Consider the following 57671-nt stretch of genomic DNA (forward strand, 5'->3'; position numbering starts at 1 on the left):
CAGTCTGAAGTGACGATTGAAGAAGGTGTTAATACCATTAAACACCTGACTACTGATACGGTTAATACAGCCGACCATGGTCGATGGGAAAGTAATACTGCGACTGTTTACATTGAAACTCAGAACCCAACATTTGTAGCTGCCTATGAAACAGCCATTGCCAATTGGAATGCGACAGGGACCTTCACTTTTGTGATGACAAGTGACCCAAGTCAGGCCGATATTATTGCAACAGAAATGAATGATGGAAATACCCAAGCAGCAGGCGAGGCCAATTCAACGACTAACTTATTAACCAATTATTATAGCTCTGTAACGGTGCGTCTGAATAGTTTTTATTTATTAAACGACCAATATGGTTATGATATGGATAGAATTATCCATACAGCTGAGCATGAATTGGGCCATGCTATTGGCCTAGATCATGAAGATAGTCAGACCTCTGTTATGGAATCGGCAGGATCTAATCATGGTATTCAGCAGGCAGATATTGATGCGGTTCTTGCCTTATATTCAGAAGAGAAGGGAAAATATGCTTCGAACAATTACAAACACAATAAAACGTTATCCTGAGCAAGCCTTGCTTTTCATTTACAATGCAGGAATTTTTACTTGGTTGCAATCGACCAGTCGTTCAATTATGGAACAAATTGGTATAGATAGCAACTGGTTTGATAAAATCCCCGAACCAATCAAGGCCTGGACAGATGCAAGTCTAGAGAGTATGCAAACCTTACTCAATTCTTCCGCTTGGGGATGGCTGATTGTTTCGATGATTTTGATGCTGGTCATCCGCTTTGTCAAGGGCTTGATTAAGTTTGTCATCATGCTGATTATTATCGGCGGTGGTCTTTATCTGCTTTGGCAGAATAGGGAATTGCTTAGCGGTTTGGTCTAAATATTTTTTGAGAAGGACAGTGACTGTAAAGTCGCTGTTTTTTTGCTGAAATCAGAAAAAGGAATCCGCACTGTTACCCTAAATTATGGTACAATATTTTTATGATTATTCTAAGTGGAAACAAGATTGAACGCTCTTTTGCGGGCGAGGTTTTATTTAATAATATCAATATTCAAGTGGATGAGCGGGATCGGATTGCCCTTGTCGGAAAAAATGGGGCAGGCAAGTCTACTCTGCTCAAAATCCTTGTCGGAGAAGAAGCAGCGACCAGCGGTGACATTTCAACCAAGCGTGATTTGTCCCTCTCTTATCTGGCACAGGACAGCCGTTTTGAGTCGGAAAATACTATCTATGATGAAATGCTCCATGTCTTTGACGACCTGCGGATGACGGAGAAACGCCTGCGGTCTATGGAAGAACAAATGGGCAGTCTGTCTGGTAATGAACTTGACCAGCTGATGAAAACTTATGATAGTTTGTCAGAGGAATTTCGTCTGGCAGGTGGTTTTAGCTATGAGGCGGACATTCGTGCCATTTTGAATGGTTTTAAGTTTGACCAGACCATGTGGGACATGAAAATCTCCGAACTTTCTGGCGGTCAAAACACTCGACTTGCTCTGGCAAAGATGTTGCTTGAAAGCCCAGAGTTATTGGTGCTGGATGAGCCGACCAACCACCTGGACATTGACACGATTGCCTGGCTGGAAAACTACCTCGTGCATTACAAGGGAGCCTTGATTATCGTCAGCCATGACCGCTATTTCTTGGACAAGGTGGCGACACTGACACTGGATTTGACCAAGCATTCCTTGGATCGTTATGTGGGCAATTATTCTCAGTTTGTCGAGCTCAAAGAACAGAAGTTACAAACGGAATTGCAAAACTATGAAAAGCAGCAGAAGGAAATTGCCAAACTAGAAGACTTTGTCCAGAAAAATATCGTCCGTGCTTCGACCACCAAGCGTGCTCAGGCTCGACGGAAAAAACTGGAAAAGATGGAGCGACTGGACAAGCCAACAACTGGTCAGAAGTCTGCCAACATGACCTTCCAGTCAGACAAGACTTCAGGAAATATCGTCTTGACAGTGGAAAATGCTGCGGTGGGTTACGACGGGGACATTCTCTCCCAGCCCATTTCTATTGACCAACGGAAGCTGGATGCCATTGCCATTGTCGGTCCCAATGGTATCGGAAAAACAACCCTGCTCAAATCTATCATCGGAGCTCTGCCATTTATCAAAGGGGAAGCCAAGCTAGGAGCCAATGTGGAAGTGGGCTACTACGACCAGACCCAGTCGGCCCTGACGCCGTCCAATACGGTCTTGGAGGAGCTCTGGTCAGCCTTTCCGACCACACCTGAAGTGGAGATTCGCAACCGCCTTGGAGCCTTCCTCTTCTCAGGCGATGACGTCAAAAAGTCCGTATCTATGCTGTCTGGTGGGGAAAAAGCCCGTCTGCTCCTCGCTAAGCTGTCTATGGAAAACAACAACTTCCTCATCCTCGACGAGCCGACCAACCACCTGGACATCGACAGCAAGGAGGTCCTGGAAAATGCCCTCATCGACTTTGACGGCACCCTGCTCTTTGTCAGCCACGACCGCTATTTCATCAACCGCGTCGCCACCAAGGTCCTCGAAATCTCGGAAACGGGCTCCACGCTCTACTTGGGCGACTATGATTATTATTTAGAGAAAAAGGCAGAGCTGGAAGTAGAAGCCCAGCCTGACCAGCTAGAAAGCACCAGCCAATCAGCCGGAGCCATGGACTACCAAGCCCAAAAGGAAAACCAAAAAGAGCAACGCAAACTGGCCCGCCGCATCGAGCAAATCGAGGCAGAAATTGACAACATCGAAAACCGCCTAAGCGAGCTCAACCAAGCCATGCTAGAAACAAACGATATCGCCCAGCTGACCGATTACCAGAAAGAAATCGACCAACTGACAGCCCAACAAGAAAGCCTCATGGAAGAATGGGAAGCATTATCTGAGCAGATGGGGTAGGTTGACAGGAAGTTGACAATCTGTCAGAAACGCTATCAAATCAAGCTTGCAAGCAGGTCTTGCGATAGAAAAATCTGCCGCAACATTCCCTTGCGGTCAAAAATGCCTGAGCAAGCCAGCCTTTCTTGGCAAATATTGACTGCTAAGCTAAGATAAGTATAGAGATTAGCATCACTTCTCGAAGTTGGTGTCAACATCTCAGTGCAGTGGTTGATTGGCAGATTTGTTCGTGTTGCACACTTCAAATCTGACCTAATCAACTGTGCGGGGGCGGAACGACGAACTCTTTTTCATTTTTCGAGTTCTGTCCCGCTCCCAGAGAGGAGAATGAAATGAACTTTGGACAACAAATCAAAGACTTACGGAAGAAGGAAGGTTTGACCCAGGAACAGTTTGCCCTCAAGCTCAATGTGACACGGCAGGCTGTTTCCAACTGGGAAAATGACAAAAACCTACCCGACTTGGAACTCTTGATTCTCATGTCCTCTGTCTTTTCAATCTCCCTAGATCAACTTATCTTAGGAGGAACTGACATTAACAACATGACAGAAAAACTTGTCAAGGACGGTCGCGAAGGTCGCCGTACCCAGATGCACCTGACCATTACCATTATCGGAAGCTTTCTCATGGTTTTAGGCTTTGCCTGCTTTCTCATCAAGGCCAATTCCGTCGACTATGTCGATTCCAATGGCATTCTACACGAAAACTTCTACCTGCTCCCAGTCGGCTACTTGCTAGTCTTTACAGGAGCCCTTGCCACGCTCCTATCAGGACTATCCCTGCACCGCTTTAGAAAAGAAAACAAGTAACATGACCAAACACCCACGTTTCCTTAATAGCGACCAATTTTTCACCTGTCCACATTGTGGGCAGGCTCTTGGTCTTGACCTAAACAGCCTCCGTTGCCCCAACCGCCACACCTTCGACATCGCCAAGCAGGGCTATGTCAATCTGGCGCCCCAGGTCAAGCAGTCCGCCAACTACCACAAGTCTAGCTTTGAAAACCGCCAGGCCTTTTTGGAGGCGGGCTATTACGATCATCTCTATGAGGCTTTGGAGGGGAAAATAGCAGAGCTGGGCTTGCAGTCTGTCTTGGACATCGGCTGTGGGGAGGGCTTTTATTCCCGTAAGTTAGCCGAGAAAATGGACTTGGACATTCTTGCTTTTGACATTTCCAAGGATTCCATACTCCTAGCAGCTAGATCTGACAGCAGCAAGTCGGTCAAATGGTTTGTCGGTGACTTGACAAAGTTGCCCATTCAAGACAAGACCATTGACGGCATCTTGGACATCTTTTCCCCAGCCAATTATCAGGAATTTGCCAGAGTGCTGAAAGCTGGTGGAGCTATTCTCAAGCTAGTCCCAGGCCCCAATCACCTCAAGGAGCTCCGCCATTTAGCCAAAGACCAACTCCGCAAGGAAGCCTATGATAACCAGGAGATTGTGGACCATTTCAGGTCTTACGTGGGGCAGGTGGAGCAGGTGATGGTCAGCCAGACTATGCCGATTACAGCCGCCCATGCTCAAGTCCTGGCAGACATGACGCCTCTCTTTTTCCAAGTGGACCAGTCCAAGTTGGATTTGAGCCAGTTGACCGAGATTACGGTTGAGGGAGTGCTTTTGATTGGTACGATATAAAAAATGAAACCGCCTCTGATTTCAGAAGCGGTTTTGCTTTATTTCTCAAATTCTGCCTTGCTTTTTACATCGCCGTATTCTTCAGCGACTTCTTTGCTGAGGATGTCAGCGTAGCTGGCAAGTTGGATGTCTTGTCCGTATTTTTTGCGGAGGGCAGTTGTGACCAAGCGGTAGGCTAGGTTGGCATTGCGGGACAGGATTGGTCCGTGGAAGTAGCTGCCGAAGGTGTTTTTGTAGTGCAGGCCTTCGCCGCCATCCTCCTTGTTGTTGCCATTACCATAGACCACCTTACCCAGCGGTTTTTGGTTGTCAGCTAGGAAGGTACGGCCTTGGTGGTTTTCAAAACCATAGTAGGTTTCGTTGAATTCATCATTGTGAATCTTGATGTCACCGATGTAGCGGTTGTTGGTTTGGTTGAGGGTGTAGTGGCCCATGATACCCAGTCCATCAATCTTGCGGCCGCCAGCTTCGATGTAGTATTGACCGAGCAATTGGAAGCCACCGCAGATAGCCAGCATGACACCGTCGTTTTCGATAAAGTCTGCTAGGCTGTCTTTTTTAGTTGGTAAATCTTTTGCTAGAATAGATTGTTCATAGTCCTGACCACCACCGAAAAAGGCGATGTCGTAGAAATCCTTGTCAAAATCATCAGTTAGGGAAACGATGTCCACCTGAACACGAGCCCCCAGCTTTTCAGCTACATACTTGAGCATGAGGATATTGCCATTGTCACCGTAGGTATTCATCAAATCGCCGTAGAGGTGGGCGATGTGGAGATCATAAGTGTAGTCTTTTTCAGGACTTTTTAATGACGTATAGACCATTATTTCATCTCCTTTCCAACGGCTTGGCGTTGAGCCAGCAAGTCACGGAATTCCAGCATAGCTGTATAGGTTGCGAGGATATAGGCATGCTGACTGCTAGACTGCTCAATCAAGGTCATGATGTCTTCCAGTTTTGGAGTTTCAGTAATTTGGTCCTCTGGATAGCCAGTCACACGGAGGCGACGGGCGATTTCAGACGAACGAACACCGCCTGCAAAGACTTGTGGAATATCCATTTGAGTGATTTGTTCAAAGTCGGCGTCCCAAATCCAGCTGGTATCAATTCCGTCTGCGTAGTTAGCATTGAGAAGGACGGACAGGCTAAAATCGTAAGGAGCTAGTTTCATCATTTCAATGGCCTGGGTTGCACCGACAGGGTTTTTAATCAAGACCAGGGTACAATCCTTATTGCCCAATTTAAAGGTTTCTTGGCGACCGAAAACGGCCTTAGACTTGTCAAATCCTGCCTTGATTTTCTCAGGAGATACGCCGAAAAATTCTGCTACGCTGACAGCTGCTAGGGCATTGTAGATATTGTAAAGCCCGCCGATGTTGATCTTATAATCCTGACCGTCAATGACAAAAGTAGAAGAAGTATTGGTGATTTCCTTCAACTCTGTCAACTTGTAGTCCAGCTCAGGTCGGCTAAAGCCACAGTTGTTACAGATATAGCTGCCCAAGTTAGCGTAGGTATTGAGCTTGTACTGGATAATCTGGTGGCAATGCGGGCAGAGAACGCCTTCGGTATTGTAATGGGCCAGACGTGGCTCATGCTCGTCCGTCGCAAAACCGTAGTATTTTACTGGATTGATAACGGTGGTCGAGTTGAAAAGCGGGCTGTCACCATTGGCGAGAATGGTTGCCTGAGGTGCCTTGGCAGCCCCGTCCAAAATCATCTGGTAGGTGGTATAAATCTCACCATAGCGATCCATTTGGTCGCGGAAGATATTGGTGAAGACAATCAGGCTAGGCTTGATAAAGTCGGTGACACGAGCCAGGCTGGCTTCATCAATCTCCAAGACAGCAATCTTCTTGCCATTTTTATTTTTCTTGGCGGATAAAAATGTTGCTGTAATCCCCGTAATCATATTGGCGCCGCTGGTATTGGTCGTAATTTCTCCAAAGGCTTCTTGGAGGATGCCAACTGTCAAGGCGGTGGTCAGGGTCTTACCGTTAGTACCTGTCACAACAACGACTTCATAGTCCTTAGCCAAACTATCTAAAATATGTTTATCGAATTTGAGGGCAATTTTTCCAGGCAGGGTAGTACCACGTCCTAGTTTTTTCAAAATGAACTGGGAACTTTTTCCTGCTAGAATACCCAAAGCTGTATTTATTTTCATGGGACTATTTTATCATAAAGGTCACTGATTTTCTAGAATGGAGTGTGTTGGAATGTGATATATTCCTGCAGTAAATCTGTAATATTTTTAACAGGAAGGTCACTATTTTCTAAAGAAAAGGGGAAAAAATATGGTATAATGAGTACATTACTATGTATGAGTTAGAAAGTATGAGAATGATATGTTAAACCTAAACCAGTTACTGGATACAGGGTATTGGTCGAGTTTGATAGCCAGTCCTTGGACCGCACTGTTGCACCTAATTGATATTAGTATAGTTGTTTATTTGATTTATAATTTTAGTAAGGCTATTGCAGGTACTAAAATTATGACATTGATTCGAGGGGTTTTTCTCTTCATTATTGTCCAGATTATAGCTAGTTTATTCGGTCTGCAGACGATTGCTTGGCTGATTAATCAAGTAATCACGTATGGAGTTATTGCAGCAGTAGTTATTTTTGCACCAGAGTTGCGTGCCATGCTTGAAAAACTCGGCAGGACAACTCAGATTTTTGGGGCAAATACTGTGAGTGCAGAAGAAAAGCTAATTGTTGCTTTTCTCAAATCTGTTGCTTATATGTCTCCGCGTAAAATTGGTGCACTTGTGGCAGTAGAACAAGCTCAAACATTGCAAGAATATAGAGCAACGGGGATTCCTCTCAATGCGGATATATCTCAGGAATTGTTAATAAATATTTTCATCCCGAATACACCGTTACACGATGGGGCCGTAATTGTCAAGGAAGACAAGGTAGCGGTTGCTTGTGCTTATTTGCCCCTGTCAGAGAGCGCAGGAATTTCAAAGGAATTTGGAACACGACACCGTGCAGCCATTGGCTTATCGGAGGTATCTGATGCGTTTGTATTTATTGTTTCTGAAGAAACTGGCAGTATCTCTATTGCACGAAACGGGATATTCAAACATGACTTGACATTGGATGAGTTTGAAGCAGAGTTGCGAGCGACTTTTATTTCTGAAAATGTAGAGAAAAAGTCCATCTGGAAGCGATTAGGAGGTGGCAAACATGAACGATAAGTTTAGAGCTGTAGGTCACTTAACCCTATCTATTTTTCTAGCATTGTTGCTCTTTTTCTATGCAACCACCACCAACTATAAAAATTCAGAATCAGCTGCACAGAACACGGAGTCAGAAACCTATGTTCACACACTGAACAATGTACCGATTGAGATTGAATATGATACAAATAAGTATTTTATTTCTGGATTTTCTTCGACGGTGGCAGTTGAATTAAGGGGCTCTAATCGTGTTCTCCTACAGAGAGAATCAGATGAGTCAACTCGGACTTTTCAAGTGACTGCGGATTTGAGAGAGTTGAGTGATGGGACACAAACTGTCAAGCTACAATTGACCAATTTGCCGGCAGGAGTGAGTGCGACACTAGCACCAGATGCGATTACCGTCAAGATTGGTAAAAAAGTTAGCAAGGCATTCCCGGTAGCTGGTCGAGTCTATAGTAATCAATTGGCAGAAGGTTACAGTCTGTCTAAGGTTTCAGTCAACGTAGATACCGTTAAAGTGACAACGGATGAAGAAACAATGGCTAAGATTGATCGAGTCGAAGCTGTTGCGATGGATGTGAGCAATCTGTCTGAGAATTATAGTGGCACAGCTAAATTACAGGCTGTAGACAGCGATGGCAATGTCTTGCCAGTTGTACTGTCTCAGACGGAAGCAAATATGCAAATTATACTTACAAAAACAAAATAAGAGGTTATGAAAATGGGTAAATATTTTGGGACAGATGGTGTCCGTGGAGAAGCAAACGTAGAATTAACGCCAGAATTAGCATTCAAATTGGGTCGCTTTGGTGGTTATGTCCTTAGCCAGCATGAGACGGATGTTCCTCGTGTCTTTGTAGCGCGTGATACACGTATCTCAGGTCAAATGTTAGAGGCTGCCTTGATTGCAGGGCTTCTATCAGTAGGGATTCATGTGTATAAATTGGGAGTTTTGGCGACACCGGGTGTTGCTCACCTAGTCAAAACTGAAAAAGCAAGTGCAGGTGTCATGATTTCTGCAAGTCATAACCCAGCGCAAGATAACGGTATCAAATTCTTTGCTGGTGATGGTTTCAAATTGGATGATGCATTGGAAGCGGAAATTGAGGCTCTTCTTGATGCTGAGGAAGACACATTGCCACGCCCATCCGCTCAAGGTTTAGGAGATGTGGTAGAATATCCAGAAGGTCTACGTAAGTACCAGCAATTCTTGGTGTCAACTGGTACAGATTTGGCCGGTATGAAAGTTGCACTCGATACAGCTAATGGTGCTGCAGCAACATCTGCACGTCAAATTTTTGTAGATTTGGGAGCAGATTTGACAGTAATGGCTGAAAAGCCAGATGGCTTGAATATCAATGAGGGTGTTGGCTCAACTCATCCTGAAAAATTGCAAGAACTGGTCAAGGAAACAGGTAGTCAAATTGGACTTGCCTTTGATGGTGACAGTGACCGCTTGATTGCTGTCGATGAAAATGGTGACTTGGTCGATGGCGACCGTATCATGTATATCGTTGGTAAATACCTTGCTGATCGAGGTCTATTGGCCAAAAATACAATTGTGACCACAGTTATGTCCAACCTTGGTTTCCATAAGGCTTTGGATCGTGAGGGTATTGAAAAAGCTGTGACCGCAGTTGGTGACCGTTATGTGGTCGAAGAAATGCGCAAGGAAGGCTACAATGTCGGTGGTGAGCAGTCAGGACATGTGATTCTGATGGATTATAACACCACAGGAGACGGCCAGTTGACCGCTGTGCAATTGACCAAAATCATGAAAGAAACTGGTAAGAAGTTGTCAGAATTGGCAGCAGAAGTGACCATTTATCCACAAAAATTGGTCAATATCCGTGTGGAAAACAGCATGAAAGACAAGGCAATGGAAGTGCCTGCTATTGCAGCTATCATTGAAAAAATGGAAGCAGAAATGGCTGGCAACGGTCGTATCTTGGTTCGCCCAAGTGGCACTGAGCCCCTCTTGCGTGTTATGGCAGAAGCACCAACGGATGCTGAAGTCGATTACTACGTGGACACCATTGCCGATGTGGTCCGTGCGGAAATCGGGAGTTAGACAGAAATCAGTAACTCGCAGAGTTTGATTTCGTTGTCTAACCCCCGCAAGGTTGAGTAGGAATTTCACAGCTGATAGGCGAAGAAATTCCACTCAAGACTGCGAAAATAAAAGTAAAAACTGGGGTTTGTTACTCCAGTTCTTTGATGTTATGAGGAAATTATGAGTATTTTAGAAGTAAAGAATTTAAGTCATGGGTTTGGTGACCGTGCCATTTTTGAGAATGTCTCCTTCCGTCTCTTGAAAGGGGAGCATATCGGTCTTGTCGGTGCCAATGGTGAAGGAAAATCGACCTTCATGTCCATCGTGACAGGTCAGCTGCAGCCAGACGAAGGCAAGGTTGAATGGTCACGTTATGTAACGGCAGGTTATTTAGACCAGCATGCTAAACTAGAAAAAGGTCAATCAGTCCGTGATGTCTTGCGGACAGCATTCGATGAACTCTTCAAGACAGAAGCTCGTATCAATGATATTTACATGTCTATGGCAGAAGAGGGAGCCGATATGGATGCCCTCATGGAAGAGGTTGGTGAGCTGCAAGACCGTCTGGAAAGCCGTGATTTCTATACGCTTGATGCCAAGATTGACGAAGTAGCGCGTGCGCTTGGTGTCATGGACTATGGCATGGACAAGGATGTGACGGAGTTATCGGGTGGACAACGGACTAAGGTTCTTTTGGCAAAATTGCTCTTGGAAAAACCTGACATCTTGCTTCTGGATGAGCCGACCAACTACTTGGATGCAGAACATATTGATTGGCTCAAACGCTACTTGCAGAATTATGAAAATGCCTTTGTCTTGATTTCGCACGATATTCCTTTCTTGAATGATGTGATTAACATTGTCTACCATGTGGAAAATCAGCTTTTGACTCGCTACACGGGCGATTACTATCAATTCCAAGAAGTCCATGCTATGAAGCGGGCTCAGTTGGAGGCGGCCTACGAGCGCCAGCAGAAGGAAATCGCAGATTTGCAGGACTTCGTTAACCGTAACAAGGCCCGTGTTGCAACTCGAAACATGGCCATGTCTCGTCAGAAGAAATTGGACAAGATGGAGATTATTGAGCTTCAAGCAGAGAAACCAAAGCCGTCATTTGATTTCAAAATGGCTCGAACTCCAAGTCGCTTTATCTTCCAAACGACTGATTTGGAAATTGGTTATGACCGTGTATTGACACGTAAACCGCTCAATCTGACCTTTGAACGCAACCAGAAGATTGCCATTGTCGGTGCCAACGGTATCGGTAAATCTACTCTTCTTAAAAGTTTGCTGGGGATTATTCCACCGCTGGGCGGCTCTGTGGAGCGTGGGGAGTATTTGGAACTAGGCTATTTCGAGCAAGAAGTAGCTGGCGGCAATCGTCAGACCCCGCTGGAAGCCGTTTGGGATGCCTTTCCAGCCCTTAACCAGGCGGAAGTACGGGCAGCCTTGGCTCGTTGTGGTCTGACTTCCAAGCATATCGAAAGCCAGATCCAAGTTCTTTCAGGTGGTGAGCAGGCCAAAGTTCGCTTCTGTTTGCTTATGAACCGTGAAAACAATGTCCTGGTTCTCGACGAGCCGACCAACCACTTGGATGTGGATGCCAAGGATGAACTCAAACGTGCCCTTCAAGCCTATAAGGGCTCAATTCTCATGGTCTGTCACGAACCTGATTTCTATGAAGGCTGGGTGGACGATGTATGGGATTTTAACGACTTGACATAAGGAAAGAAGCTATCGAAAGGTAGCTTTTCTCTTTCTTTGTGCTATAATATAAGTATGAAAATCGAGGTCACACTAGCTAGGCCTCTCCAGAGGAGATAAGAATGACAGATTATGTAAACTACAATCAAGAACGTTGGAATCGAGTTTCAGCTAGACAGGGAAATGCCTACACGGTTCCGCTCAGTCATGAGGAATTTCTTGTTGCCAAAGACAAGCCCTTATCTGTTTCCCTGACGGTTGGAAAGACGGTTCCGCTTGACTGGTTTGAAAAGGCCCAAGGCAAGAAATTGTTGGGGCTGGCCTGTGGTGGTGGTCAACAGGGGCCGATGTTTGCGGCTCACGGTTACCAAACGACCATTATGGACTTCTCCAAGGAACAGTTGGACAAGGATAGGCTAGTTGCTGAGCGAGAAAATCTGGATTTGCAAACGGTGCAGGCAGATATGACACAGCCTTTTCCTTTTGAAGACGAGAGTTTTGACATCATTTTTTGCCCTGTTTCAAATGTTTATATCGAAGATTTGACCAATATGTGGCGGGAATCCTATCGGGTCTTGAAAAAAGGTGGCTTGCTCATGGTTGGTTACATGAACCCTTGGATTTATGTCTTTGATGCTGATGATGTTTGGGAGCATCCAAACAGAGCATTGGTTCCAATGTACAGCCTACCTTTCAATGCACGACAATTAGAAGAAACAGGACAAATTACAATTGACCCAGAATATGGCTATGAATTTAGCCACAGCTTAGAAGAACAGATTGCTGGGCAATTACGAGCTGGTTTTGCCATGATTGATTTTTATGAATCTAAAGACAGTCGCAATCGCTTGACTCAATTTGCCTCAGATTATATAGCGAATTTATCGATAAAGTGGTAGGCAAATACTTCTGACAGAAAGTATTTTAACAGGGTTAGTTAGATAAGTACTAGTCCTATTTTTGAGCTATTGTCAATGGATGAGAAGAGCCTAAATCGTTGAACAAAAAAACTTGGAAACGCTTGCATTTCGTAATTAGGATTGATATAATGAAAGAAAAAACAGGAGGTTTTCAAATGAAAACGAAATTACTGCTTGGCGTAGCCCTTCTTAGTGTCGGTCTATCGGTGGCTCCTCCTACAATAGTAGAGGTTGAAGCACAGACGACTCACGTTTCAGATCCAGCTCTACGCAATAGTTATCCATATAATTTATCTCATTATTTGGAAGTAAATGTTGGTTCCGGTCAAACCAAAAAAGGTTCAGCCATTCTGATAGCTCCGAATACTTTATTAACCGCAGCTCACGTAGTGGCTGATAATGGGACTGGACGTGTGACCAGCCAAACTTGGTCTGGAAATGCTGTTTGGGGTGATGCTTCACCATACTATGAACTGTCAGAAATTAAGAGAACCAATACCTTTAATCCCTTCATTCCGATGCCAGGATATGGTGGAACATGGGATGCTAGTCGTGACGTAGCCCTTGTGAAAATCACCACTCCTAGCAGAAAAACACAGACAGCCAATACGGCAAATGCTCGGCTAGGAATTTACCGCAACACCTATGACCTAGTTGGTCGACAATTTTTAATGGTCAGCAACAGCATTAATCTCTACGGACGTTGGGAATACGAATATGGAACCATTACGGAAGTCCGTTATGACGGTTTGCTTCAAACCAATATCACAGGTGTTAAGGGGCAATCCGGCTCGCCTGTTGTTGTAGACGGTCGCATTATTGGTGTCGTATCCAATATTGATTCTAATTCAAAAATCGTTATTACTCCGTTGACTATGGAGATGAAAACACAATTATTTGATAAGAATGGTATCAAAAATATTGATATTTACTAGTGATATTCTTGAGTCATCAAAGTCCTGCTTTACTGATAAGGCAGGGCTTTTAATTGCAATCCTAACACATTTTTCGCACATAAAAAAAATTATAGGTCAATGTTATCTAGCTATCATTTGAAATAAAAGTAAGTAGTGGAGTTATCTGTTTAGGTAAAAAATGATTGCGTAAATCGTTGAGGTCTGGGCAGTAAGTAGATAAAGCTTATAAAGTATTTTGTTTTGATTACAGATGTATATTTATTCGTAAAAATATGGGCGCCACACATAGATTGCATCATGCAGAAAATAGATTTTAGAAGCGAAGGCTATTGACCAACCTTCATTTTTCTGCTATGATTGAAAAATGTTTGTTTGGAGGTAAATGAGTGAATAAAATAATATCTGTATGGAAAAAAATGAATTTAATCCGAAAAATCGGAATTGGTGTTGTTTTGGGAGTGTTACTAGGCTTAATTGCTCCAAAAATAACGGTCATTGCTCTATTTGGTAGTCTATTTGTAGGAGCATTGAAAGCTATAGCTCCTCTTTTGGTTCTGACACTAGTTGCGCATGCTCTATCACAAGCTCCTGCTGGTCAAAAATCGAATATGAGGACAGTTATCTGCTTGTATCTATTTGGCACTTTTGCTGCGGCCTTTATTGCTGTAGGAGCAAGCTATTTATTCCCTATTAAATTGGTTCTTTCTACTACAACGACTACGGACATTACTCCTCCACAAGGGATTGCTGAAGTATTCCAAGACCTCTTGTTGAAGGTTGTTGACAATCCAATCAATGCACTTGCAACGGCTAATTATATTGGTGTTTTGACATGGGCGGCAGTGTTTGGCTTGGCCTTTCGTCATGCAAGCAAGACAACCAAAGATTTATTGCAATCTGCGGCGGAAGTGACTTCTAAAGTTGTAGGCTGGATTATTGGTCTGGCACCATTTGGTATCATGGGCTTGGTTTTCGATACCATTGCAAATAATGGTCTGACAGCTTTAAAAGACTATGGTTTACTGCTCTTACTCTTGGTTGGAAGCATGGTTTTTGTCGCGCTTGTTGTCAATCCCTTGATTGCTTTTCTTGTAATGAAGAAAAATCCTTACCCGCTGGTGTTTGAATGTCTTCGGGTTAGTGGGGTTACGGCATTTTTTACAAGAAGTTCAGCAGCTAATATTCCTGTCAATATGCAGCTCTGCAAACGTTTAGGAGTGGATCCAGATACATACTCAGTATCCATTCCGCTCGGTGCCACAATTAATATGGCTGGCGCGGCTATTACGATTAATATTTTAACAATGGCAGCTGTTCATACACTTGGCATCAGTGTTGATTTCAGCTCAGCTCTTCTTTTATCCGTTGTTGCATCACTATCAGCAGCAGGAGCATCTGGGGTAGCAGGTGGCTCGCTTCTCCTCATCCCAGTAGCATGTAGTCTTTTTGGCATTCCAAATGAGTTAGCCATGCAAGTAGTTGGAGTCGGATTTGTGGTCGGAGTGATTCAGGACTCTTGTGAAACAGCCCTCAACTCATCAACCGATGTTTTGTTTACAGTTGTAGCAGAACGATCTGCTTGGAAAAAATAGAAAGAAGTTGGGAGACCAACTTTTTTTCTTTGCTTTACTTCTGAAATCTCTTTCATTTTGTGATAAAATAGACTTACTTTGATACTGAAAAGGAGAAATTATGACAGTAAATTTTAGAGCAGAGTTTGACAAACGCAAAGATGAGTTTCTAGCAGACCTCTTTGACCTCCTCCGCATCAATTCTGAGCGTGACGACAGCCAGGCAGATGCCCAACATCCATTTGGACCAGGCCCAGTGCGTGCCTTGGACAAGTTCCTGGAAATCGCTCAGCGTGATGGTTACCCAACCAAGAACGTTGACAACTATGCAGGTCACTTTGAGTTTGGCGAGGGCGAAGAAGTTCTCGGTATCTTCGGTCACTTGGACGTGGTGCCAGCAGGAAGCGGTTGGAACACTGACCCGTACGAGCCGCAAATCATCGACGGCAAGCTCTTTGCCCGCGGTTCCTCTGACGACAAAGGACCGACCATGGCTTGCTACTACGGCTTGAAAATCATCAAGGAGTTGGGCCTTCCGACTTCGAAAAAAGTCCGCTTCATCGTCGGTACCGACGAAGAGTCAGGCTGGGCGGACATGGATTACTACTTCGAGCACGTCGGCCTTCCCCTGCCAGATTTCGGATTTTCTCCAGATGCTGAGTTCCCGATTATCAATGGTGAAAAGGGCAATATCACAGCTTATCTTCATTTTGCGGGGGAAAATAGCGGAGCTGCTAAACTGCATTCCTTCGCAGGCGGTTTGCGTGAGAACATGGTGCCTGAGTCTGCGACAGCTATCATCTCTGGCGACCTAGCAGACCTGGACAGTAAGTTGGCAGAATTCACAGCTACTTACGGCCTAAAAGCTGACGCGGAAACCCTTGAAAACGGACAAGTACAAGTGACCGTCATCGGAAAATCAGCCCACGGTTCAACCCCAGAAGAAGGAGTCAACGGAGCAACCTATTTGGCTAAATTCCTCAGCCAATTCGCCTTTGACGGAGCAGCTAAAGCCTATCTTAACTTGGCAGGACAAGTCCTTCTGGAAGACCATGACGCTAAGAAACTCGGCGTAGCCATCTACGATGAGCAAATGGGTGCCCTTTCTATGAACGCAGGTGTCTTCAAGTTTGATGAAACCTCATCTGACAACACCATTGCCCTCAACTTCCGTTATCCAAAAAATACCAACCCTGAAGCTATCAAGGCTGGTTTGGAAAAACTTGGCGTGGAAGCTGTCAGCCTGTCTGAGCATGGTCATACCCCACACTATTGCCCGATCGACGACCCAATGGTCGCGACCCTTTTGTCTGTTTATGAAAAACACACAGGCTTGAAAGGTCACGAACAAGTGATCGGTGGCGGAACATTCGGACGCTTGCTCAAACGTGGTGTTGCCTACGGAGCTATGTTCCCAGGCGATGTCAATACCATGCACCAAGCCAACGAATTTATCGAAGTTGAGCAACTCTACCGCGCAGCTGCCATTTACGCAGAAGCTATTTATGAATTGATCAAATAATACGAACCCATATTTACAGTACAGCACTTTTATCTAAGGCTAGTTTTTCAGCTACTCATTGTTCGTTTTTGGGGAGTGAGAAAGAACTCGATTGGTCTCAAAACGAGTTCGTCAACAAATTTTCGTTTCAAGTTGTTGACCTGAAACAATCTATCCCCAGACTGTTTCACTCCCACCTCCGCACAGCTCCAACAGTCAGAGTAGTGACTGTTGGAGGTTGGAAATGAAGCGAACTTGTTCGCAACAGTCGTAGAGGTCGGATTTGGAGTGTAAAACACGAATTGCAGAGATTTGCTTCACAAATCCTATCTCCAACCTTTAACAGTCCACTGGACTGTTAAACCCAATCAACCACTGCGCTGAGATGTTGATACAAACTCTGAGAAGTGGCGCTGGGCTTGAGCCCAGTCTCAAAAAACTTCCTTGATTAGCGAAAAACTATCTCTTATATCAAAGTACTTTACTTGTGAATACGGGTTCATATCAAGACGGGTTCGCCCGTCTTTTTTAGGAGGGAAAATGGAACTGAAAGAACTCACACTTGCAGATATAGAAATGGTCAAACAGCTCTTTTTATCTGTATTTAGTCAGGAGCCATGGAATGACGATTGGTCTGACGAGGAACAACTGGACCGCTATCTAGGCGATTTGCTGTCACACCCCAGAGCACTTTGCTTTGGATTGCTTGACCAAGGTAGCCTCATTGCCCTTTCTCTAGGGCACATTCGCTACTGGTATGAGGGGACCGAATACCGTATTGAAGATCTCTGTATTGCTCGCAACTACCAAGGACGAGGAATTGGTAAGGACTTTCTAAAAAGAATTGAGGAGCAGCTGGTCGAGAGAAAGATTGTTCATATTCTCCTGCAAACCGAACGCACTCTTCCAGCCTTTTTCTTTTATAAAAAATGCGGTTTTCGTGCCTTAGAAGAAGATGTGACCATGGTCAAGAAAGTAGGACATCATGGAACTTGCTGATATTCGTCAGGCGATTATGAAGGATGCAGCTAATCAAGCTTTTACGAATCAGGGAATAGTTCCGCTTTTCCAAGCATCTTCTACCGCAAAAATCCTCATTATTGGGCAGGCGCCGGGATTAAAAACACAAGAAAAAGGTCGCCTCTTTGATGATGCCAGTGGAGAGAATCTGCGGAAATGGTTGGGAGTAGATAGGGAATTCTTCTATGAATCTGGCCATTTTGCTATTCTTCCTATGGATTTCTATTATCCAGGAAAGGGGAAGTCTGGGGATTTGCCGCCTCGCAAGGATTTTGCGCCCAAATGGCACCCACTCATTATGAAGCAACTACCCCAGATTGAACTGACCTTGTTGATTGGTAAGTATGCCCAGGACTATTATTTAGGAGAATCCCATAGGACTGTGACCGAGAGAGTGGAGAATGCAGGTGATTACCTACCCACCTATTTTCCCCTACCTCATCCATCGCCAAGGAACAATATCTGGCAAGCTAAACATCCTTGGTTTGTTGAACAGACTCTACCGTTACTGAAAAACAACATAAATATATTGTTGGGAAAATAATAATATGATATAATTGTATATATATACCTAATAAATTTTTCTTATCTTTGTTCATCGAAGGAGGTGTTCTGATGAGAAAATGGAAAAAAATTGTCATTGGCTGTTTCGCTATTCTAACGGTTTGCTTGCTATTTGCACCCACACTAGCTAGAGCAAATCAGATTCCAGACCGACCCACAGGTACAACGGTAGTGGATGAGACGCAGTTACTCTCGAGTGAGACCATTGCAGAAATTGATCAACTCAATCGAAGTTGGGCAAGCACCGAGCAAGCTTTACAGGTTGGTGTTTATGTAACAGAAAGTCTGTCCAGTGATATTGAAAGTTTGGCTAATGAAACCTTTCGTCACTGGCAGGTCGGTTTTGCAGGAACGGACAACGGAGTTCTTTTAGTGATTGCCATAGCTGACAGGGAATTTCGGATAGAAACCTCAGACAATGCTGCCACAGTCATTACGGATGTAGAAGCCAAGGATATTCTAGAGAATGCAAGGGAATTCTTTCGACAGGAAGACTACAGTAGAGGAATTTCCTATATCGTCAACTCCATTGGGGATAGATTTTATGGGACAAGCATTGGTAAAAATCAGTTAGCTGCTATAGAAGAAGGTACAAGTGAGGAGGATGACGGCTTCTGGCTGTTTCTCATAGTTATTCTGATCGCTATCCTATTTGGTATTATTGACAAATCTAGTCGTGGTGGAGGCGGACCAGGTAATCTACTCTGGATGTTGATTGATGATCATCATCACTATCACAATCATCACTCGTCTAATTCCTCATCGTCTAGTTTTGGCGGAGGTAGTTGGTCAGGTGGTGGAGGCGGCGGTGGCGGAGCCTCTTCTGGATGGTAAGGCTCGTATAGGGCTTCTGATAGTTGTTTGCTTTTTTACGAATATTTAATCGTAGTTAGAAAGGAAATCTTATGAAAAAGAAATGGTTGGTCATCCTCATACCAGTCCTAGCTCTGCTGTTTTTAGGAATGGGAGCAGTTGGGCAATACAATGGCTTAGTTGACAGTTATGCTGAGGTTGAAAATGCGCAAGCCAATGTAGACACGCAGTTGCAACGTCGCTATGACTTGATACCCAATGTAGTCGCAGCTGTCAAAGACGCCATGGAACACGAGGAAGAAATATTTACTGCTATTGCAGAAGCGCGTGCTAAAATCGGTTCCAGTCAACAGGGAACGAGTGACTATAATCAAGCTCAAAGTCAGCTAGATTCTGCAGTATCTAGATTGTTGGTAGTGGCTGAGAATTATCCTCAATTGACAGCCAACCAACAGGTATCAGACCTGATTACAGAGCTTGAAGGTACGGAAAATCGGATACTGGTAGCCCGTAAAGATTATAATGCGGTGGCAACTACCTACAATAAAAAAATCAAGCGGTTCCCGACCTCCATCTATGCAGGTCTATTCGGATATGAAAAAGTAGAGCTCTTCCAGGCAACAAATGCTGCAGCGACGACTGTACCAAGTGTTGATTTGAGTGATAAGGAATAAAGGAGATAAATATGGACTTTGGATTTGATATATTGGCAATTATGATACCAATTATTGTTGTTGTACTATTTGTTTTATTGTTTGTATTTGGTTATGTGTCCGCCAAGCCTAACGAAGCGATTGTCATTACCGGCTTGGGCAAACCTCGGACCTTAATTGGTCGTTCTGGTTTTATGATTCCCTTTATCGAAAAACGCTCCTATATCTCTATTGAGCAGTTTTCAACAGATGTGCAGACCACAGATTTTGTACCAACTCTTGATTTTATCAACGTAAAAGCTGATGCGGTCGTAAAAGTAAAGGTTGGGGTATCTGATGAATTGCTCAATGCGGCAGCTCAAAACTTCCTTAACTGGAAAACTGCAGATATTTCTGCCTCTATTCAAGATGTCTTGGAAGGAAATCTGCGTGAAATCATTGGCCAGATGGAATTGCGTGACATGGTCAATAACCGCCAGGCTTTTGCAGAAAAAGTCCAATCCAACGCGGCTCCTGACTTGGCTAAAATGGGGCTGGAAATCATCGCCTTCACGGTTCAATCCTTCACAGATGACAACGATGTCATTAAAAACCTAGGTATTGACAATATTGTGACCATCCAGAAGGATGCTGCAAATGCTCGTGCCAAAGCAGAGCGGGAACAAGCAGAAGTCCGTGCTCGTGAGGATAAGGCGGCTAATGATGCGCGTGTTGCTGCAGACTTAGAAATCGCCAAGAAACAGAATGAACTAGCTATTGAGCAAGCTAATCTAAAACGTCAGTCAGATGTCCAACTGGCACAGGCAAACGCAGCCTATGGCATTGAGGAACAAGCTCAACGGAAAGAAATCGAGCGTGCAACTGCTGAAGCCAATATTGTCAAGCAACAAAAAGAAGCAGAAGTAAAAGCAGAGGAAGTTAAGGTCCGTGAACAAGAGCTCTCAGCTACTATCCGCAAACAGGCAGAGGCAGAAAAATATGCTCGTCAGCAAGCTGCAGAAGCAGATTTGATTGAACGTCAACGCAAGGCAGAAGCAGAACTCTACGAAACGCAGCGTGAAGCGGAAGCTCAAAAAGCGCGTGCAGAAGCTGCTAAGTATGCTGCGGAGCAAGAAGCGGCAGGTATTGAGGCCAAAGGACGTGCCGAAGCAGAAGCCATCCGTTTGAAACTCGAAGCCGAAGCAGAAGGTCTTAGCAAGAAGGCGGATGCCATGGCTAAGTTTAATGATGCAGCAGTGACAGAAATGGTGGTCAATGTCCTTCCAGAAATCGCCAAGAATATTGCCGCACCACTTGGAAATGTTGATAAGATTACCATGTACGGCGAAGGGAATGCCTCAAAAATGGTGGGAGACCTGATGACGACCATGGACAAGACAACAGAAGGTCTAGGCCTCAATGTCCGTGATTTAATCAGCGCAACCCTAACTGGTCGTGCCATGTCAACAGGTTTACTGGCTGCCCAAGAAACAAAAGAAGCGGAAGAGGACAAAGAAAAATGATAAGCAGTTGGAAGAGATGGGTGACTGAGTAGGTTTACACCATCATTTCCATCGCATGATTGTCTTTAAAAATGAAAATGTTTAGAAACAGTAAAAAAAGTAAGTTGTTTATACAAAAAATAAATGAACTATTATCTGATTCAGAATTAAAGTTGAGCAAAGCATTGAAATTCCAGTTGTTGGAAGCAATGGAGTTGTGTGAAAAAGGTAGTAAGATTAGCTATCTTTCCTATAAAATATATCCATGTGTATCGGAAGAACTAGCTTTGAATAGGATTCAATCGGATAAATTAAAGATGTTTAAGCGCTATTTAGAGCAAGAAAGGTGGAAATATTATTTTGGTTCTGCTTTGGGAATGGCGTTTACTTCGATTAGATAGTGGTTCCGAGGATTTGTAAGTACATTGATTGTGCTATGCAACTTCGATAGAATATGAGAAAGTCCCAAGAAAGAGTAATCTTGGGACTTTTACAATCTTTGATTGAGATTCGTTTTTGTTTATCAGTCATTTACCCACACCCCGCTGACATAATCCTCAGATAGAATGGTTTGACTTAAAACTTTTTTTGCTTGCCAGTCATAGATGAGTGCCTTACCAGCCAGAATCAATAATAATCTATTACCGTCTAGTTGGCGGACATGGTCAATATAATAAGGACGAGGATTAAGCTCGTCTAGACGATGGTAGCTCTCTTGACCTGTTTGGGTATTATAAATGGTGAAAGAGATTGCAGATAGCCAATCGCTTTCGTGCTCAATGAATAATAGGTTATCTTCCTTGAGTGGTTGGATGCTTCCTGGTGTAGGCTGTGATAAGGTTATGGAGGAAAATGTACGTGTCTTTGTATTGAAGGTCAAAATATCATAGGAAGTCTCAATATCCTTGTAATCTAAAGCATGGTGACTAGTGATTGGAAGATAGAGTGTATCCTTTGCAAGGAGTCCTTCATGAGTTACTAGATTTTTGTCATATTCGACTATATCTGATCTTGTAAAGCTTGTTTTATCGATGATATAGAGAACATTTTTTTGAGAATCTGATTGACCAGTGGTTATTTGATTGCCGTTTAAATAAATGAATGTATCATCTGCATAGACATATGGAAGTGGGAAAAAATCATCATCTAGTTTTAATTGATTTTTTAATTTGAACGTATTATCGAACTGCGATAAGGCATGGAAAGGACCTGCTGTATAAAAATGTTGTCCATCAGTTCCGCTGATGTAGGTAGCGTATTTGCTTGGCTTACGAAGAATTTCTCCTGTTTTGAAATCAATAGAAACCAAATTGTCATTGGTAAATTTCTGCTGGTCATTGGCAAAAACTAAATATTGATTGTCTAGAATGTGATTTTTTCCAGAGCCGAAATAGTTGTCCGAATTCATTTTTTGAGTGTGAATGAGCTTTGGCTGGTCATTAGATAATTGAAAGGCTTCGATTTTACCTGGATAAACGAGATAGAAGTCAGCATTTGAATCGAGTTCTACTTTGGCGTGTTGATAAGTTTCCAATTTCCAAGCGATAAAGGAAAAAATAAGGCAAAAAGCGGCAAGCAAAGCGATTATCATTTTTTTCATAGGGTAAGCCTCCTTTCTATCCATAGTATAGTTTATTTTTTAGAGAAGGACAAGTTTTAATCTGTTAATATACAAAAAGTGTGAAAAAACTGAACCTTTCGTCTTCAATCACAATTTGAATCATTAAAAATAGCTTAGAATCACGGTTTCTTAGGACGTAATTCTAAGCTATTTTCTATTTTTAAGACTTACTTAGCCTCTTCTTATTTTCCAAGACAGAATTGGCTAAAGAGTTGGGTGATGAGTTCATCTGGAGCAGCATCACCTGTGATTTCTCCTAAAATCTGCCAACAGCGTGTCAGGTCAACCTGTAACAAGTCTACGGGCATGCCCATTTCCAGACCGTCATTGACAGCTTGTAGGCTTTGGACGGCTTGCTCAATCAGGGAAATATGACGAGAATTGGAGAGGTAGGTGGCATCTTGCTCTACCAAACCTGCATTTTCAAAGAAGAGCTGGTTGATTTTTTCTTCGATTTGGTCGATATTCTGGTTTTTCAAGACGGAAATGCGAATGACATCCTCGGGCAGTTGGTCTGCTTCAATCTTCTCTTCCAGGTCGGTCTTGTTGAGCAGGACGATGCGGTTGGCCAAATCGGAAATGGCTAGGAGATTGCGGTCTTGTTCGGTCAGTGGCTCGGATGCGTTGAGGACTAGCAGGATCAGGTCGGCCTCCTCAAGGGCTTTTTTAGACCGTTCCACACCGATTTTTTCAACGATGTCATCTGTTTCACGGATACCTGCGGTATCAATCAGCTTGAGGGGGACACCTTTGATGTTGACGTATTCTTCGATAACGTCGCGGGTTGTTCCTGCGATGTCTGTAACGATGGCTTTTTCCTCGCGGAGAAGATTATTGAGCAGGCTGGATTTTCCCACATTTGGACGACCGATAATGGCGGTTGCGATGCCTTCACGCAGGATTTTTCCACGGCGGGCAGTACGGAGGAGATTTTCCAAAAGGGCTTGGAACTGGAGGGTCTTTTCACGGACCAGCTCTGTCGTCGCCTCCTCGACGTCGTCGTACTCAGGATAGTCGATGTTGACCTCGACCTGTGCCAGTGTGTTGAGAATCTCCTGGCGGGTGTCGTTGATGAGCTGGGAGAGGGAGCCGTCAAGCTGGCGGACGGCATTGTGCATGGCCTTGTCGGTCTTGGCACGGATAACATCCATGACGGCCTCTGCCTGGGTCAAATCCACACGGCCGTTGAGAAAGGCACGCTTGGTAAACTCGCCCGGCTCAGCCATTCGAGCACCTTGGCGAATCAGGAGTTGAAGGATTTCGTTGGTAACGGCGATGCCTCCGTGGGTGTTAATCTCGATGACATCTTCGCGGGTGAAGGTGCGTGGGGAACGCATGACCCCCAGCATGACCTCGTCAAGCACTTGCCCTGTCGCAGGGTCAATAATGTGGCCATAGTTGAGGCTGTGGCTAGGAACAGTCGCCAAATCCTTGCCCTTGAAAACCTTGCTGGCAATAGCAAATGCATCCGTCCCAGACAGGCGGACAATCCCGATAGCCCCCTCACCGAGAGGAGTTGAAATGGCAGTTATTGTATCGAATTCTTTGGTGATCATAATAATGTGCTTTCTGTAGTTTAGTAATAGTACTATTATAGCACTTTGTTTTAAAACCGATGAAAAAATAGAAGCTAAAAAATCAGTAAACGCTTTCTATACATATCAGAAAATGGTAAAATAATACTATAAAACAGGAGGCATGAGAATGAATTTAGCGCATATTGAAAAGAGAGAAAAAGAAAGTCGATTTCAATATCTAGAGGACCACCTGTTCAACGTTGCGATGGGGGCGAAATCGCTCGCAGAAACGATTGGCCAAGGGGATATTTTGTTCTTACTAGGACTTTATCACGATCTTGGAAAGGCGGAAAGACTTTTTCAGAAAAAACTGAAAGAGGAGCCAAGTCTACACGTAGATCATTCGTATGCGGGAGCACGTTACCTATTTCAAGAGATTGTACAAGTCTTCCAACGCTCGGAGAGAAACCCAAACGATGCACAGCTTTTTCGTGAAATAATAGCCTATATTATATCAGCTCACCACGGTGTTTATGACGTCCCTCTACCTGAAGATATGGAAGGAGCAGGTAGATATCGGTATAGTAAGTTATTTTATCGGATTGGCCAGCCACGAGAAGGCTATCATTATGAAGAAGATATAAAGGCCTATGCTAAGTTATTGGAAGAACAACTACCTAGCTTTGGATATCAAAATGTAGATGATTTAGTGATGAAATCATTTGAAAATTTTCAAACCGCTTGGGCAAAGTTATGCATCAATGATGATAGTGAATCGGCTTTTTATAGCTCTTGTTTTGTCCGACTCTCCCTATCTTATTTGAAGAATGCAGATATTTTGGATACGATTAATGCCTATGACCTTGTTATCGAGCCCAAAAATACTGAGGAAAATAGTGAACTTGTTCAGAAGTATTTTCAATCAGTAGAAGAAATTTATGCAGGATTTGGAAATCCAACTACAGAGTTAAACCGTATTCGAACGGCCTTGGGAGAGCGGGTTAAACAACGTGGTACTACGGATTCTGCAGGTATTTATCGCCTTAATCTTCCGACGGGTGCAGGTAAAACCAACCTGTCCCTCCGTTACGCAGTTCATCAACTGACACAGAAAGGTAAAAAACGTTTCTTTTACATGACGCCTTTTTTGTCTGTTTTAGAACAAAATGCAGCAGCGATTCAGGAAATTATTGGTAAGGAGGGTGTCTTAGAGCACCATTCTAATCTAGTTAGAGAACAACAAGATGCCACACCTCAGAATGAAGAGTATGGAGAGGAAACAGTCAATAGTCTAATGACAGATTACTTGATTGATACCTGGGATAGCCCAGTGGTTTTGACCACCATGGTTCAGTTCTTTCAAACCCTCTTTAAGACCAAGTCAGCCAATATCAGACGTTTCTCCAGCTTAGCAAACAGCATCTTGATTTTAGATGAAGTCCAGTCCCTTCCCATTGAGGTCACCACGCTCTTTAATCTGACCATGAATTTTTTGAGTCGTGTCATGGGGGCTACAGTTGTCCTCTGTACAGCGACTCAACCTGCCTATGATTCGGTTTCCATAAGCCACCGCCTTTTATATGGAGGGGAAATAGCAGAGCAGGCAGATATTGTCACCTTAACCGCTGAAGAGCAAGCGGTCTTTAAGAGGACAGAACTCCGCAAGTTCGATGAAAGCAATGCGGTTTCCCGATTGTCTGACTTAGCCAGTTTTATCTTGGAAGAAGATACTTCCACGCTTGTCATTCTCAATACCAAACCAGCAGTAGAAAAACTGTATAGCCTATTAGAATTTCAAACAGACAGACCACTTTATCATCTCTCGACCAATATGTGTGCTCAACACCGTCTCGATGTTATCCAAGAAATCAAAGAGCAGTTGAAAGAAGATGTTCCCCTAATTTGTATCAGTACACAGCTGATTGAAGCAGGAGTGGATGTTGATTTTGAGCGAGTAGTTCGATCTTACGCAGGACTAGATTCAATTGTCCAAGCAGCTGGCCGTTGTAACCGTGAAGGAAAACGTGATGTCGGTCAGGTAACATTGATAAATTTATCCAAGGAAGAAGAAAGCCTCACCTATCTTAAAGAAATCAAGCATAAAAAGGAGGCGACTGAGAGTATTTTGATAAAAGAAAGGTCACCTATTGATGCAGCAGCCTTAAATCGCCTATTTTTTGAACGTTACTATGCCGACAATACAAAGCAATTTGATTACCCACTGTCTACCAATGAATCTGTCTATGACTATCTCAGCCTAAGTAGCTTCAAAGAAAGTCCGAACTGCAAAGTCAGACAGTCATTCAAGACGGCAGGGCAGAAAATGGATTTAATCAAAGATGATAGTATTGGCGTCCTAGTTCCATATGGTGACGGAGCGGATATCATCGCCGATTTGGAAGAACGTTTGGTAGATAATTCTTATCCAAGGGGTCAGGATTTAATTGAGATTAAACAAATTCTCAAGAACTTACAACCTTTCACAGTCAATTTGAGAAAGTATGACAGTCGACTACAAGCTGTCCGATATTATTTAGATGGACAGGTCTTAATACTGCAAGAAGAGTATTATGATGATGAAAAGCTTGGATTAAAAAAAGAGGCAAACCTTCCTATCTTGTAAGGTAAGATAGGAAGATCTGCCAGTTTCTATTACATAAAATAAAAACATAATTTCAATCCGCATAGTCTACTATGATGAATTGATTTTATCACGATAAGAATAATAAATCAAAAAAAGTTCTTCGGAAGAACTAAAATCATTTAATTTTTTACTCATAAAATATATACATAGAACGAGTAATATGTTATAATTATTACTACTAAGGAGGTGAAGGGGCATAACGGAAAATGTTTTTCAACTAATAGACAAATTGTTGGAGCGAGACCAGCTATTCTAACGGCCGTAGCTTATCTGGTTTTTGCCTTACAATCGGGAAACAAAAACTACTTTTACGTGCTAGTCAGTGGTTACTGTGGTTGAGGACTGTGGTGACCACCGCTAGCTATTCTGTTAGTTAGGTTATACATTTCTGTTGTAGTCTATCTTTACTATGATAAAAAAAGAAAAGGAGGAACTCGATTTTGTATCGTTCACGGAATTTCTACCTGCGGGTGAAGGGTGATCTTGCTCTCTTTACGAATCCTGCGACCAAGGGTGGTGGAGAGAGGTCAAGCTATGCCGTTCCTACTCGACAGGCCTTAAAAGGTGTGGTGGATGCGGTTTACTATAAACCAACCATTACAAATGTTGTGACAGAAGTGAAGGTTGTCAATCAAATTCAAACGGAGCTTCACGGAGTCCGAGCCTTGTTGGCTAATTATGGAGCTGACTTGAGCTATGTTTCTTATCTCAGCAACGTGGAATACCTGGTCAAATTTCACTTTATCTGGAATGAACATCGCCCAGATTTAGTGCACGATCGCCTACCCAACAAACATGAGGCGATTATGGAAAGGTCTATCAAAAAAGGAGGACGCCGAGATGTCTTTCTTGGAACCAGGGAATGTCTTGGTTTAGTTGAAGCCATTAGCCAGGAAGATTATGAAACAGCTAAATTAGAATATGCAGATAAGACCATTGACTTTGGAATTATGTTTCATTCATTTGCCTATCCAACAGAATCTAATCAACCGCTTCGTTCCTATTTTACAAGGACCGTCATGGAAAACGGTGTCATACGGTTTAAGGAGCAAGAAGACTGCGAGATTGTAAACACACTTTCAAATTATGTTTTCAAGACCTCGGGGAACATCAAGTCAGTAGAAGAAGAATTTGAGATATACTCACGAGATCAAGAAAATGAGGAAGGAGGTCGCTAATGGATTTCTTTACAGCACTTTTACGGGCTTATGAAGCAGCTGAGGACACAGGCTGGGTAGACAATGCTCAAAAATCAACCAGCCCCCTCCTACCGATTTACCATACCAGTCGTCGTTCAAATGGGAAGGACACGATAGCTGTTCTACTAGACAATGAAGGAAACTTCATGAAGGCAGATTTTATGGCTGATGGCGAGAGTATCATCTTTCCGGTGACTTCTGACTCGGTGGCTCGTTCGGGGAAAAATCCAGCTCCGCACCCGTTGGTTGATAAATTAACTTACTATCTTTCAGAGATAGACCAAGGACAGTATGATACCTATCATCGTCAGCTGGATGAATGGATTTCTCAGTGTCAGGAACCAGAAGTTAAAAGATTTTTGAGTCATATCCAGTATTTTCTGTTACAGGATGATTTTATAGATAAAATTGTTCAGTCCCTCTATGGTAGAGTAACCGGTAGAGAGGGATTAAAAGTAACTTTTCTGAACAGTGATGATAGTGAAAAGACTATTGACCTATCGACTGCTTTTATAGAATTTAAAATTGATCAATTCAATGGCTATCAAACAGTTTCTGTTACCAATTATGTAGACTTGCATAAGGCTTACATTTCGTATGTGGAATCGAATCAGCAAGCAGATATCATCTGTAATATTAGTGGGAAGCAAGAAGTGCTGGCTGCCAAGCACCGCGGATTGATAGGAAATGCCAAACTGATTTCAGTCAGCAATAACATTGAAACCTATAAAGGACGCTTCAAGGAACGAGAGGATGTCTTTACAGTTGGGAATCAGACTTCGGAAAAGATTCATTTAATGGCAAAATTTTTGTTGGAGAATGAACATACCCACGCATGGCTAGGGTCAGGACAGCATTTAATCAACTGGTTTAGTGATGATTTGACCAATGAGACACAATTAGATATCACCACTCCAAAAGTGGAAGACACTGGAATGTTTGATTTTGGAGAAACGTCTTCAGATGATAGCCCAAAATTTCAAGTAACAGAGGCAAATAAGAAAATCCGCTCTGCATTTATCCACGGTAAAAAAGAATTTGGTGATGGGGCGACCTACTATATCGCTATCGTTAACAAGACCAATGATGGTCGTGTTGCCCTTAAATACTTTAGACAACTAGCTGTCTCACAATTACTAGATAATCTCAACAAATGGCAGGACAAGTATTCTTGGCCGTTTAAAAAGAAAAACGGGGGGTATGCTGAGTGTCCGCCGAGTTATATAGATATTATTTTGGCAGCCTATGGGGTAGACAGAGGTCGATTCTTGGAACTGGATAACGACAAGTTCAAAAGTGATCAGTTCCAAAAGTTGGCTACTAGTATGATTGACGGGAAAGATGTTCCTGAAACGATTCTTGGTAAATTGAGAGACAATATCAAGCAACGTCAGAGATATGGTAACACATGGAAAAAGGTATTATTTGTTTCCTTGGCTCTTTTACATAAAAATAATAAGGAGGAATTTACACCAATGTTAGACCACGAGAATAAGAATCGTTCCTATTTGTTTGGACGATTGTTGGCGATTTTTGAATTGTTAGAACTTCAACGGTATCAGTTAGATGGTTCAAAAAATGATCGCATCACCAATGCAGAACGCTACTGGACTGCTTATACCAGTCAGCCAGCTAAGTTGATGATGAATTTGACCAATAAAATCAAACCTTATGAAGAGGCAGTCAAGTTAAACAGTCCTGGCATCTTTAAGAAATTGGACAAAGAGAGGGAAGAAATCATGGATTTACTGAGTCCCTTGATGCAAGACCGTGGTATCAATGATCCATTAGACTATCGCTTTATATTTGGTTATTATGCTGAGAAGCAATACTTCTACACAAAACAAGAAAAAATTGAAAGTGAGGAATAAAGAATGTTGGAACAGAAAATTGATTTTATGGTAACCATTGAGGTGCGTGAGGCCAATGCTAATGGTGATCCTTTATCAGGAAATATGCCACGTACGAATGCAAATAACCAAGGGATTATTAGTGATGTTGCGATTAAGCGGAAAATTCGTAATCGTATGCAAGACATGGGGCATTCTATTTTTGTCCAAGCCAATGATCGGATTGAAGATGAATTCAAATCTTTGGAAAAACGTTTCTCCAATCATTTTACTGCAAAAACTCCTGACAGTGAGATTGAAGAAACTGCTAATAAACTATGGCTAGATGTCCGTTCGTTTGGTCAGGTCTTCACTTACTTGAAAAAATCAATTGGTGTTCGTGGACCGGTGTCTATTAGTATGGCCAAATCGCTAGAACCTATCGTGATTTCAAGTTTGCAGATTACTCGTAGTACTAACGGTATGGAAGCTAAAAATGAGAGTGGTCGCTCTTCTGACACCATGGGAACCAAGCATTTTGTAGACTATGGTGTGTATGTTATAAAGGGGTCTATCAATGCTTATTTTGCAGAGAAGACAGGCTTTACGGCAGAAGATGCTGAGGTCTTGAAAGAAACCCTGATTACCCTATTTGAAAATGATGCGTCATCAGCTCGCCCAGAAGGTTCCATGCGTGTTCGTGAAGTTTTCTGGTTCACTCATTCCAATAAACTGGGCAATGTTTCTAGTGCACGCATCTTCGACTTGTTAGAATTTGATAAGGAAAAACAAGACAAGTCAAGCTATGAAGAGTATGCGATTGGACTGAATCAGAAAGAGCTGGCTGAGTTTCAGGCTAAGGGATTGAAAGTTGAGATTTTAGAAGGATTGTAAGATGGCCTATGCAGAAGATGATTATTTGATGTTGTCTGGTATTCAACATTTTCAGTTCTGCAAACGTCAATGGGCCTTGATCCATATTTATCAAGAATGGGCTGAAAATGAAGCAACCACTCACGGTCAGTTTCTTCATCAAAAAGCTGACAATCCCTATATCAAAGAAAAACGTAAGGATTTCTTGATTTCTAGGGCGATGCAGGTATCGTCTAAGGAGTTAGGGCTTTACGGGATTTTGGATGTTGTGGAATTCCATAAAGATGAGGCAGGCATTTCACTGAGTGGAAAACGTGGCAAATGGATTCCAACTATCGTTGAATACAAGCGTGGTAAACCGAAAAAAGATGAACGGGATATTGTTCAATTGGTCGCACAGACCATGTGTTTGGAGGAAGCACTTGGTTGCAAAATTGATAAGGGCTATCTGTACTATCATAGTGTCAATAAAAAAGTAGAAATTAGCATTAGTGCTGAATTGAGGCATATGGTTGTTGAATTAGCCAGACAAATGCATGAACTTTATCAGAAACGAGATTTGCCAAAGGCTGAGTATTTTAAGAATTGCCAACTTTGCTCACTGGTAGATATTTGTATGCCTAGATTGAGTAAAAAAACGCGTAGTGTTGCTCATTATATCCAACAATCCATGGCAAGCGAGGAGGGGTTATGAAGAAACTGCTGAATACACTCTATCTGACTCAGGAAGATTTTTATTTGACTAGAGAGCGGGACAATATTGTCATTAAGCAAAATGGCGTTGCTGTTCATCGCTTTCCCTATCGAATTATAGACGGTATTGTGTGTTTTTCTTATCTTGGAGCCTCTCCGTCTTTGATTGAACTGTGTGCGGAACATCAAATTAACCTTTCCTTCCATACACCTCAGGGGCGATTTTGTGGCCGGTTTGTAGGTCCGACGAATGGAAATGTTCTGTTAAGACGGCAACAGTATCGCTTAGCTGATGATGCTTTGTCTCTGGAATTTGCCAAACGTTTTATTCTGTCTAAAATCTCTAATTCCAGAAAATACCTGTTGCGATTTCGTAGAGATCATAAAGATAGGGTGGATGGGAATCTATTTGAAGAGGTCAATACAGAGCTGACTTGGGCAGTGGAAATGGTTCAAACCGCTCTGGATAAGGAGACGCTGCTTGGAATTGAGGGGCAGGCAGCAAATCACTATTTCCGCCTATTCAACGAAATGGTTTTGACTGATAAGGAGACGTTTCAATTCAATGGTCGCAGCAGAAGGCCGCCATTGGACTGTGTGAATGCCTTACTTTCCTTCGGCTACAGTCTGTTGACCTATGAATGCCAATCAGCACTTGAAGCGGTTGGTCTGGATAGTTATGTTGGATTTTTCCACACAGACCGTCCTGGTCGTGCGAGTCTGGCTTTGGATTTGGTTGAGGAATTTCGTTCCTTCATTGTTGATCGGTTTGTATTTTCCTTAATCAATAGAGGGCAGCTAACGAAAAAACATTTTGATATCAAAGAAAATGGGAGTGTTTTATTGACTGAAAAAGGCAGAGCAGTTTTCATTGAAGCCTGGCAAAAGCGGAAACATACAGAAGTCGAGCATCCATTTACGCAGGAAAAAGTCAAATTGATGTTACTGCCCTACGTTCAGGCACAATTGCTTGCAAAGGCTATTCGAGGCGAGTTGGACAGTTATCCTCCCTTTATGATATAGGGGCTATATTATGATGGTATTAGTGACTTATGATGTCAATACAGAAACAGCAGCTGGACGAAAGCGGTTGAGAAAAGTAGCCAAGCTGTGCATTGACTTTGGACAACGTGTGCAACATTCTGTTTTCGAATGTTCAGTCACTCCAGCAGAATTCGTTGAAGTAAAGAATAGATTATTGGAAATCATTGACAAGGAACAGGACAGTATCCGCTTTTATATGCTAGGAAAAAACTGGCAAAATCGTGTGGAAACGATTGGGCGAGATACTAGTTATGATCCAGATCAAGGAGTCCTTCTGTTATAGATTATCTCTGCGAATCGGGCTCACTCATTAAATGTGGGGAGATTCGCGTGAAAAGCATATGAAAAACAGTGAAAATAGAGTGAATTTATGGTATATTCTATATCTGTAGAAACTTTATTTTTATAAAACAGTGTCAAATGGCACTGTCGCACCCCATACGGGTGCGTGGATTGAAATAATATCAGAAAATGGTTTCATGGTAACTCCTTAGTCGCACCCCATACGGGTGCGTGGATTGAAATAAGACTTTGTTAGTACATTGATGATGGAAAGCGGGTCGCACCCCATACGGGTGCGTGGATTGAAATGTTCTTCCCTGGTACGAAAGTATCCAACGATGTCGTCGCACCCCATACGGGTGCGTGGATTGAAATAGTCTTATTGAATTACAGAAATTTATGAATAAGCAGTCGCACCCCATACGGGTGCGTGGATTGAAATGCCAAAGTTGCGTTGATTCAATTCGCAGAGCAAGGTCGCACCCCATACGGGTGCGTGGATTGAAATAGTTGAAAATAAATCAATCTTCCAAATACTCTATCGTCGCACCCCATACGGGTGCGTGGATTGAAATATTCGACAAATAGCGATAATATACCTCATAGTCTTGTCGCACCCCATACGGGTGCGTGGATTGAAATTGCTAACACAGGTCGTGATGCCAAAAAAGAAATTAGTCGCACCCCATACGGGTGCGTGGATTGAAATCGTCCGCAGCTGTTCCACTACTTCCACCAGCAGAGTCGCACCCCATACGGGTGCGTGGATTGAAATATAATCATCATCTAACACAGTCTGGAAAGGACGAGTCGCACCCCATACGGGTGCGTGGATTGAAATATAACTACCTTGAATTTTTGAAACAGTATCAGCAGTCGCACCCCATACGGGTGCGTGGATTGAAATATTTGAGTTTTAACAGTCCACATGTCTAAATTAGTCGCACCCCATACGGGTGCGTGGATTGAAATTACTACGTTTGGTTGGATAGAAGTCCACTTTGTGTCGCACCCCATACGGGTGCGTGGATTGAAATACACAAATACCTGTTGGTATTCTTCCTTATAAAGGTCACGTCGCACCCCATACGGGTGCGTGGATTGAAATACACAGAGGAAATCCACCACAAGGGCTTGGAAATGTCGCACCCCATACGGGTGCGTGGATTGAAATTCAACTACATTAGAAAGGTAATAAAATGGAAAACGTCGCACCCCATACGGGTGCGTGGATTGAAATCCGTTAAGCTTTATCTTATCAGGATTGGTAATACGAGTCGCACCCCATACGGGTGCGTGGATTGAAATACTAGTCAGCCGATGGATATTACTGATGATGGATTGTCGCACCCCATACGGGTGCGTGGATTGAAATGATGCAGAGGAGGTACTAAATGACTAACGAAAAACGTCGCACCCCATACGGGTGCGTGGATTGAAATAACTATACAGTTTAAAACAACGTTAGAACGTGATAGTCGCACCCCATACGGGTGCGTGGATTGAAATTGTACCTACAATTGTTACTTCCGAATCTACCACGTCGCACCCCATACGGGTGCGTGGATTGAAATTGTGACTGAACATAACAGTCGGACGGTTGATTATGTCGCACCCCATACGGGTGCGTGGATTGAAATTTGTTTTTGAAGTTACGATTAACGGCAATAGTACGTCGCACCCCATACGGGTGCGTGGATTGAAATACACACCTGAAAACAAATTTCATTGTTTAACCGGTCGCACCCCATACGGGTGCGTGGATTGAAATAACATCAAATCACGAATTTTAAATTTTGTCAAGCGTCGCACCCCATACGGGTGCGTGGATTGAAATGGAACTGCTAATGTAGTCGTTACTGATCAAGCCTGTCGCACCCCATACGGGTGCGTGGATTGAAATCAATGTCATATATAAATGCAAACCTAGAAGTGAGTCGCACCCCATACGGGTGCGTGGATTGAAATCGGTAAAAATTGCCGAATACATAGCTTGGTAAAAGTCGCACCCCATACGGGTGCGTGGATTGAAATATCCAAACGGACCCCGTATTTTTCCATATCAAGTCGCACCCCATACGGGTGCGTGGGTTGAAATCAACGTATTGCTTCTTCTAGTGCTAGTGCTAGTGTCGCACCCCACACGGGTGCGTGGGTTGAAATTACTATTGTAAAACTTTTAAACAGAGTAGCAAGGTCGCACCCCACACGGGTGCGTGGGTTGAAATAAGCAAGTTCCCACTTGGGCTGTTGGTCATGGCAGTCGCACCCCACACGGGTGTGTGGGTTGAAATTGAATCGTCAAATGATGGCGGCTTTGTCGGAATTGTCGCACCCCACACGGGTGCGTGGGTTGAAATAATGGGGGCTAGGTCTATTTGGTCTTACTAGTCGCGTCGCACCCCACACGGGTGCGTGGGTTGAAATTCCTTTAAATAATTCCAACAGTTCTTGCTTTTTGTCGCACCCCACACGGGTGCGTGGGTTGAAATAGATACAAAGGCGCAAGCTGTTGTTTCAGAATTTGTCGCACCCCACACGGGTGCGTGGGTTGAAATCTAGCGAGGGGGCAAAACTAGACATTACTCCATCGTCGCACCCCACACGGGTGCATGGGTTGAAATTTGCCCTTGTATTCAAAAGGCATAGTCATTCTGTCGCACCCCACACGGGTGCGTGGGTTGAAATAATCAGTGTAGCATACTGTTTCAGATGATAGAAGGTCGCACCCCACACGGGTGCGTGGGTTGAAATACTCTCTGTCTCCTTTATGGTATAATGTATGTGAGTGTCGCACCCCACACGGGTGCGTGGGTTGAAATAATCCTTCCCAAACGTTTATTGTGTTGTTTAAGGTCGCACCCCACACGGGTGCGTGGGTTGAAATGCTTTTTGAACCAGCCAGCCGTTAGACTTTTCCAGTCGCACCCCACACGGGTGCGTGGGTTGAAATATCATGCAACTTGTCAAGTAGATAAGGAGCGTCCGGTCGCACCCCACACGGGTGCGTGGGTTGAAATCACAAGATGTCTGGACAGAAATTAAGGCTTATATTGTCGCACCCCACACGGGTGCGTGGGTTGAAATGAGCGCTTTGGTATTAGCTTGACCGATGGATTGAGTCGCACTCTTCACGAGTGCGTGGGTTGAAATCACATATAGCGAAACAATCGCACGCTATCATGCGTCGCACTCTTCACGAGTGCGTGGGTTGAAATAGCATTTCCAAGCGTAGCTTGGAAGAAGTGATTGGTCGCACTCTTCACGAGTGCGTGGGTTGAAATGGGCAGATGTTATGTCACAAGCGCAGACTATACTGTCGCACTCTTCACGAGTGCGTGGGTTGAAATCCTGCTGTCAAGATGTTGGACCACCTCCTCACCGTGTCGCACTCTTCACGAGTACGTGGGTTGAAGTAACGTATCGACAGACTAGCTGCTCGGACGGACCGGTTGTACTCTTTGCGTATGCGTAGGTTGAAACTGTTTTGGCTTAACACAGTATATCTGGTATGGACGTGTTCGAAGTTTTCCTCCTTTAACTCATCTCCCCCACAATTTTCGAAAATTCTTGTTTTGTCTTGCTTGCTTCATGCTATAATAGTTGTATCAGTTTTTTAAAAGGAGACAAAGATGACAAACCTAAAAGAGCAGGTTGGGATTAAGGCGGCGGAATTTGTGACGGACGGGATGATTGTTGGGCTGGGAACTGGTTCGACTGCATACTATTTCGTGCAGGAGATTGGTCGTCGGGTTGCGGAAGAGGGCTTGCAGATCACAGGCGTAACGACCTCTCATGCTACGGCAGAACATGCTGCGTCCCTTGGGATTCCACTAAAAAATATCGACGAAGTCGAATATGTGGACTTGACGGTGGATGGAGCAGATGAGGTTGATGGAGACTTCAATGGGATTAAAGGCGGTGGCGCAGCGCTTCTCATGGAGAAGGTGGTAGCAGTCAATAGTAAGGACTGCATCTGGATTGTGGATGAGTCTAAGGTGGTTCAAACCCTAGGAGCCTTCAAGTTGCCGGTGGAAGTTGTACAGTACGGTGCGGAAAATCTTTTCCGACTATTTGAGAAAAAAGGGTATCGTCCAAGTTTCCGTATGCGTAATGGAGAAAAACATATCACGGATATGCAAAACTTTATCATTGACCTTGATTTGCGCAGAATAGAAGACACATATGCATTGGCGGAAGAATTGGATCGGACCGTCGGTGTTGTAGAACACGGTCTCTTTATTGGATTGATTTCCAAGGTAATTGTTGGTACACCAGAAGGACCGAACATCATCGAAAAGAAATAAATTGAAAACGCTTCTCATTTTGCTACAATGAGAGGCTTTTTTATGGTATAATGAAAACACGAACGTTTAGACTCTTCAAAAATCTATCCCCTTACCTCGTAGCAGTCAGACGATAGGTACTGAAAAAGCGATAGCTGAACAGCAGGCAGTGAAGCGAGTAACAGTATCTAGTTTTGATGGTTAGGAAGTTTGATGCCGAGAGCTTTGACTGTATAAGTATTGCACCCCATTAAAATGTTTAGATGTGGTAACGATCATTTTCAGTCTAGCAACTTGGTTGGACGTTGATTTTGGTTGAATCTAACTATTCAAATAAAGGAGACAATTATGCCTAAATTTAAACGTGTTCACTTGGTAGTTATGGACTCTGTCGGAATCGGCGCAGCACCAGACTCAGATAAATTTTTCAATGCGGGTGTAGCAGATACAGAATCTGATACTCTCGGTCACATTTCTGAAAAAGCTGGGCTTGAGGTGCCTAATATGACCAAGATTGGTCTTGGAAATATCCCTCGAGATACAGCGCTTGCGACAGTTCCTGCTGAAAGCCATCCAACTGGTTACGTGACCAAGTTGGAAGAAGTATCGCTCGGCAAGGATACCATGACTGGACACTGGGAAATTATGGGTCTCAATATTACTGAGCCATTTGATACATTCTGGTATGGTTTCCCTGAAGAGATTTTGACAAAAATCGAAGAATTCTCAGGTCGTAAAATCATCCGCGAAGCAAACAAGCCGTATTCAGGTACAGCTGTCATTGATGACTTTGGTCCTCGCCAAATGGAAACAGGGGAGTTGATCGTCTATACCTCCGCAGACCCTGTGCTTCAGATTGCAGCCCATGAAGACATTATTCCACTTGATGAGTTGTATCGTATCTGTGAATACGCTCGTTCCATTACCCTTGAACGCCCAGCTCTTCTAGGCCGTATCATCGCCCGTCCATACGTTGGTGAATCAGGCAATTTCTCACGAACTGCCAACCGTCACGACTATGCAGTATCACCGTTTGAAGCAACCGTACTCAACAAACTGGCAGATGCGGGTGTACCAACTTACTCAGTTGGTAAAATCAGTGATATTTTCAATGGTTCAGGTATTACAAATGATATGGGTCACACCAAGTCCAACATGCACGGTGTCGATGTGTTGATTGATACTCTGAAGTTATCAGACTTCGAGGAAGGTTTCTCCTTCACAAACTTAGTTGACTTTGATGCTGTGTATGGTCACCGTCGCAATATCGAAGGCTACCGCGATTGTTTGCAAGAGTTTGATGCACGTATTCCAGAGATTATTGACAATATGCGTGAAGATGACCTGCTCTTGATTACTGCTGACCACGGCAATGATCCATCCTATGCTGGAACAGACCACACACGTGAATATGTGCCACTCTTGGCATACAGCAAGGCTTTCAAAGGTAGTGGTGTCTTGCCAGTAGGTCATTTTGCGGACATTTCAGCAACCGTTGCGGAAAACTTCGGAGTGGACACAGCCATGATTGGCGAAAGCTTCTTATCACAATTGGTTTAATGGAGAAGCTAACGGTCTATTACAATCCTGACTGTAGCAAGTGTAAAAAATTAAGAATATTGCTGTCCAGTCAGGATATGGAAGTCAAGTGGGTTAATTATTTGGAAACGCCATTAAGGGGAGCTGAATTGGCAGCACTCTTAGAAAAAATGGGCAGTCAACCTTCAGCAGTTATTCGGTTGACAGAAGAAGAGCGAGCAGGTTTGTCAGAAGAACAACTCTTTGAGCGTTTAGTGGAAGAGCCTGCTCTTCTCAACCGTCCCATTATCGAGCGAGAACAGACAGCCTTTCTCTGTCGTCCGCTCGACATCATCAAGGAAAAAATGCCAGAATATGACTGGTCGGATTATTTATAAAAGGAGAAAATATGAGTTTACTTGCAAAAATCAATGAAACAAAAACGTTCTTGGAAGAAAAAGGTTTGGTAAAACCTGAATTCGGTTTGATTTTGGGTTCTGGCTTGGGTGAATTGGCCCAAGAAGTTGAAAACGCCATTGTCATCGACTATGCAGATATTCCAAACTGGGGTAAGTCAACAGTTGTAGGCCACGCTGGTAAGTTGGTTTACGGTGATTTGGCAGGACGTAAGGTCTTAGCTCTTCAAGGTCGTTTCCATTTCTACGAAGGAAATCCGATGGAAGTTGTGACCTTCCCAGTCCGTGTTATGAAAGCCCTTGGTTGTGAAGGCGTGATTGTAACCAATGCAGCAGGTGGTATTGGCTACGGTCCAGGTACCCTTATGGCCATTACAGACCACATCAACATGACTGGTCAAAATCCATTGATTGGCGAAAACTTGGAAGAATTTGGTCCACGTTTCCCAGATATGTCAAACGCTTACACTAAAGAATACCGTGAAAAAGCCCATGCCATTGCGGAAAAATTGGGTATCAAGTTGGACGATGGTGTCTATCTCGGTGTGACAGGTCCTACCTATGAAACACCTGCTGAAATCTTGGCCTTCAAGACTATGGGTGCTCACGCAGTCGGTATGTCAACAGTACCAGAAGTTATCGTGGCAGCTCACTCAGGTATGAAAGTCTTGGGTATTTCTGCTATCACAAACTTTGCGGCTGGTTTCCAATCTGAACTCAATCACGAAGAAGTTGTAGAAGTAACCGAGCAAATCAAGGGCAACTTCAAGGGCTTGGTGAAAGCTATCTTAGCTGAGTTGTAAGCATTCGAAAATAGAACAAAGAGGTACATTACATGTCTATCCATATTTCCGCAAAACCAGGCGAAATTGCTGATAAGATTTTGCTTCCTGGTGATCCACTCCGTGCTAAATTTATCGCTGAAAACTTCCTTGAAGATGCAGTTTGCTTCAACGAAGTTCGCAATATGTTCGGCTACACAGGTACCTACAAGGGTCATCGTGTCTCTGTCATGGGAACAGGTATGGGAATGCCATCCATCTCTATCTATGCCCATGAATTGATTAACGAATATGGTGTGAAAAAACTAATTCGTGTGGGAACAGCAGGTTCTTTGAACGAGGATGTCCATGTCCGTGAATTGGTCTTGGCTCAGGCAGCTGCGACCAACTCTCGTATGATCAATATTGACTGGCCAGAGTACGATTTGCCACAAATCGCTGATTTTGATCTTTTAGATAAGGCTTATCATATCGCCAAAGAACTCAACATGACAACGCATGTTGGCAATGTTTTATCATCAGATAGTTTCTATTCTCCAAAATTGTTTAGTCGCAACTTAGAATTAGGTCAACTAGGTGTCAAGGCTGTAGAAATGGAAGCAGCTGCACTTTATTACCTAGGTGCTAAGTTTGGCGTTCAAACGCTTGCCATTATGACGATTTCAGATAGCTTGGTTAATCCAGAGGAAGACACCACAGCAGAAGAGCGTCAAAATACTTTCACGGATATGATGAAAGTTGGTTTGGAAACTCTGATTGCAGAATAATTAAGAATAATTTTGATTGTAGTAAACTGCAATCGTTTAAAAGGCGAACCAATTTCTATTTGTACGGAAGTTGGCTTGTCTTTTTTTTATAAATAGGGTATAATTGAGAAAACGTTTACAAAGGTAGAGCGAAACCTTTCTGAATGATTACGTTAATATATCCAGGAGAAGCCTTATGATTAATTTACAAAATTTTGTTCAGTCTATGTATGCCAAACGCATTGAAGATTGTACAGACCAAGAACTCTATTACGCCTTGCTTGCTTTTACAAAACAGCAGAGTGAAGCTAAGTATACAAATGACCAAAAGAAAAAGGTCTACTATATTTCAGCAGAGTTCTTAATTGGTAAGCTCTTGTCTAATAACTTGATCAACTTGGGTGTTTATGATGAGGTGAAGAGCCAGCTTGCAGCAGCAGGTAAAGACTTAATTGCTATTGAAGATGTGGAGATGGAGCCATCACTAGGAAATGGTGGTTTGGGTCGTTTGGCTGCCTGCTTCCTTGATTCAATTGCTAGTCTAGGTCTTAATGGTGATGGGGTTGGTTTGAATTATCACTTTGGACTGTTTAGACAACTATTTGAATACCATCAGCAGTCTGCTGTGCCAAACGAGTGGATTACACCACGTTCATGGTTAACGGAGTCACCGATTTCTTATCAGGTGCCATTTGCTAACTTTACCTTGACTTCTAAGTTGTATGACATCGATGTACCTGGTTATAAAATGGAACGCAAGAATCGTCTTCGCTTGTTTGACCTTGGTTCAGTTGATGACAATATTATTTATGACGGAATAGAGTTTGACAAGGAAGACATTTTCCGAAACTTGACTCTCTTCCTCTATCCAGATGATTCGACCGATGAAGGAAAAGTTCTCCGCATCTTCCAGCAGTATTTCATGGTCTCTAACGCTGCGCAACTCTTGATTGATGAAGCGGTTGCCAAAGGGTCAAACCTCCATGACTTGCCTGATTATGCGGTGGTTCAAATCAACGATACTCACCCATCACTTGTTATTCCAGAATTGATTCGCCTTTTGGAGCTTCGTGGTATTTCGTTTGATGAGGCAGTTGAAATTGTTAAGAAAATGACTGCTTATACCAACCATACCATCTTGTCAGAGGCGCTGGAAAAATGGCCGCTTGATTTTCTGAACTATGTGGTTCCGCACTTGGTACCGTTCATCGTAGAATTGGATCGTCGTGCCAAAGAAGTGAAGGATGATCCTGCTGTCAATATCATCGATGAACATGGCCGTGTTCACATGGCACACATGGATATTCATTATGGTTATTCTATCAATGGGGTGGCGGCACTTCATACAGAGATTTTGAAAACTTCAGAGTTGAAAGCTTTCTATGAGCTATATCCTGAAAAATTCAATAATAAGACAAATGGGATTACCTTCCGTCGCTGGCTCATGCATGCTAATCCAAGTCTAGCAAGCTACCTGGACGGCCTACTTGGACATGGCTACCATCACGATGCAAGTGAACTCGAAAAGCTATTGGATTACAAAAATGATAAGGAATTGAAATCTTGGTTGGAAAAGACAAAGCAGCATAATAAACGCAAATTGCAGCGTCATATTGCCAAGACACAAGGTGTTCATGTTAATCCAGAATCCATCTTTGATGTACAAATCAAGCGCATGCACGAGTACAAGCGTCAGCAGATGAATGTTCTCTATGTTATCCATAAGTATCTGGATATTAAAGCAGGCAACATTCCTACCCGCCCATTGACAGTATTCTTTGGAGGAAAGGCTGCACCTGCCTACACAACCGCACAGGACATCATTCATTTGATTTTGGTATTGTCACAGGTGATCAAAAATGACCCAGAAGTGGCACCACACTTGCAACTCGTTATGATTGAAAACTATAACGTAACTGAGGCGAGTTATATTATTCCAGCGGCAGATATTTCAGAGCAAATTTCCCTTGCATCCAAAGAAGCTTCTGGTACAGGTAACATGAAATTCATGCTCAACGGTGCCTTGACCATCGGTACAGATGACGGTGCCAATGTGGAAATTCATGAGTTGGTAGGTGATGAAAATATCTATATCTTTGGTCAAGATAGCCAAACAGTTATCGAACACTATGCAAATGGAACCTACCATCCATATTCCTTCTACGAACGTGAAGCCATTCGTCCATTGATTGACTTCATTACATCGGATACCATTCGTCATGCTGGTGGGATCGATGAGCGTCTCTGGCGTTTGCAGGACAACCTTAAGCACAATGACCACTTCATGACCTTGCTTGATTTGGAAGATTATATCTCGACTAAAGAGCAGATGTTAGTAGACTACGAAAATCGCGACAGCTGGTTGGAAAAAGTCATCGTCAATATCGCTAAAGCAGGTTTCTTCTCGTCAGACCGTACTATTCAACAGTACAACGAAGACATCTGGCATTTGGAAGCGTAGCATATAAAAATGACCTTTCGGGGTCATTTTTTCTGTATTCTATTTTTGAAAGATTGAGCGATTGTGGATTGTCCCAAGAGGTTTCCGAGGGCAAAACCAGAGGTGTTGAGCAAGATGTCGCCAAGGTCGAAGAAGCCCAGTGAAAAGAAGAATTGACAAGCTTCAACCAGTAAAATAGCACCCACAAAGAGAGAAAGTTTTTTCCAAGAAAATGAAAAAAGCAACCCAAGTGGTAAAAAGAGTAAGAGGTTAAAGACCAATATAGCAGGATTGAGAAATAGGTCTTGAGAGAAGGTACTAAGGAGATCCCAGTTGACACCTCTGACGCCCATGCTTTTGAAAAAGAGGAGGTAGATCAGTAGAAAACCATAGCATCCATAGAAAAACAAAAGAGTCAGTCGGGAAATGCCTGGCTGATAGACCAGTCGAAATAGAGTAAAGCAAACCCCAGTCATCAATAGTATTGCTGTAAGACTAGGTAAAAAATCAATTGTCATAAAAATGGTCGAGAACTGGTAAAAAAGAAAGGTCATAAAGAGCCAGCGGCAGAATAAGAATGATAAGATAGCGTTGATGACATCATAGAATCGTTCTTTGTTCATGACTTAATCCCTTTTGTAGATTTTGTAAGTTTACTATATTATATCATTGTTTTGAGGGGGAAGTGATGGCTGTAAAAAATATTTTTATAGACAGTGTGCTATAATAGTTCTTATGAAAAAACGACCGACATCTGCCTATATCCACATTCCATTTTGCACCCAGATTTGTTACTACTGTGACTTTTCCAAGGTCTTTATTAAGAACCAGCCTGTTGATGAGTATTTGGCAGCCCTCATGGAAGAGGTCAAGTTTTACGACCTGCCAGCCCTCCGCACACTTTATATCGGAGGCGGAACACCATCGGCTCTCTCGGCAGACCAGCTAGATTATCTCCTGACCAATCTGGAGGACCTGCTGGACTTGTCACAGCTGGAAGAGTTCACTATCGAGGCCAATCCAGGTGACTTGACGGCGGATAAGATTGCGGTTCTAAAAAAATCCAAGTGCAATCGGGTGTCGCTTGGCGTTCAGACCTTTGATGATCGTATGTTGAAAAAAATCGGTCGCAGTCACAACCAAGCTCAGATTTATGAAACCATTGCAGCCCTCAAGGAAGCGGGTTTTCACAATATTTCCATTGACCTGATTTATGCCTTGCCTGGTCAGACCATGGAGCAGGTGGTGGACAATGTCGCCAAGGCCTTGGAGCTGGACATTCCCCACATGAGCCTCTATAGCTTGATTTTGGAGAACCACACGGTCTTCATGAACCGCCAACGCCGTGGCAACCTGCATCTGCCCAACGAAGATGTGGAGTCGGATATGTTCGACTACATTCTACAAGAGCTGGAGAAAAATGGCTTTGAGCACTACGAAATTTCCAACTTCACCAAGCCAGGATTTGAAAGTCGCCACAACCTCATGTACTGGGACAACTCGGAGTACTATGGTCTAGGAGCTGGAGCATCTGGCTACATCGACGGCATGCGCTACCGCAACCGCGGCCCCATTCAGCACTACCTCAAATCCATCCGTGAAAAAGGCCATTCTCGCTTACACGAAGAATTCCTCAGCCAGACCGAGCAGATGGAAGAAGAGATGTTTTTAGGTTTACGGAAAAAAACTGGCGTGTCCATTGAGCGATTCGAGGAAAAGTTTGGTATCTCCTTTGAAGACCGCTACGGTCAGGTGGTCAGAGACTTGAAAAATGAAGGTCTCTTGCAAGAAGAAGAACGTTGGCTTCGGATGACCAAAAAGGGTCTGTTTCTGGGCGATACAGTTGCCGAGCGTTTCATTATAGAAGATTAGAAAGAGAAAACAATGGGACTAAGCTACCAAGAAGAGTTCACCATTCCCTTTGATATGGTGGATGTCAAACAAGAAATCAAACTGCCGGACTTCATTTCCTACTGTCTTGGTGTGTCAGGTCGGCAGTCGGAAGAACTGGGGCGTAGTGACCTCTATGTTTTTCATGAATTTGGCTTGATTTGGGTGGTGACAGATTACGAACTAACTATTCAACGCCTACCCAAGTACAATGAAACCATCACGATAAAGACAGAAGCAGTTGCCTATAACAAGTTTTTCTGTCATCGGATGTTCTATATTTACGATGAGGCGGGCAATCTTTTGCTGGACATTCTCTGCTATTTTGTCCTGATTGATTTTGAGACTCGCAAGGTGGCACCTGTGCCAGAAGATTTGATTGCCCCTTATCAGTCTGAGCAGGTCAAGAAATTACCTCGGGCTCCCAAGTATCAGCTCTTGGAAAATCCATCTGTTCAAGAATTTTCTGTTCGCTATTTTGACTTGGATATGAATGGGCATGTCAATAATGGCAAGTACTTGGAATGGATGTATGAAGCACTGGGCTATGATTTTCTGCTCTGCCATGTCCCTAAAAAAATCCAACTCAAGTATCTCAAGGAAGTAGAGGCAACTAGCTTGGTGAGTTCACGCATGGTGGCAGAAGCTGGTGTCAGCCAGCATGAGATTGTGGTAGAGGGGCATATCCATGCGCAAGCTGTCATAGAATGGAGGGAAAGTCATGTCGCAGGATAAGTGGTTGGAATGGGCTATTCGCCTACAAGCCTTGGCTCAGACAGGCTTGGCCTATGGAAAAGATATTTATGACATGGAGCGTTTCGAAGAAATCAGACAGATTGCGGCAGAAATGTTGGTAGAGCCATCTGGACAGCCCTTGGAAGTGGTGACAGACTTGTTTTGCAATGAAACAGGCTATCAGACACCCAAGCTGGATACCCGCGCAGCTATTTTCCAAGAGGATAAGATCCTACTTGTCCAGGAAAACGATGGGCTCTGGTCCTTGCCAGGTGGTTGGTGCGATGTGGACCAGTCCGTCAAGGAAAATGTTGTCAAGGAAGTAAAGGAAGAAGCGGGGCTGGATGTGGAGGCTCTGCGAGTCGTTGCGATTTTGGATAAGCATAAGAACAATCCTGCCAAGTCAGCCCACCGCGTGACCAAGGTCTTCATTCTATGTCGTCTCCTTGGCGGGGAGTTTCAGCCCAATTCGGAAACAGTTGCCAGTGGCTTTTTCAGTCTAGATGACTTACCACCGCTCTACCTTGGGAAAAATACAGCTGAGCAGTTAGCCCTTTGCTTGGAAGCTAGTCGGTCTGAGCATTGGGAAACACGATTTGATTAAGGAGGAAAAATGACATATACAGGTTATTTGATTGATTTGGATGGTACGATTTATGAAGGGAAAAAGCGGATTCCTGCTGGTGAGCGGTTTATTCATCGCTTGCAGGAACGCCAGATTCCCTATTTATTCGTGACCAACAATACCACCCGCCGTCCTGAGATGGTGCAGGCTATGTTGGCTGAAAACTTTAACATTGAGACACCGCTTGAAACAATCTATACAGCCAGTCTGGCAACGGTAGATTATATGAATGATTTGGGCAAGGAAAAGACAGTCTATGTCATTGGAGAAGACGGGCTCAAGTCTGCCATTTTTGAGGCAGGTTATGTGGAAGATACGGAAAATCCAGCCTATGTTGTTGTCGGTTTGGATACTCAGTTAACTTATGAAAAACTAACCATTGCCACCTTGGCTATTCAAAAGGGAGCGACCTTTATCGGTACCAATCCTGATTTGAACATTCCGACTGAAAGAGGTCATTTGCCAGGAGCAGGCTCACTTATTGCACTTTTGAAAGCTGCTACCCGAGTAGAGCCGACCTTTATCGGTAAGCCTGAAGCCATTATCATGGACAAGGCTCTGGAGATTTTAGGCACAGAACGCAGCCAAACGGTTATGGTGGGAGATAACTACCTGACGGATATTCGTGCAGGGATTGACAATGGATTTTCAACTCTTTTAGTCCTGACTGGATTTACCAAGCCAGAAGAAGTAGCAGACTTACCCTTGGCTCCAACCCATGTCCTCAACAGCCTAGATGAATGGAGTTTTGATGAGAACTAAGTTACAGATTATCGGAACGATTTTATTTGTCTTGTCGGCAGCAGTTCTAGGAACCATCTACCTAGCTTGGCTAGTTTATCCGCTTGAGATTTCTTTTTTGGGATTGGAAAAAGTAGTCTACATGAAAGCGGCAGATATTTCCTATAATTTCAATATCTTGATGAACTATCTGACCAATCCATTTGCAAGTGTTTTAGACATGCCAAATTTTTCATCCTCAGCTGATGGTCTGAAACATTTTGCGGATGTGAAACATTTATTCCATCTAACTCAGGGGATTTTTATCCTCACCCTCCCTGCCTTTGTGCTTTTTGTAAAAAACATACTGCTAAAAGGTTATGGAGACTTGGTTAAAAAGGTCATTTTCTGGACCATGCTTACGCCAATGATAATCGGTTTATTAGGTGTTCTTGTTGGCTTTGATCAGTTTTTTGTATTATTTCATACGGTGCTATTTCCAGGGGATTCTACATGGCTATTTGACCCTGCAAAGGATCCTGTCATATATATTTTGCCACAAGAGTTTTTCTTGCATTGCTTTGTATTATTTTTTGTCCTTTACGAATTCTTCTTTGGGACAATACTGGCGTGGACAGGAAAAAAGAATAGGATAGGATAAGAGCGTAAAATTCATATTTTAGAATTAAAAAATATTGACAAATGAGTTGAATCATAGTAAAATGATAAAGACTTTGAAATTGAGGGGAGTGAAAAAAATGTCAAAAACAGTAGTACGCAAGAACGAATCACTTGATGATGCTCTTCGTCGTTTCAAACGTGCGGTTACTAAAGCTGGTACTCTTCAAGAAACACGCAAACGCGAATTCTACGAAAAACCATCTGTAAAACGTAAACGTAAATCAGAAGCAGCTCGCAAGCGTAAAAAATTCTAATTGAATTTGAAAACGGCCGAAAGGCTGTTTTTTGTTTACTTTTTACAACAGGTAACATATAATAGGGATATAGAATTTTTGTCCAGGTGAAAAGGAGTAAAGAGATGAGTATCTTAGTTACTGGCGGTGCAGGTTATATTGGTAGTCATACGGTTGTCGAATTGTTGAATTTAGGTAAAGAAGTAGTAATTGTTGACAATTTATCTAATGCAAGCATCCAGGTATTGGATCGTATTGAAGAAATTACAGGAAAGAGACCGACCTTCTATCAGCTAGACGTAGCAGATAAACAGGGATTGCGTCAGGTATTCGAGAAAGAAAACATCGAGTCAGCGATCCATTTTGCTGCATTTAAGGCAGTAGGAGAATCAGTGGCTAAGCCAATTATGTACTATGAAAACAATATCATGTCAACCCTAGCTTTGGTAGAAGTCATGGCAGAATTTAGTGTTAAGAAAATTGTCTTCTCCTCAAGTGCGACTGTTTACGGTTTCAATAATCCATCGCCTTTGGTTGAAACTATGCCAACTAGCGCAACGAATCCGTACGGCTATACTAAAGTTATGTTGGAACAAATCTTGCGTGATGTGGAAGTAGCAGATAAGGAGTGGAGTATTGCATTGCTCCGTTATTTCAATCCAATTGGAGCTCATGAGTCAGGCTTGATTGGGGAAGATCCAGCTGGTATTCCTAATAATTTGATGCCGTTTATTGCACAGGTAGCCGTTGGTAAACGTGAGGAGCTCAGCGTTTTTGGTAACGATTATGATACAGTTGATGGTACTGGAGTGCGTGATTATATCCATGTGATTGATTTGGCACTCGGTCATATCAAGGCGCTTGAAAAAATTTCAACTACTGCCGGTGTACACACTTACAATCTTGGTTCAGGTCAAGGAACAAGTGTATTGGAGTTGGTCAAAGCCTTTGAAAAGGTAAATGGCGTTCCAGTACATTATAAGCTTGTTGACCGTCGTCCAGGTGATGTGGCAACCTGTTACGCCAACGCAGACAAGGCTTGGAAAGAGTTGAACTGGAAAACAGAAAAAACAATTGAAGATATGTGTCGCGATACGTGGAACTGGCAATCGAAAAATCCAAATGGATACGAAGGATAAGAAAAGATGTGAGTGGAGGCTCACATCTTATTTTTGTAATTATGGAAAAGAAAAACAGGTATGGAGACCTGTTTTTCAATATTATTGATTATTTTTTCAATAAATCGCGGATTTCTGCAAGCAATTCTTCTTGAGTTGGACCAGCAGGAGCTGGCTCTTCAACCTTCTTAGGCATTGCTTTCTCAGCTGCTTTAACAACGAAGAACATTGAAGTTCCAATAATCAAGAAGTTGATAACAGCGCTCAAGAAGCTACCGTACTTAACACCGTTCCAAGCAAGCTCAGCGATGTTTTGAACGTTTGCTGCTTTCAATGCAGGAGTTAAAATCAATGGAGTGATGATATCTTCAACAAATGATTTAATAATTGCGCCAAACGCTCCACCAATTACCACTGCTACAGCAAGGTCAACAATGTTCCCACGGAACAAGAAATTTTTCAATTCTTTCAACATATCCTAAATATGTCCTTTCATAAATATTTTACTTAACCTATTATACCCATAAAAAAATATTTTACAAGTAATTTGTTTTAGAAATTTTACATTTTCCCGTATTTAGTATATAATAGAGTATGTTAAACTAAGGGAAGAGTGTTCACTTTTTAAATTAGCTAGTATGATATGAGGAGGGAATGTGCTTTCAAAGGATAAAATTACTGAAATAAAACAAGCTCTCAATATCGTTGACGTTATTGGTGAAACGGTTTCTTTGACTAAGGCCGGACGTAATTATGTCGGTCTTTGCCCTTTTCATGGGGAGAAAACCCCGTCTTTCAATGTGATTGAAGACAAGCAGTTCTACCATTGTTTTGGATGTGGTAAGTCCGGAGATGTATTCAAGTTTGTCGAAGAAGTTCGTGGTGTTTCTTTTGCGGATGCGGCAGCTATCTTAGCTGAGAAGGCAGGGTTTCAAGTAGATATAACTCCGTCCTATCATCAAGAGGAGAAAAGGATTAGTCCGCATCAGGTCCTGTATGATATTCATCGGGATGCCGCAAAGTTTTATCATGCCCTTTTGATGACAACCAAAATGGGTGAGGAAGCTAGAGCTTATCTACACCAACGTGGCTTGACAGATGATGTCATAAAAACATTCCAGCTAGGCTTAGCTCCGGCCGAACAGAATATTCTTTACCAAAAACTATCAGGTCAATATGACGAAGAAAGTCTATTGAATTCGGGTTTGTTCAATCCAAGTGAGAATAATATTATTTATGACGCCTTTCAAGCGAGGATTATTTTCCCCTTGGCGGATGAATATGGTCGAATTGTAGCTTTTTCAGGTCGGATTTGGACCGAAGAAGATCGAAACAATAAACAATTAGCTAAGTATAAAAACTCTCGTAGTACTGCGATTTTCAATAAAAGCTATGAATTGTATCATTTGGACAAGGCTAAAGCGGTTATTAAGAAGCAACGTGAAGCCTATCTCATGGAAGGTTTTCTAGATGTTATTGCTGCTCATCGTGTAGGGATTGATAATGCAGTGGCTTCCATGGGAACAGCTTTGACAAGAGAGCATGTTGCACACCTAGCTAAGTTTTGTAAGAAAATTGTTCTGACTTATGATGGGGATAAGGCTGGACAGGCAGCTACCATGAAGGCGCTGGACGAACTACAAGATTTTCAGGTTGAAATCGTGAGTTTGCCAGATAATATGGACCCAGATGAATTTTTGCAGAAAAATTCGGAAGAAGCCTTGCAACAGGTTTTAACCAAGTCACGAATCAGCGATGTAGAGTTTTTGATTCAATACTTGAAACCTGAAAATCCTGACAATCTACAAATGCAGATTGAGTTTGTAGATAAGATTGCACCAATTATTGCCAAAGTATCATCCATTACAGCTCAAAATTCTTATATTTATAAGGTGGCGGATTTACTTTCTGACTTTGATTATAATCAGGTGGAACAGGCAGTAAATGCTGTTCGTCTGAACCAGCGCCAGGAGAGAACACAACAGGTATTTCAATCACAGACTGGTCAGTCTTATTTGCCACCAGTCCAAACGATTGCTCGTATAACGAGTCTTATTCGAACAGAAAACCATTTACTTTATCGGATGGTTGAACATCCTTATATTCTCAATGAGTTCCGTTTACGAGAAGATTTTTATTTTGCGACGCCAGAATTGCAAGCTATTTATGATATGTTAAAAAAATCTGGGGAAATTACCAGTTTTGAACTATCACAGTTGAACGATTCCGCTCAACAGGCTTGGTATCGTATGCAGGAAGAACGTTTACCTAATGAAGTGTCTCCACACGAAATCGAAGAATTAGAAATTCGGCGAGACAAGGAATTGTTAAAGAAGGAGAACCAGCACCTAGCACGGAAAATCCGTGAACATTCCCATGTGGGAAATGTAGATATTGCCCTCGATGAGTTGCAAAAACTCCTCGATAGAAGAAGACAAATGGAGTAAATATGACAAATAAAAAAGATAAAAAAACAGAAGTAACTACTTTTGATGTACAAGTTGCCGAATTTATCCGTAACCATAAAAAACAAGGTTCAGCTACAGACGATGAAATCAATGACCAACTGGTTATTCCATTTACGCTTGATGCTGACGGAATCGATGATTTGCTCCAACGTATTCAGGACGCAGGGATTTCGATTGTCGATAAAGAAGGGAACCCTTCTGCTCGTGCTATGCAGGTAGAGGAAGAACCAGAATTATCTGATGAAGAATTGCTCGGAAGCACTTCTGCAAAAGTGAACGACCCAGTTCGCATGTATTTGAAAGAAATTGGTGTTGTGCCTCTTTTGACCAACGAGGAAGAGCAAGAACTAGCTTTGGCAGTTGAAGCAGGTGACCCAGAAGCCAAGCAACGTTTGGCTGAAGCCAACTTGCGTTTGGTTGTTTCCATTGCTAAGCGTTATGTAGGGCGTGGTATGCAGTTCCTTGATCTTATCCAAGAAGGAAACATGGGCTTGATGAAGGCCGTTGACAAGTTTGACTACTCTAAAGGATTCAAGTTTTCAACCTATGCAACCTGGTGGATTCGTCAGGCTATCACTCGTGCCATTGCGGACCAAGCGCGTACAATCCGTATTCCTGTTCACATGGTAGAAACCATTAATAAATTGGTCCGTGAGCAACGCAATCTCTTGCAGGAATTGGGCCAAGATCCAACTCCTGAGCAAATCGCTGAGCGTATGGATATGACGCCTGAGAAAGTTCGTGAAATCCTCAAGATTGCACAAGAGCCTGTTTCACTCGAGACCCCAATTGGTGAAGAAGATGATAGTCATCTTGGAGATTTTATCGAAGACGAAGTTATTGAAAACCCAGTTGATTACACAACTCGTGTCGTTCTTCGTGAACAGTTAGATGAGGTATTGGATACTCTTACTGACCGTGAGGAAAACGTATTGCGTCTTCGTTTTGGTTTAGATGATGGTAAAATGCGCACGCTTGAAGATGTTGGTAAAGTCTTTAACGTAACCCGTGAACGCATCCGCCAAATCGAAGCCAAAGCCCTCCGTAAACTCCGCCACCCATCCCGCAGCAAACCACTCAGAGACTTTATTGAGGATTAAAAACGTCCAGTGGACGTTTTTAACGCCTGCTTGAAAATAAGAGAGCAGGCCTAATTTTCTGGGGGAGGTTTTTTACGTCCGCCTAGAAACACGAAAGCGGACAAGGTTCGGGGAACCTTTTTAACCGCTCCCCTTGAAATGAGAAAGAGAGCGCAGTCCAGTGGACTTTTTGATACAAACTTGGTTTGTTTCTTTTCTAGTATTGAACTTGTGAACAAGAAAGAGAGAAAAATGACGTACACAGAAGATCAAATTAAAGACATTCAGGAGCGTATTTTTCATGCTCTTGAAGATGTGATTGACCCTGAGCTAGGTATTGATATTATCAATTTAGGGCTAATTTATGAAATTCGATTTATTGAGGGCAAGGCTGAAATTGATATGACCTTGACGACCATGGGTTGTCCATTAGCTGATCTAATCACCGATCAAATTCATGATGTACTGAAGGATGTTCCTGAAGTAACAGAAGTAGATGTGAGACTGGTTTGGTCACCAGCTTGGACCGTTCAAAAAATGAGTCGTTATGCTCGAATTGCATTAGGAATTAAATAAAAAAACAAAGTGGTTTCGAACGTTTGAAGCCATTTTTTTATTAATGTTTGGATTTTTTGTAAAAAAATATTAAAAATTATACTTGTCAAAGAGAAATTTCCGTGTTACAATAAACAGGCCTAGGAAAAGTAGTCATACCTATTCTAGCAAATATCAGACCTATATGGGATGAGTAGCTCTGCTATTGATCATAACCAAAGCCTACGGACAGGCGGGTCGAATGCCGAAGCGTGGCGTAAGCCACATTATTGATAGGGTTAAAAGCCTACATTTTATAAGTTGATTTTAGGGTTCATCCCTAATTCGTATATCAAATTTAGTGTGGTGAAAGCACACGTCATCTTGTGAAACGGTCAATAAAGTACGTATATATTTGCACTGGAGAGTAGGAAACGGTAGGCACATAAACTCAAGAGAAGAATAAAAAACGTCGATTTGGATTGTAGAGCAGGATGAACCCTGCTCTTTTTACTTGTTTAAAAAAGGGGAGGAGTCCATCAAGCAAAGGAGTTTTTCAATATGAAAAATCAACACCAAGCCCCTATTTATCAGGGATTGGTACAGTTACGCCGGAAACGGATTGTTCCCTTTGATGTCCCAGGACACAAACGAGGGCGCGGAAATCCAGAGTTGGTCGAACTATTAGGCGAAAAATGCGTGGGGATTGATGTCAATTCCATGAAGCCTTTGGATAATCTAGGGCATCCTGTCTCCATTATTCGAGAGGCGGAGGAGTTGGCGGCAGAAGCCTTTGGTGCTAGTCATGCCTTTCTCATGGTTGGAGGAACCACTTCCTCAGTCCAGACCATGATTTTGGCAACCTGTAAGGCGGGCGATAAGATTATCCTTCCCCGAAATGTCCATAAGTCAGCCCTCAATGCCCTTGTCCTTTGTGGCGCCATCCCTGTCTATGTGGATATGAGCGTGGCGCCACGGATTGGCATTGCTCTTGCTTTGGAAAATGCTGCCTTTGAACGGGCTATTGCAGAACACCCCGATGCGGTGGCGGTTCTAATCAACAACCCGACCTATTATGGCATCTGCTCGGACCTGCGAACCTTGACTGAAAAAGCTCACGCAGCTGGCATGAAAGTTTTGGTAGATGAGGCTCATGGTGCGCATTTGCATTTTTCGGACCAATTGCCAGAGGCGGCTATGGATGTGGGGGCTGATATGGCAGCTGTTTCCATGCATAAGTCAGGTGGTAGTCTGACCCAGAGCTCGCTTCTATTGGTTGGTCCAGATATGAATGTGGAGTATGTCCGTCAGATTATCAATCTGACCCAGTCAACATCCGCTTCCTATCTCTTGCTGGCTAGTCTGGATATTTCCCGCAGAAATCTAGCCCTTCGTGGGAAAGAGTCTTTTGAAAAAGTCATTGAAATGTCTGAGTATGCTCGTCGTGAAATCAATGCTATCGGTGGCTACTATGCCTATTCTAAAGAATTGATTGATGGTAAAACGGTGCATGATTTTGATGTAACCAAGCTCTCCATCTATACGCAGGGCATTGGTCTGACAGGGATTGAAGTCTATGATTTGCTGCGGGATGAGTACGACATCCAGATTGAATTTGGCGACATTGGCAATATATTGGCCTATATTTCAATCGGTGACCGCTTGCAGGACATTGAGCGGCTGGTGGGAGCTCTGGCTGACATTAAGCGACTCTATTCACGAGATGGTTCGGACCTGATTTCAGGAGAATACATCCAGCCGCAGCTGGTTTTGTCACCGCAGGAAGCCTTTTATGCAGAGCGGGAAAGCCGTTCCCTGCAAGAAGCAATTGGTCAGGTCTGCGGGGAATTTGTCATGTGCTATCCGCCAGGCATTCCTCTTTTGGCTCCTGGAGAACGAGTGACCCAGGAAATTGTTGACTACATCATCTTTGCCAAGGAGCGCGGTTGCTCCGTCCAAGGTACGGAAGATCCAGATGTCAACTTCATAAATGTCATTAAGGAGGTCTAGTCATGGAAATGTGGTTTTCAGAAGTCCAAACGCCAGATGTCAAGTTATCCATTCGGACCAGCCAGCAGCTCTATGCAGGCAAGAGTGAATTTCAGGACATTGCGGTATTGGACTCGCCAGCCTTTGGAAAGATTTTGACCCTTAACGGTCGGGTTCTCTTTTCAGATGCGGACGACTTTGTCTACAATGAGATGGCAGTACATGTACCAATGGCAGTTCATCCAAATCCTAAGAAAATATTGATTTTGGGTGGAGGAGATGGTGGCGTTGCCCAAGTTCTCAGTATGTATCCTGAAATCGAACGTATTGACGTTGTAGAGCCAGATGAACTCCTTGTGGAAGTTTGTCGTCAGTATTTCCCAGACTATGCCTCTGGCTTGGAAGATGAGCGGGTCGAGGTTTATTTACAAGATGGTCTGCGTTTCTTGCGCAACTGTGAAAATGAGTATGACATCATCATCAATGATGCGACAGATCCATTTGGACATACGGAAGGATTGTTTACCAAGGAATTTTACGGCAACGCCTACCGAGCTTTGAAGGAAGATGGCATTATGGTCTACCAACATGGTTCGCCATTCTATGATGAAGATGAGTCGGCCTTTCGTTCCATGCATCGGAAGGCGACCCAATCCTTCCCTATCAGCCGTGTCTATCAGGCTCATATTCCGACATCTGCGGCGGGTTATTGGTTATTTGGATTTGCTTCTAAAAAATACCATCCAATTGAAGATTATGATAAGGAAAAATGGAAGGCGCGCCAGCTTTTCACAGAATACTATACCGCTAACCTCCACATCGGAGCATTTCTCTTGCCTCGATATGTGGAAGATATTTTAGAAGAAGAGGAGAAAAAATAATGAGTCGTTTGTTAGTTATTGGTTGTGGCGGCGTTGCCCAAGTTGCCATCAGCAAGGTTTGCCAGGCAGAAGATACATTCAAGGAAGTCATGATTGCCAGCCGTACCAAGTCCAAGTGTGATGATTTGAAGGCTGCCCTAGAAGGAAAAACTTCCGTAAAAATTGAAACTGCCCAAGTGGATGCGGACAAGGTAGAAGAAGTGATTGCCTTGATTGAAAGCTATCAGCCAAAAGCTGTCTTGAACGTTGCCCTGCCTTACCAAGACTTGACCATCATGGATGCCTGCTTGGCGACGGGCGTGGACTATATTGACACGGCCAACTATGAGTGCGAGGACACCGAGGACCCTGAATGGCGGGCCATCTACGAAAAACGCTGTGCTGAAGAGGGCTTTACGGCTTACTTTGACTATTCATGGCAGTGGGCTTATAAGGAGCGTTTTGAAAAAGCAGGGCTGACAGCACTTTTGGGATCCGGATTTGATCCAGGTGTGACCAGTGTATTTTCTACTTACGCATTGAAACACTATTTTGATGAAATCCACTATATCGACATCCTCGATTGTAACGGTGGAGACCACGGCTATCCATTTGCGACCAATTTTAACCCTGAAATCAACCTGCGTGAGGTTTCTGCCCCAGGTTCCTACTGGGAAAATGGCAAATGGGTAGAAGTTGAAGCCATGTCTATCAAGCGAGAATATGACTTCCCAGAAGTGGGGCAGAAGGATATGTACCTACTCCACCATGAAGAAATCGAATCACTGGCTAAAAACATTCCAGGTGTCAAACGCATTCGCTTCTTTATGACCTTTGGTCAGTCTTACTTGACTCACATGAAGTGTTTGGAAAATGTTGGCCTCTTGCGGACTGATCCAATCAATTTTAACGGACAAGAAGTAGTGCCTATCCAATTCCTCAAAGCTCTCTTGCCAGACCCTGCCAGCCTTGGTCCACGTACTGTTGGGAAAACCAATATCGGCTGTATTTTCACAGGGATCAAAGACGGTGTGGAGAAGACTATCTACATCTACAACGTATGTGACCACCAAGAGTGCTATAAGGAAGTCGGTTCACAGGCTATTTCTTACACAACTGGCGTGCCAGCCATGATAGGAACCAAGCTAGTCATGGACGGAACTTGGAAAAAACCAGGTGTATTCAACTTGGAAGAATTGGATCCAGATCCATTCATGGACTTGCTCAATCAATACGGATTGCCTTGGCAAGTTGTTGAAAATCCAGTTTTGGTGGACTAAATGAGAATCGATCAAGTTCCAACGCCAGCCTATGTCATTGACGAGGCTAAGCTGGTCAATAATTTAGAAATTCTCAAGTCTGTCCAAGACCGCACAGGCTGTAAGGTACTTTTGGCTCAAAAAGCCTTTTCCATGTATGCCACCTATCCACTAATTAGCCAATACCTAGCTGGAACTACCGCATCAGGACTCTATGAAGCCAAGCTGGGTCGTGAGGAATTTAGTGGCGAAGTCCATGTTTTTGCACCAGCCTTCAAGGATGCGGATTTGGAGGAGATTTTGGAAATTGCAGACCATATCGTCTTTAACTCAGAGCGCCAACTCCGCAAGCACATTGACAAATGCAGAGTAGCTGGAGTTAGTGTCGGCCTGCGGATCAATCCAGAATGCTCCACTCAAGACGAGCATGCCCTCTATGATCCCTGCGCAACGGGTTCTCGCTTCGGTGTTCGCATTGATCAGTTTTCAGAAGACCTGCTGGACTTGGTGGATGGCCTGCATTTTCATACCCTTTGCGAGCAAAATTCAGATGATTTGAAAACGACCTTAGATGCTGTTGAGGACAAATTCGGCCCCTATCTACACCGTATTAAATGGCTCAATATGGGCGGAGGGCATCATGTGACCAGAGAGGATTATGATCTGGAC

The 57671-nt window shown here is 43.2% G+C and carries 61 protein-coding genes (2 of these 61 cut by a window edge); 47 read left to right on the forward strand and 14 right to left on the reverse strand.

All coding sequences use genetic code 11. The annotated features are described in order from the left end of the window. From K5Q22_RS04195 to K5Q22_RS04205, 3 genes are all read left to right on the forward strand, one after another. Positions 1–573, forward strand: partial view of a M57 family metalloprotease gene (locus tag K5Q22_RS04195; RefSeq protein ID WP_205013689.1) — the 3' portion only. Its footprint begins 174 nt before the window's first position; 573 of the gene's 747 nt are visible here — the last part of the coding sequence; its start codon lies beyond the left edge, outside the window; its stop codon occupies positions 571–573. Further along, the gene (locus tag K5Q22_RS04200) at positions 533–898 is read left to right on the forward strand and encodes a hypothetical protein (protein ID WP_205013688.1); all 366 of its coding nucleotides are present in this window, start codon (positions 533–535) and stop codon (positions 896–898) included. Before K5Q22_RS04195 ends, K5Q22_RS04200 begins: the two co-directional genes overlap by 41 nt. Before the next feature lie 101 nt (positions 899–999). Next, positions 1000–2898, forward strand: coding sequence for an ABC-F family ATP-binding cassette domain-containing protein (locus tag K5Q22_RS04205; RefSeq protein WP_205013687.1), 1899 nt, complete (start codon positions 1000–1002; stop codon positions 2896–2898). Between the two features lie 35 nt (positions 2899–2933). On the opposite strand, the gene K5Q22_RS04210 is transcribed toward K5Q22_RS04205, so the two are convergent. After that, positions 2934–3143, reverse strand: a complete 210-nt coding sequence (locus K5Q22_RS04210; RefSeq protein WP_205013723.1) for a hypothetical protein — start codon at positions 3141–3143, stop codon at positions 2934–2936. An 87-nt stretch (positions 3144–3230) separates the two neighbouring features. Here K5Q22_RS04210 and K5Q22_RS04215 point away from each other — a divergent pair, with 87 nt between their 5' ends. Both K5Q22_RS04215 and K5Q22_RS04220 read left to right on the forward strand, forming a co-directional pair. Then, complete coding sequence (locus tag K5Q22_RS04215) at positions 3231–3707, forward strand: helix-turn-helix domain-containing protein (protein ID WP_205013686.1); 477 nt, start codon at positions 3231–3233, stop codon at positions 3705–3707. Between the two features lies 1 nt (position 3708). Next, positions 3709–4536, forward strand: a complete 828-nt coding sequence (locus K5Q22_RS04220) for a putative RNA methyltransferase (protein ID WP_205013685.1) — start codon at positions 3709–3711, stop codon at positions 4534–4536. A gap of 38 nt (positions 4537–4574) precedes the next feature. On the opposite strand, the gene gatD is transcribed toward K5Q22_RS04220, so the two are convergent. Further along, a complete protein-coding gene (gene gatD / locus K5Q22_RS04225; RefSeq protein WP_205013684.1) occupies positions 4575–5360 on the reverse strand; it encodes a lipid II isoglutaminyl synthase subunit GatD in 786 nt (261 codons plus the stop codon). Then, a complete protein-coding gene (gene murT, locus K5Q22_RS04230; protein ID WP_205013683.1) occupies positions 5360–6703 on the reverse strand; it encodes a lipid II isoglutaminyl synthase subunit MurT in 1344 nt (447 codons plus the stop codon). The genes gatD and murT overlap by 1 nt, the downstream gene beginning before the upstream one ends. A gap of 181 nt (positions 6704–6884) precedes the next feature. On the opposite strand from murT, the gene cdaA reads away from it, so the two are divergent. The 14 genes from cdaA to K5Q22_RS04300 all read left to right on the forward strand — a co-directional run bounded on the left by cdaA (position 6885) and on the right by K5Q22_RS04300 (position 21322). Beyond that, positions 6885–7739, forward strand: a complete 855-nt coding sequence (gene cdaA, locus K5Q22_RS04235; protein ID WP_024399762.1) for a diadenylate cyclase CdaA — start codon at positions 6885–6887, stop codon at positions 7737–7739. After that, a complete protein-coding gene (locus tag K5Q22_RS04240) occupies positions 7729–8433 on the forward strand; it encodes a YbbR-like domain-containing protein (protein ID WP_205013682.1) in 705 nt (234 codons plus the stop codon). Before cdaA ends, K5Q22_RS04240 begins: the two co-directional genes overlap by 11 nt. Positions 8434–8445: 12 nt before the next feature. Continuing rightward, positions 8446–9795: a phosphoglucosamine mutase gene (gene glmM / locus K5Q22_RS04245; RefSeq protein WP_024406888.1), complete on the forward strand. Its 1350-nt coding sequence runs from the start codon at positions 8446–8448 to the stop codon at positions 9793–9795. Positions 9796–9957: 162 nt separating this feature from the next. Then, complete coding sequence (locus K5Q22_RS04250; RefSeq protein WP_105211997.1) at positions 9958–11502, forward strand: ABC-F family ATP-binding cassette domain-containing protein; 1545 nt, start codon at positions 9958–9960, stop codon at positions 11500–11502. Positions 11503–11603: 101 nt separating this feature from the next. After that, entirely contained in the window at positions 11604–12380 is a 777-nt protein-coding gene (locus K5Q22_RS04255; RefSeq protein ID WP_205013681.1) for a class I SAM-dependent methyltransferase, read from the forward strand. A 176-nt stretch (positions 12381–12556) separates the two neighbouring features. Continuing rightward, complete coding sequence (locus K5Q22_RS04260) at positions 12557–13336, forward strand: serine protease (protein ID WP_239514848.1); 780 nt, start codon at positions 12557–12559, stop codon at positions 13334–13336. Positions 13337–13734: 398 nt separating this feature from the next. After that, positions 13735–14910, forward strand: coding sequence for a serine/threonine transporter SstT (gene sstT / locus K5Q22_RS04265; RefSeq protein ID WP_239017147.1), 1176 nt, complete (start codon positions 13735–13737; stop codon positions 14908–14910). 100 nt (positions 14911–15010) lie between these two features. Next, entirely contained in the window at positions 15011–16411 is a 1401-nt protein-coding gene (gene pepV / locus K5Q22_RS04270; protein WP_239514847.1) for a dipeptidase PepV, read from the forward strand. A gap of 519 nt (positions 16412–16930) precedes the next feature. Next, the gene (locus K5Q22_RS04275) at positions 16931–17389 is read left to right on the forward strand and encodes a GNAT family N-acetyltransferase (protein WP_205013679.1); all 459 of its coding nucleotides are present in this window, start codon (positions 16931–16933) and stop codon (positions 17387–17389) included. Beyond that, entirely contained in the window at positions 17376–17954 is a 579-nt protein-coding gene (locus K5Q22_RS04280; protein WP_205013678.1) for a uracil-DNA glycosylase family protein, read from the forward strand. Before K5Q22_RS04275 ends, K5Q22_RS04280 begins: the two co-directional genes overlap by 14 nt. A 71-nt stretch (positions 17955–18025) precedes the next feature. Next, positions 18026–18808 carry a YgcG family protein gene (locus K5Q22_RS04285; RefSeq protein ID WP_205013677.1) on the forward strand — a complete coding sequence of 261 codons (783 nt, stop codon included), beginning with the start codon at positions 18026–18028 and terminating at the stop codon, positions 18806–18808. A gap of 71 nt (positions 18809–18879) precedes the next feature. Next, complete coding sequence (locus tag K5Q22_RS04290; RefSeq protein ID WP_205013676.1) at positions 18880–19461, forward strand: LemA family protein; 582 nt, start codon at positions 18880–18882, stop codon at positions 19459–19461. A gap of 11 nt (positions 19462–19472) precedes the next feature. Next, positions 19473–20942, forward strand: a complete 1470-nt coding sequence (locus K5Q22_RS04295) for a flotillin family protein (protein WP_024402832.1) — start codon at positions 19473–19475, stop codon at positions 20940–20942. A gap of 71 nt (positions 20943–21013) precedes the next feature. Next, positions 21014–21322 carry a hypothetical protein gene (locus K5Q22_RS04300; protein ID WP_024396077.1) on the forward strand — a complete coding sequence of 103 codons (309 nt, stop codon included), beginning with the start codon at positions 21014–21016 and terminating at the stop codon, positions 21320–21322. Positions 21323–21444: 122 nt separating this feature from the next. On the opposite strand, the gene K5Q22_RS04305 is transcribed toward K5Q22_RS04300, so the two are convergent. After that, positions 21445–22521, reverse strand: a complete 1077-nt coding sequence (locus K5Q22_RS04305) for a hypothetical protein (RefSeq protein WP_205013675.1) — start codon at positions 22519–22521, stop codon at positions 21445–21447. Positions 22522–22724: 203 nt separating this feature from the next. Further along, the gene (mnmE, locus tag K5Q22_RS04310; protein ID WP_044683629.1) at positions 22725–24098 is read right to left on the reverse strand and encodes a tRNA uridine-5-carboxymethylaminomethyl(34) synthesis GTPase MnmE; all 1374 of its coding nucleotides are present in this window, start codon (positions 24096–24098) and stop codon (positions 22725–22727) included. A gap of 148 nt (positions 24099–24246) precedes the next feature. Between mnmE and cas3 the strand changes: the two genes are divergently transcribed. From cas3 to cas2, 7 genes are all read left to right on the forward strand, one after another. Continuing rightward, entirely contained in the window at positions 24247–26682 is a 2436-nt protein-coding gene (gene cas3 / locus K5Q22_RS04315; RefSeq protein WP_205013674.1) for a CRISPR-associated helicase Cas3', read from the forward strand. 461 nt (positions 26683–27143) lie between these two features. After that, complete coding sequence (gene cas5c / locus K5Q22_RS04320; RefSeq protein WP_205013673.1) at positions 27144–27881, forward strand: type I-C CRISPR-associated protein Cas5c; 738 nt, start codon at positions 27144–27146, stop codon at positions 27879–27881. After that, positions 27881–29773 carry a type I-C CRISPR-associated protein Cas8c/Csd1 gene (cas8c, locus tag K5Q22_RS04325; protein WP_205013672.1) on the forward strand — a complete coding sequence of 631 codons (1893 nt, stop codon included), beginning with the start codon at positions 27881–27883 and terminating at the stop codon, positions 29771–29773. The genes cas5c and cas8c overlap by 1 nt, the downstream gene beginning before the upstream one ends. Positions 29774–29776: 3 nt before the next feature. Further along, complete coding sequence (gene cas7c / locus K5Q22_RS04330; protein WP_105159000.1) at positions 29777–30625, forward strand: type I-C CRISPR-associated protein Cas7/Csd2; 849 nt, start codon at positions 29777–29779, stop codon at positions 30623–30625. A gap of 1 nt (position 30626) precedes the next feature. Further along, entirely contained in the window at positions 30627–31298 is a 672-nt protein-coding gene (gene cas4 / locus K5Q22_RS04335; protein WP_205013671.1) for a CRISPR-associated protein Cas4, read from the forward strand. Then, entirely contained in the window at positions 31295–32320 is a 1026-nt protein-coding gene (cas1c, locus tag K5Q22_RS04340) for a type I-C CRISPR-associated endonuclease Cas1c (protein ID WP_172082081.1), read from the forward strand. The genes cas4 and cas1c overlap by 4 nt, the downstream gene beginning before the upstream one ends. 10 nt (positions 32321–32330) lie before the next feature. Further along, complete coding sequence (gene cas2 / locus K5Q22_RS04345) at positions 32331–32624, forward strand: CRISPR-associated endonuclease Cas2 (RefSeq protein ID WP_205013670.1); 294 nt, start codon at positions 32331–32333, stop codon at positions 32622–32624. A gap of 207 nt (positions 32625–32831) precedes the next feature. On the opposite strand, the gene K5Q22_RS04350 is transcribed toward cas2, so the two are convergent. After that, positions 32832–32978 carry a hypothetical protein gene (locus tag K5Q22_RS04350; protein ID WP_221868569.1) on the reverse strand — a complete coding sequence of 49 codons (147 nt, stop codon included), beginning with the start codon at positions 32976–32978 and terminating at the stop codon, positions 32832–32834. 204 nt (positions 32979–33182) lie between these two features. Here K5Q22_RS04350 and K5Q22_RS04355 point away from each other — a divergent pair, with 204 nt between their 5' ends. Continuing rightward, a complete protein-coding gene (locus K5Q22_RS04355) occupies positions 33183–33329 on the forward strand; it encodes a hypothetical protein (protein ID WP_221868571.1) in 147 nt (48 codons plus the stop codon). A gap of 268 nt (positions 33330–33597) precedes the next feature. Here the strand turns inward: K5Q22_RS04355 and K5Q22_RS04360 are convergent, their stop codons facing one another. The 6 genes from K5Q22_RS04360 to K5Q22_RS04385 form a co-directional block, all read right to left on the reverse strand. Continuing rightward, a complete protein-coding gene (locus K5Q22_RS04360) occupies positions 33598–33777 on the reverse strand; it encodes a hypothetical protein (protein WP_221868573.1) in 180 nt (59 codons plus the stop codon). A 310-nt stretch (positions 33778–34087) separates the two neighbouring features. Beyond that, positions 34088–34309 (reverse strand): hypothetical protein, encoded by a 222-nt coding sequence (locus K5Q22_RS04365; RefSeq protein WP_221868575.1) that lies wholly within the window; start codon positions 34307–34309, stop codon positions 34088–34090. A gap of 103 nt (positions 34310–34412) precedes the next feature. After that, positions 34413–34637 (reverse strand): hypothetical protein, encoded by a 225-nt coding sequence (locus K5Q22_RS04370; RefSeq protein WP_221868577.1) that lies wholly within the window; start codon positions 34635–34637, stop codon positions 34413–34415. An 83-nt stretch (positions 34638–34720) separates the two neighbouring features. Continuing rightward, a complete protein-coding gene (locus K5Q22_RS04375) occupies positions 34721–34897 on the reverse strand; it encodes a hypothetical protein (RefSeq protein WP_221868579.1) in 177 nt (58 codons plus the stop codon). A gap of 27 nt (positions 34898–34924) precedes the next feature. Then, positions 34925–35095: a hypothetical protein gene (locus K5Q22_RS04380; RefSeq protein ID WP_221868581.1), complete on the reverse strand. Its 171-nt coding sequence runs from the start codon at positions 35093–35095 to the stop codon at positions 34925–34927. Positions 35096–35272: 177 nt separating this feature from the next. After that, positions 35273–35425, reverse strand: coding sequence for a hypothetical protein (locus tag K5Q22_RS04385; protein ID WP_221868583.1), 153 nt, complete (start codon positions 35423–35425; stop codon positions 35273–35275). Positions 35426–36255: 830 nt separating this feature from the next. On the opposite strand from K5Q22_RS04385, the gene rpiA reads away from it, so the two are divergent. The 6 genes from rpiA (at position 36256) to glgP (ending at position 42832) form a co-directional block, all read left to right on the forward strand. Then, complete coding sequence (gene rpiA, locus K5Q22_RS04390) at positions 36256–36930, forward strand: ribose-5-phosphate isomerase RpiA (protein ID WP_002935597.1); 675 nt, start codon at positions 36256–36258, stop codon at positions 36928–36930. A gap of 327 nt (positions 36931–37257) precedes the next feature. Then, entirely contained in the window at positions 37258–38469 is a 1212-nt protein-coding gene (locus tag K5Q22_RS04395) for a phosphopentomutase (protein WP_205013669.1), read from the forward strand. After that, a complete protein-coding gene (locus K5Q22_RS04400; RefSeq protein ID WP_205013668.1) occupies positions 38469–38825 on the forward strand; it encodes an arsenate reductase family protein in 357 nt (118 codons plus the stop codon). The genes K5Q22_RS04395 and K5Q22_RS04400 overlap by 1 nt, the downstream gene beginning before the upstream one ends. A gap of 11 nt (positions 38826–38836) precedes the next feature. Then, positions 38837–39646: a purine-nucleoside phosphorylase gene (locus K5Q22_RS04405; protein WP_014638303.1), complete on the forward strand. Its 810-nt coding sequence runs from the start codon at positions 38837–38839 to the stop codon at positions 39644–39646. 32 nt (positions 39647–39678) lie between these two features. Then, positions 39679–40392, forward strand: coding sequence for a purine-nucleoside phosphorylase (deoD, locus tag K5Q22_RS04410; RefSeq protein WP_014638302.1), 714 nt, complete (start codon positions 39679–39681; stop codon positions 40390–40392). A gap of 175 nt (positions 40393–40567) precedes the next feature. After that, positions 40568–42832, forward strand: coding sequence for a glycogen/starch/alpha-glucan family phosphorylase (gene glgP, locus K5Q22_RS04415; protein WP_205013667.1), 2265 nt, complete (start codon positions 40568–40570; stop codon positions 42830–42832). Between the two features lie 23 nt (positions 42833–42855). Here the strand turns inward: glgP and K5Q22_RS04420 are convergent, their stop codons facing one another. Next, positions 42856–43434, reverse strand: a complete 579-nt coding sequence (locus K5Q22_RS04420; RefSeq protein WP_205013666.1) for a VanZ family protein — start codon at positions 43432–43434, stop codon at positions 42856–42858. Between the two features lie 112 nt (positions 43435–43546). Here K5Q22_RS04420 and hemW point away from each other — a divergent pair, with 112 nt between their 5' ends. The 7 genes from hemW (at position 43547) to galE (ending at position 48834) form a co-directional block, all read left to right on the forward strand. After that, positions 43547–44683 (forward strand): radical SAM family heme chaperone HemW, encoded by a 1137-nt coding sequence (hemW, locus tag K5Q22_RS04425; protein ID WP_105211985.1) that lies wholly within the window; start codon positions 43547–43549, stop codon positions 44681–44683. Between the two features lie 12 nt (positions 44684–44695). Further along, positions 44696–45436: an acyl-ACP thioesterase domain-containing protein gene (locus tag K5Q22_RS04430; protein WP_205013665.1), complete on the forward strand. Its 741-nt coding sequence runs from the start codon at positions 44696–44698 to the stop codon at positions 45434–45436. After that, positions 45423–46040: an NUDIX hydrolase gene (locus K5Q22_RS04435; RefSeq protein ID WP_205013664.1), complete on the forward strand. Its 618-nt coding sequence runs from the start codon at positions 45423–45425 to the stop codon at positions 46038–46040. Before K5Q22_RS04430 ends, K5Q22_RS04435 begins: the two co-directional genes overlap by 14 nt. A 9-nt stretch (positions 46041–46049) precedes the next feature. Continuing rightward, positions 46050–46823: a TIGR01457 family HAD-type hydrolase gene (locus K5Q22_RS04440; protein ID WP_024406910.1), complete on the forward strand. Its 774-nt coding sequence runs from the start codon at positions 46050–46052 to the stop codon at positions 46821–46823. Continuing rightward, positions 46813–47442: a TIGR01906 family membrane protein gene (locus K5Q22_RS04445; protein ID WP_015647052.1), complete on the forward strand. Its 630-nt coding sequence runs from the start codon at positions 46813–46815 to the stop codon at positions 47440–47442. The genes K5Q22_RS04440 and K5Q22_RS04445 overlap by 11 nt, the downstream gene beginning before the upstream one ends. Before the next feature lie 97 nt (positions 47443–47539). Next, positions 47540–47716, forward strand: a complete 177-nt coding sequence (gene rpsU, locus K5Q22_RS04450) for a 30S ribosomal protein S21 (RefSeq protein ID WP_000048054.1) — start codon at positions 47540–47542, stop codon at positions 47714–47716. Positions 47717–47820: 104 nt separating this feature from the next. After that, positions 47821–48834: a UDP-glucose 4-epimerase GalE gene (galE, locus tag K5Q22_RS04455; protein ID WP_205013663.1), complete on the forward strand. Its 1014-nt coding sequence runs from the start codon at positions 47821–47823 to the stop codon at positions 48832–48834. Positions 48835–48922: 88 nt separating this feature from the next. Here galE and mscL read toward each other — a convergent pair whose 3' ends face one another. Next, a complete protein-coding gene (gene mscL, locus K5Q22_RS04460) occupies positions 48923–49288 on the reverse strand; it encodes a large conductance mechanosensitive channel protein MscL (protein ID WP_136628226.1) in 366 nt (121 codons plus the stop codon). A 181-nt stretch (positions 49289–49469) separates the two neighbouring features. Here mscL and dnaG point away from each other — a divergent pair, with 181 nt between their 5' ends. The 7 genes from dnaG to nspC all read left to right on the forward strand — a co-directional run. Then, a complete protein-coding gene (gene dnaG, locus K5Q22_RS04465; protein ID WP_205013662.1) occupies positions 49470–51260 on the forward strand; it encodes a DNA primase in 1791 nt (596 codons plus the stop codon). A 2-nt stretch (positions 51261–51262) separates the two neighbouring features. Beyond that, positions 51263–52381: an RNA polymerase sigma factor RpoD gene (gene rpoD, locus K5Q22_RS04470; RefSeq protein WP_002935555.1), complete on the forward strand. Its 1119-nt coding sequence runs from the start codon at positions 51263–51265 to the stop codon at positions 52379–52381. A gap of 231 nt (positions 52382–52612) precedes the next feature. Beyond that, positions 52613–52936 (forward strand): metal-sulfur cluster assembly factor, encoded by a 324-nt coding sequence (locus K5Q22_RS04475; RefSeq protein WP_002935553.1) that lies wholly within the window; start codon positions 52613–52615, stop codon positions 52934–52936. Between the two features lie 519 nt (positions 52937–53455). Continuing rightward, positions 53456–54904, forward strand: a complete 1449-nt coding sequence (locus tag K5Q22_RS04480; RefSeq protein WP_205013661.1) for an aminotransferase class I/II-fold pyridoxal phosphate-dependent enzyme — start codon at positions 53456–53458, stop codon at positions 54902–54904. Positions 54905–54906: 2 nt separating this feature from the next. Further along, positions 54907–55764: a polyamine aminopropyltransferase gene (gene speE / locus K5Q22_RS04485; RefSeq protein WP_024385393.1), complete on the forward strand. Its 858-nt coding sequence runs from the start codon at positions 54907–54909 to the stop codon at positions 55762–55764. After that, positions 55764–57023 (forward strand): saccharopine dehydrogenase family protein, encoded by a 1260-nt coding sequence (locus tag K5Q22_RS04490; protein WP_205013660.1) that lies wholly within the window; start codon positions 55764–55766, stop codon positions 57021–57023. Before speE ends, K5Q22_RS04490 begins: the two co-directional genes overlap by 1 nt. Then, positions 57024–57671 carry the 5' portion of a carboxynorspermidine decarboxylase gene (nspC, locus tag K5Q22_RS04495; RefSeq protein WP_205013659.1) on the forward strand. 480 nt of this gene lie beyond the right edge of the window, so 648 of the gene's 1128 nt are visible here — the first part of the coding sequence; its start codon is at positions 57024–57026; the stop codon falls past the right edge of the window.

The organism is Streptococcus sp. 2018162, assembly GCF_019754175.1.
Classification (GTDB): Bacteria; Bacillota; Bacilli; order Lactobacillales; family Streptococcaceae; genus Streptococcus; species Streptococcus hashimotonensis.

Excerpts from the sequence above, each read along its gene's own strand:
- K5Q22_RS04430 (WP_205013665.1), top strand. The coding sequence starts at position 44,696 with ATGGGACTAAGCTACCAAGAAGAGTTCACCATTCCCTTTGATATGGTG.
- K5Q22_RS04360 (WP_221868573.1), bottom strand. The coding sequence starts at position 33,777 with ATGGGGTGCGACATTTCCAAGCCCTTGTGGTGGATTTCCTCTGTGTAT.
- K5Q22_RS04420 (WP_205013666.1), bottom strand. The coding sequence starts at position 43,434 with ATGAACAAAGAACGATTCTATGATGTCATCAACGCTATCTTATCATTC.
- murT (WP_205013683.1), bottom strand. The coding sequence starts at position 6,703 with ATGAAAATAAATACAGCTTTGGGTATTCTAGCAGGAAAAAGTTCCCAG.
- glmM (WP_024406888.1), top strand. The coding sequence starts at position 8,446 with ATGGGTAAATATTTTGGGACAGATGGTGTCCGTGGAGAAGCAAACGTA.
- gatD (WP_205013684.1), bottom strand. The coding sequence starts at position 5,360 with ATGGTCTATACGTCATTAAAAAGTCCTGAAAAAGACTACACTTATGAT.
- speE (WP_024385393.1), top strand. The coding sequence starts at position 54,907 with ATGGAAATGTGGTTTTCAGAAGTCCAAACGCCAGATGTCAAGTTATCC.
- K5Q22_RS04280 (WP_205013678.1), top strand. The coding sequence starts at position 17,376 with ATGGAACTTGCTGATATTCGTCAGGCGATTATGAAGGATGCAGCTAAT.
- cas7c (WP_105159000.1), top strand. The coding sequence starts at position 29,777 with ATGTTGGAACAGAAAATTGATTTTATGGTAACCATTGAGGTGCGTGAG.
- K5Q22_RS04285 (WP_205013677.1), top strand. The coding sequence starts at position 18,026 with ATGAGAAAATGGAAAAAAATTGTCATTGGCTGTTTCGCTATTCTAACG.
- K5Q22_RS04260 (WP_239514848.1), top strand. The coding sequence starts at position 12,557 with ATGAAAACGAAATTACTGCTTGGCGTAGCCCTTCTTAGTGTCGGTCTA.
- K5Q22_RS04350 (WP_221868569.1), bottom strand. The coding sequence starts at position 32,978 with ATGGGGTGCGACGACATCGTTGGATACTTTCGTACCAGGGAAGAACAT.
- cas4 (WP_205013671.1), top strand. The coding sequence starts at position 30,627 with ATGGCCTATGCAGAAGATGATTATTTGATGTTGTCTGGTATTCAACAT.
- hemW (WP_105211985.1), top strand. The coding sequence starts at position 43,547 with ATGAAAAAACGACCGACATCTGCCTATATCCACATTCCATTTTGCACC.
- K5Q22_RS04480 (WP_205013661.1), top strand. The coding sequence starts at position 53,456 with ATGAAAAATCAACACCAAGCCCCTATTTATCAGGGATTGGTACAGTTA.
- pepV (WP_239514847.1), top strand. The coding sequence starts at position 15,011 with ATGACAGTAAATTTTAGAGCAGAGTTTGACAAACGCAAAGATGAGTTT.
- K5Q22_RS04435 (WP_205013664.1), top strand. The coding sequence starts at position 45,423 with ATGTCGCAGGATAAGTGGTTGGAATGGGCTATTCGCCTACAAGCCTTG.
- K5Q22_RS04295 (WP_024402832.1), top strand. The coding sequence starts at position 19,473 with ATGGACTTTGGATTTGATATATTGGCAATTATGATACCAATTATTGTT.
- rpiA (WP_002935597.1), top strand. The coding sequence starts at position 36,256 with ATGACAAACCTAAAAGAGCAGGTTGGGATTAAGGCGGCGGAATTTGTG.
- K5Q22_RS04370 (WP_221868577.1), bottom strand. The coding sequence starts at position 34,637 with ATGGGGTGCGACTTTTACCAAGCTATGTATTCGGCAATTTTTACCGAT.
- K5Q22_RS04490 (WP_205013660.1), top strand. The coding sequence starts at position 55,764 with ATGAGTCGTTTGTTAGTTATTGGTTGTGGCGGCGTTGCCCAAGTTGCC.
- sstT (WP_239017147.1), top strand. The coding sequence starts at position 13,735 with ATGAATTTAATCCGAAAAATCGGAATTGGTGTTGTTTTGGGAGTGTTA.
- K5Q22_RS04205 (WP_205013687.1), top strand. The coding sequence starts at position 1,000 with ATGATTATTCTAAGTGGAAACAAGATTGAACGCTCTTTTGCGGGCGAG.
- K5Q22_RS04215 (WP_205013686.1), top strand. The coding sequence starts at position 3,231 with ATGAACTTTGGACAACAAATCAAAGACTTACGGAAGAAGGAAGGTTTG.
- K5Q22_RS04400 (WP_205013668.1), top strand. The coding sequence starts at position 38,469 with ATGGAGAAGCTAACGGTCTATTACAATCCTGACTGTAGCAAGTGTAAA.
- K5Q22_RS04220 (WP_205013685.1), top strand. The coding sequence starts at position 3,709 with ATGACCAAACACCCACGTTTCCTTAATAGCGACCAATTTTTCACCTGT.
- K5Q22_RS04445 (WP_015647052.1), top strand. The coding sequence starts at position 46,813 with ATGAGAACTAAGTTACAGATTATCGGAACGATTTTATTTGTCTTGTCG.
- mnmE (WP_044683629.1), bottom strand. The coding sequence starts at position 24,098 with ATGATCACCAAAGAATTCGATACAATAACTGCCATTTCAACTCCTCTC.
- cas3 (WP_205013674.1), top strand. The coding sequence starts at position 24,247 with ATGAATTTAGCGCATATTGAAAAGAGAGAAAAAGAAAGTCGATTTCAA.
- K5Q22_RS04255 (WP_205013681.1), top strand. The coding sequence starts at position 11,604 with ATGACAGATTATGTAAACTACAATCAAGAACGTTGGAATCGAGTTTCA.
- cas1c (WP_172082081.1), top strand. The coding sequence starts at position 31,295 with ATGAAGAAACTGCTGAATACACTCTATCTGACTCAGGAAGATTTTTAT.
- deoD (WP_014638302.1), top strand. The coding sequence starts at position 39,679 with ATGTCTATCCATATTTCCGCAAAACCAGGCGAAATTGCTGATAAGATT.
- cdaA (WP_024399762.1), top strand. The coding sequence starts at position 6,885 with ATGTTAAACCTAAACCAGTTACTGGATACAGGGTATTGGTCGAGTTTG.
- K5Q22_RS04365 (WP_221868575.1), bottom strand. The coding sequence starts at position 34,309 with ATGGGGTGCGACGTACTATTGCCGTTAATCGTAACTTCAAAAACAAAT.
- rpoD (WP_002935555.1), top strand. The coding sequence starts at position 51,263 with ATGACAAATAAAAAAGATAAAAAAACAGAAGTAACTACTTTTGATGTA.
- K5Q22_RS04240 (WP_205013682.1), top strand. The coding sequence starts at position 7,729 with ATGAACGATAAGTTTAGAGCTGTAGGTCACTTAACCCTATCTATTTTT.
- K5Q22_RS04305 (WP_205013675.1), bottom strand. The coding sequence starts at position 22,521 with ATGAAAAAAATGATAATCGCTTTGCTTGCCGCTTTTTGCCTTATTTTT.
- K5Q22_RS04200 (WP_205013688.1), top strand. The coding sequence starts at position 533 with ATGCTTCGAACAATTACAAACACAATAAAACGTTATCCTGAGCAAGCC.
- K5Q22_RS04250 (WP_105211997.1), top strand. The coding sequence starts at position 9,958 with ATGAGTATTTTAGAAGTAAAGAATTTAAGTCATGGGTTTGGTGACCGT.
- mscL (WP_136628226.1), bottom strand. The coding sequence starts at position 49,288 with ATGTTGAAAGAATTGAAAAATTTCTTGTTCCGTGGGAACATTGTTGAC.
- cas2 (WP_205013670.1), top strand. The coding sequence starts at position 32,331 with ATGATGGTATTAGTGACTTATGATGTCAATACAGAAACAGCAGCTGGA.
- K5Q22_RS04475 (WP_002935553.1), top strand. The coding sequence starts at position 52,613 with ATGACGTACACAGAAGATCAAATTAAAGACATTCAGGAGCGTATTTTT.
- K5Q22_RS04440 (WP_024406910.1), top strand. The coding sequence starts at position 46,050 with ATGACATATACAGGTTATTTGATTGATTTGGATGGTACGATTTATGAA.
- K5Q22_RS04300 (WP_024396077.1), top strand. The coding sequence starts at position 21,014 with ATGAAAATGTTTAGAAACAGTAAAAAAAGTAAGTTGTTTATACAAAAA.
- cas8c (WP_205013672.1), top strand. The coding sequence starts at position 27,881 with ATGGATTTCTTTACAGCACTTTTACGGGCTTATGAAGCAGCTGAGGAC.
- K5Q22_RS04395 (WP_205013669.1), top strand. The coding sequence starts at position 37,258 with ATGCCTAAATTTAAACGTGTTCACTTGGTAGTTATGGACTCTGTCGGA.
- rpsU (WP_000048054.1), top strand. The coding sequence starts at position 47,540 with ATGTCAAAAACAGTAGTACGCAAGAACGAATCACTTGATGATGCTCTT.
- K5Q22_RS04405 (WP_014638303.1), top strand. The coding sequence starts at position 38,837 with ATGAGTTTACTTGCAAAAATCAATGAAACAAAAACGTTCTTGGAAGAA.
- glgP (WP_205013667.1), top strand. The coding sequence starts at position 40,568 with ATGATTAATTTACAAAATTTTGTTCAGTCTATGTATGCCAAACGCATT.
- K5Q22_RS04290 (WP_205013676.1), top strand. The coding sequence starts at position 18,880 with ATGAAAAAGAAATGGTTGGTCATCCTCATACCAGTCCTAGCTCTGCTG.
- galE (WP_205013663.1), top strand. The coding sequence starts at position 47,821 with ATGAGTATCTTAGTTACTGGCGGTGCAGGTTATATTGGTAGTCATACG.
- K5Q22_RS04275 (WP_205013679.1), top strand. The coding sequence starts at position 16,931 with ATGGAACTGAAAGAACTCACACTTGCAGATATAGAAATGGTCAAACAG.